We start from the raw sequence: 44,851 nt of genomic DNA, 5'->3' as shown, positions 1-44,851 counted from the left end.
CGGCCCAGGACGGCCGTGACCGGCGGGGGTATGGGGACGCTGTCGGTTCTTGGGGCGGTGGCGGTGGCGGTGTCTGTGTCGGCGGGGGTCGGGTTCGAGCTCATGCGGCTCCCGGTACGTGATCACGTGTCACGGGGTATACGCCGGGGACGTGGGAAGTGGTTGACGGTTGAGGGTGGGGTGTGGTGCGGGTCACTTCCAGTGGGGTGGGGCGGGGCGGGAGCCGGGCTGTTCGGCTGCGGGGCGGTGGGGGCTGGTCGCGCCCCGCGGCGGAGCCGCACATGGACACAGCGCACATGGACACAGCGCACATGGACACAGCCCCGCGCCCCTGAGACGGGGGCGCGCCCCGATTCCCCGACGGGCCGTCGCACCGGGGCCGGGGGCCGTCCACCTCTTGCGTCTCACAGGGAGCGCGGCGCCGTCGTAGGCTGGACAACCCCGGCCCGTCGAGACGTGTCGGGCGGTTCGCGTTGCCCTCTCTCCGGGATGGAAGCCCTTCATGAGCCTGCACGGTCTGCTCGACGCCGTCGTCAAGGACGCCGCCCTCGCGGAAGCGGTGAAGGCCGCCACCGACGGCAACCGGATGCACATCGACCTGGTCGGCCCGCCCGCCGCCCGCCCCTTCGCGGTGGCGGCCCTGGCCCGCGACGCCGGCCGCCCCGTACTGGCCGTGACGGCGACGGGACGTGAGGCCGAGGACCTGGCCGCGGCGCTCAGGTCCCTCCTCCCGGCCGACACGGTCGTGGAGTACCCGTCGTGGGAGACGCTCCCGCACGAGCGGCTCTCCCCCCGGTCGGACACCGTCGGCCGCCGTCTCGCCGTGCTGCGCCGCCTGGCGCACCCGCGCCCCGACGACCCCGAGACCGGCCCGGTGTCGGTCGTCGTCGCCCCGGTACGTTCGGTGCTGCAACCGCAGGTCAAGGGCCTGGGAGACCTGGAGCCGGTCGCCCTGCGGACGGGGCGGAGCGCCGACCTGGGCGGGATCGTCGAGGCGCTCGCGGCAGCCGCGTACTCCCGGGTCGAGCTCGTCGAGAAGCGCGGCGAGTTCGCCGTACGCGGCGGCATCCTGGACGTCTTCCCGCCCACCGAGGAGCACCCTCTCCGGGTGGAGTTCTGGGGCGACGACGTCGAGGAGATCCGTTACTTCAAGGTCGCCGACCAGCGTTCCCTCGAGGTCGCCGAGCACGGACTGTGGGCGCCGCCCTGCCGCGAGCTGCTCCTGACGGACGAGGTGCGCCGGCGGGCGGCCCGGCTCGCCGAGGAACACCCCGAGCTGGGCGAACTGCTCGGCAAGATCGCCGAGGGCATCGCCGTGGAAGGAATGGAGTCGCTGGCTCCGGTCCTCGTCGACGACATGGAACTGCTGCTCGACGTCCTGCCCAAGGGCTCGATGGCCATCGTCTGCGACCCGGAGCGGGTGCGGACGCGGGCCGCGGACCTGGTGGCGACCTCGCACGAGTTCCTGCAGGCGTCCTGGGCGGCGACGGCCGGGGGTGGCGAGGCCCCCATCGACGTCGGCGCGGCCTCCCTGTGGGCCATCGCGGACGTCCGCGACCGGGCGCGCGAGCTGGACATGATGTGGTGGTCGGTGTCGCCGTTCGCGGCCGACGAGGAGCTGGACGCGGACACCCTCAAGCTCGGCATGCACGCCCCCGAGACCTACCGCGGCGACACGGCCAGGGCGCTCGCCGACACCAAGGGCTGGCTCGCGGACGGCTGGCGCACGGTGTACGTCACCGAGGCGCACGGCCCCGCCGCCCGTACCGTCGAGGTCCTCGGCGGCGAGGGCATCGCGGCCCGCCTCGACGCGGAGCTGACCGAGCTGACGCCCGCCGTGGTGCAGGTCGCGTGCGGTTCGATCGACTATGGCTTCGTGGACCCGGCGCTCAGGCTCGCCGTCCTCACGGAGACCGACCTCTCCGGCCAGAAGGCGGCAGGCAAGGACGGCGCGCGCATGCCGGCCCGCCGCCGCAAGACCATCGATCCCCTCACGCTCGAAGCGGGCGACTACATCGTGCACGAGCAGCACGGTGTCGGCCGCTACATCGAGATGGTGCAGCGGACCGTCCAGGGCGCGACTCGCGAATACCTGGTGGTGGAGTACGCCCCGGCCAAGCGCGGCCAGCCCGGCGACCGCCTCTACATCCCCACCGACCAGCTGGAACAGATCACCAAGTACGTCGGCGGCGAGGCCCCCACCCTGCACCGCCTGGGCGGCGCCGACTGGACGAAGACCAAGGCGCGCGCCAAGAAGGCGGTCAAGGAGATCGCGGCGGACCTGATCAAGCTGTACAGCGCGCGCATGGCGGCCCCCGGTCATGCGTTCGGTTCCGACACCCCTTGGCAGCGCGAACTCGAGGACGCCTTCCCGTACGCGGAGACCCCCGACCAGCTCACCACCATCGCCGAGGTCAAGGAGGACATGGAGAAGACGGTCCCGATGGACCGCCTGATCTGCGGCGACGTCGGCTACGGCAAGACGGAGATCGCGGTCCGCGCGGCCTTCAAGGCGGTGCAGGACGGCAAGCAGGTCGCGGTCCTGGTGCCGACGACGCTGCTGGTGCAGCAGCACTTCGGGACCTTCTCCGAGCGCTACTCGCAGTTCCCGGTGAACGTCCGCGCCCTGTCCCGCTTCCAGACCGACACGGAGGCGAAGGCCGTCCTGGAAGGCCTGCGGGACGGCGCGGTGGACCTCGTCATCGGCACCCACCGGCTGTTCTCCGCCGAGACCAAGTTCAAAGACCTGGGCCTGGTCATCGTCGACGAGGAGCAGCGCTTCGGCGTCGAGCACAAGGAGCAGCTGAAGAAGCTGCGCGCCAACGTGGACGTCCTGACGATGTCCGCCACCCCCATTCCCCGTACGCTCGAAATGGCGGTGACGGGCATCCGGGAGATGTCCACGATCACCACCCCGCCGGAGGAGCGGCACCCGGTGCTGACCTTCGTCGGCCCGTACGAGGAGAAGCAGATCGGCGCGGCCGTCCGCCGCGAACTGCTGCGCGAGGGCCAGGTCTTCTACATTCACAACCGGGTCGAGTCGATCGACCGGGCGGCGGCGCGGCTGCGTGAGATCGTCCCCGAGGCGCGTATCGCGACGGCGCACGGCCAGATGGGGGAGCAGGCTCTGGAGCAGGTGGTCGTCGACTTCTGGGAGAAGAGGTTCGACGTGCTGGTGTCGACCACGATCGTCGAATCCGGCATCGACATCTCCAACGCCAACACGCTGATCGTGGAGCGCGGCGACAACTTCGGTCTTTCGCAGCTGCACCAGCTGCGCGGTCGGGTGGGCCGAGGCCGTGAGCGCGGCTACGCCTACTTCCTGTACCCGCCGGAGAAGCCTCTGACGGAGACCGCGCACGAGCGGCTCGCGACCATCGCCCAGCACACGGAGATGGGCGCGGGCATGTACGTGGCGATGAAGGACCTGGAGATCCGCGGCGCGGGCAATCTGCTCGGCGGCGAGCAGTCGGGTCACATCGCGGGCGTCGGCTTCGACCTGTACGTCCGCATGGTCGGCGAGGCGGTCGCGGACTACCGGGCCTCCCTGGAAGGCGGAGTCGAGGAGGAGCCGCCCCTGGAGGTCAAGATCGAGCTGCCGGTCGACGCGCACGTCCCGCACGACTACGCGCCGGGCGAGCGGCTGCGTCTGCAGGCCTACCGCGCCATCGCCTCCGCCAACACGGAGGAGGACGTCAAGGCCGTACGCGAGGAACTCACCGACCGCTACGGCAAGCTGCCCGAGCCGGTGGAGAACCTGCTGCTGGTAGCGGGCCTGCGGATGCTCGCGCGGGCGTGCGGCGTCGGCGAGGTCGTGCTTCAGGGCAACAACATCCGCTTCGCACCGGCGGAGTTGCGCGAGTCCCAGGAACTCCGCCTCAAGCGGCTCTACCCGGGCACGGTCATCAAGCCGGCCGCCCACCAGCTCCTGGTGCCCCGCCCGAAGACGGCGAAGGTCGGCGGGAAGCCGCTGGTCGGGCGGGAGTTGCTGGGGTGGACCGGGGAGTTCCTGGCGACGATTCTCGGGTCGTAGGGGTTGGAGGAGTCGTACGGATCGGCACGCTGGTGGTGGAGGCCAGTGTCACGCCGACGGTGGCTGGAACAGCATTCCCGTCAGGATGCGGAAGACCTCCTCGGGGTCCTGGTCGCCGACCGCGCCGTCCAGGTTGTGGCCGAGGAGCAGCGTGGCGAAGCCGTGGGCCAGGGACCAGGCGGCGACTCCGGCGAGGCGGGGGTCGGTGCCCGGTTTTGGCACTCGGTCGGAGACGGCCTGGCGCAGGCGGTCCGCGGTCAGGGCGCGGGCCGTGGTCAGCTCCAGGTCGTTCTCGCGCAGCAGCTCCGGCGTGAACATGACCTGGAAGTGCGCGGGGTGCTCACGCGCGAAGCGTACGTAGTGGACGCCCGCGTCCCGTAGGTCCGTGGCCTCGGTGAGCGCGGCCGACAGCAGCGCGTGGCCCTCGGCCGCGATCGCCGTGAGCAGGCCGGTGCGGTCCTTGAAGTGGTGGGCCGGAGCCGCGTGCGAGACGCCTGCCCGGCGGGCCAGGTCGCGCAGGTGCGCCGTCTGTGGCATCTGCTGGAGCCCCTGCACGCCGTGCTCTACTACGCGCCGGAGGTCTTCGAGGAGTCGGCCGCGCTCGGGTACGCCGGGTCGGCGGAGGAGCGCTGGCCGACGTACTTCCCCTTCCGTGCCGCGCCGTTGGGGGCGGTCGGGAGCGAGCGCGTGTCCTCCGCCTTCTACAGCTTCAGCCCGCGGATGGTCGCCGCGCACATGGACTCCGCGTGGGACATCGCGAGCCCCGCGGACGTGCTGAAGGCGAGGGAGCGGGGGATGGACCGGGCGTACCGCGCGATATTCGGCGACCGCGCGGCGAGCCCCGAACTCGTCGAGGCCGCACGGCTGTTGCGCCGCGCCGCCGAGGCCGCGAACACCGCGGGTCGGCCCATGGCCGCGGCCAACGCGGAGCCGGCGTGGCCGGCCGCCCCGCACCTCCAGTTGTGGCATGCGACGACGATCCTGCGCGAGCACCGGGGCGACGGCCACCTCGCGGCGCTGCTCGTCGCCGGGCTCGACCCCGTCGAAGCGCTCGTCTCCTTCGCGGCGATCGGCGCGGCCTCCGTCGAGCGCTTCGAGAGCCGTGGCTGGAGCGCGCAAGAGTGGAGCGCCGCCCGTGAACGCCTCGCCGCGCGCGGCCTTGTGACCGAATCCGGCACCGCCACACCCGCGGGCCGCGAGCTGCGCGCCGAGGTCGAACGCCACACGGACGAACTGGCCGCCGCGCCCTGGCTCGCCCTCACCCCGGCCGACCGGAGCCGACTGACCGAGCTGCTCGGTGAGTTCTGGGTCGCGGTGCTGGGTTCGGGGCTGCTGCCGTCGGAGTCCACGCTGGGGATCGGGAAGGTGTGAAGGGAGAGTGTCGGGGTGTGGGAGTGCGTGGGGGCGTGAGCTGTGAGCGTGAGTGCGTGCGGTGCCGGGCGGCGCAAGTGAAGCCGCCCGCGGGAGTGGAGCTTCGCGGACGGCCTCGGTGTCACGGGTCGATCGGTGGGTGTGTCGTGCCTCGCGCGTCTGAGCGGCTACGGCTGACCGGGGACTACGGCTGATCGGGCCGGTCGGTCGGTTCGCGGTCCATGCCCGCCGCGCCCTCGATCTTCTGCTGGGCGTCGTCGACCTGGTCCGTGTACTTGTTGCCCGTCTTCTCGTTGATCTCCCGTTCCCCGGCGTCGGACATGTCCTTGCCCTTGGACTTCGCCTGATCCTTGAATCTGTCGAAGATGCCCATGCGGGAGCTCCTTCCGGAGGTATGTCACCCCCGACGATACGCCCGGCGTGCACCTATTGCCCGTTGAAGGAGGGTATGGCCTGGGCATACCCGCCGCTACCGTGGGCACCAGGGAAACGCGCCCTGTGCAGGGCGGACCCGGGGAACAAGGGGAGGGGCGTCGTGGTGCGTCTGAGGGGTGGGGCGGCGGCTGCCGCACTGGTGCTGTTCGTCGTCGGCGCGGGGGTCAGCGGCTGCAAGAAGGACACCACGGGTTCCGCCGGCCCGCAGGGCACGGTGGCCGGCGGCGGCGCCGCGCTCACCGCCGTGGACTCGCTGACCGTCAAGGGGCGCGCGCCCAAGACGGGCTACAGCAGGGCGAGGTTCGGCACGGCCTGGGCCGACACGGACTCCAACAAGTGTGACACCCGCGACGACATCCTCAAGCGGGACCTGAAGAACGTGAAGTTCACCGGCGGCACCTGCAAGGTGGTCTCCGGGGCGCTCGACCCGGACCCGTACTCCGGTAAGGAAGTGACGTACAAGCGCGGCCGCAGTCTGGTGGACATAGACCACCTCGTCGCGCTCTCGGACGCCTGGCAGAAGGGCGCCAAGTACTGGGACGCGAGCAAGCGGATAGCGCTGGCCAACGATCCGCTCAACCTGCTGTCCGTCGACGCGAGCACCAACCGCAGCAAGGGCGACGGCGACACCGCGACCTGGCTCCCGCCCAACAAGAGGTACCGCTGCGCGTATGTGGCCGCGCAGGTGGCCGTGAAGAAGAAGTACGGGTTGTGGGTCACCGGCGGGGAGAAGGCCGCGATGAAGAAGGTGCTCTCCGAGTGCCCCGGCCAGAAGCTTCCCTCGGGCGGCAATCCGACCCAGGCGCCGAAGCGGTTCACCGCCAACTGACGTCGTTTCATACCGCCCGGCGCAAGGGCAAGATGGCGAGAATCTGTCAAGAAGGTGAGGAGCCCGCAAAGGACGGCTGATGGAATGCGAGAACCTACTGTGACCAGCGGCGCCTTGTGCCTGATTCGCCTTTTTCCACTGCTGGAGGTGCTCGAATCGACGGTGCGGCAGCCGGTCGACGAGGTCATTCGCGGCTGCTTGGGCTCCGGCGAGATCGCGGACAGCGTCCTGATCGGTCTCGATGAATTCTGTGAGGCGGTCGGTCCATTGCAGGATTTCGACCATCCGGCTTTCTTCGAACAGAGCGTCGCCAGCATGGCCTTGATCGCGGCTGGAGCCGGAGAGGTGCAATCGCTTTCGGCGGATGCGAGGATCTCGGAACAGGCGGTCGGGGTGTGGAGCACGCTGACCCGGCTGGTGAATGAGCAGACGCAGGCGCCGGCGTCTGCGGGCGTCGCCGACTTCGCGGAGCTTGAGCGCAGTGCTCAGCGGGAGGATGAGCGTGCTCTGGTTTCGAGGGAACGCCATCCGATGGCAGTCATTCGGCGCGCTGATCAGCTGGCTTCGGCCGGCGCCGCGATGACGGCTGAGCTGTCGAAGGTGTCGGCAGTGCTTGGATGGCGGCCTTCCGGGCCTTGCGGTCCACAATGCGCCTGGCCCGCTTGTGGGTCATCGGCGTCGAACTGCGTGCGCCGTCGCGCGTTTCGACCCCAGCAGACGCCGGCCGCTCAACTCCGGCGGAAGCAGGGTGCGGAGTCCAGGCCGTGGTACTTGATCTCCATCAATCTTCTGGCGGCCGATGACGAACCGTTCGAGTTCGTCACAGAGATCGGGACAGACGGCTATGAGCTGCGCAAGGTGGCTCAGTACATGGATGGCCGACTCGTCTGTGTCGATCGGGACCACCAGCTTGCGGGCCGGGGTGAAGCTCCGCTCGGAGCGCGTTCCGTCGTGGACGGAGCTTGAGGCCGATGACGACCTGCATGTCGAGGAGACGTCTGCGGAATTCTTCGAGCGACGCTGGAAGGAAGGGCTCACCGGCTTCATCGGGCACTGATCGCGCCTTCCCGGCGCTGCCTCCGGCACGTTCGAGTCGGTAACGAGGGGAAGGACCAGCAGGAGGCGGTCGGCCGTGTCAGTCGCTGATCGACCAGGATCAGCGGGATGCAGCCTCTGAGCGCCCGTCCCGAGGTCGACACCTGGTACGGGGCACGGCGTCTCTCCGACCCGCCGGCCGATGCCGGTCGACTGGACGAGGCCATCGCGGTCCTCCAGCCGACCTACGGCGCCGGGAGGAGCCAGACAGCCGGCAGAGCTTCATCCGCGAAGGACGCGCCAAGGAGGCCGTCATCCTCCTGCACGACCGTACGTCCAGCCTTCCGGCTGACGACGCTTGGGCTTCGGCAAACTGATACGCGGCGACATGCCGGCCGATCAGTCGTTGGGGTCAGCGGGGCGAGGTACGCAGGGCGGCTATCAGGGTGGCGAGTTGGCGTGGGCCCGTGGTGAGGATGGTCTCCGGTTCGTCGCTTTCTCGGAGGAGGACCGTTCCGTCGGGGGTGGTCGTCACGTACACGCAGGCGGAGGCCTCCTGGCTGTAGGTGGACTTCTGCCAGTGCAGTTCGGGCATTGAGGGCTCCTTCAGAGGTCTTGGGCGAGTCGGGCGATGAAGTCGCGGGACTTGGCCGGGGGAAGTGCGGCTTGGTGCATGCGGTCCAGGACCAGGTGGTAGCGCTCCAGTTGGGCGGGCGAGTCGACGAGTTCGGCGCCGTGGTCGGTGTCCAGTTGGACGGTGTCGAGTTGGTGGACCGGGCCGTACCAATCGACGTCGATCTCGACGTCCACTCCCTCGGGCAGCCCGGGAGCCAGGTCCGCCAGGAGCGCGGCGGTACGGTCGGCCGCCGCCCGTTCGGGCCGCCAGTACGGGTCGGTCGGAATGACCGAGAGGACGTCGTCACTCATGGACGACTGGCCGTGCGGCTTCGCCCGCTTCGAGATCGCCGTCTGGAATCCCGCACGCCTCTGGTTCAGTGATGAAGAACTGACCGTACTCGGGGACGCCCTCGGGCACCCCGTACGGCAGATCAGGGCCCATATCTGACCCATTCGTCACCCCGCCTCAGCGAATCTGCTCGGATCCCGGGTACCGGCGTCCTCGGCGAACAGCGCGCTGCTGCACGCGACAAGCCCCTCGATGTCGGCCTGTTCGGCCCTGCGGACGATCACCTCATGCCGTTCATCACTCACGGGTGTGACACCAACGACGGACACTGACATGACTGACTGCATCCACGGGCGGGGGCTGCTGCGGGGAAAGGTTCTCGACCGGTTCCCTCGGCGACAATGCGTCAATGCGCCGCATCCGAGCAGTCCACATCGACGAACTGCCCCTCCTTCAGGACATCGAGCGCGCCGCCGGGCGGTGTTTCGCCGACATCGGCATGCTGGAGATCGCCGACGACGAGCCCCTCCCGCTCAGCGACCTCGCCGACTATCAGCGGGCCGACCTGGCCTGGGTCGCGGTCGACGAGGCCGACAGGCCGGTGGCGTACCTCATCGCGGAACACGTCGACGGCAACCTGCACATCGAGCAGGTGTCGGTGCACCCGGACAGCGCGCGGCGCGGCATCGGACGGTCGCTGCTGGACCATGTCGGTCACCGGGCCGGGGCTGAGGGGATACCCGCTCTGACCCTCACCACCTTCGCCGACGTTCCCTGGAACGCGCCTTACTACGTGCGCTGCGGCTTCACGTTCCTGGAGGACAGCGCGCTTGGTCCCGGGCTCCAGGACATCCGCCGACGCGAGGCCGCCCACGGTCTGGAGCGCTGGCCGCGGGTCTGCATGCGCCGGCGTCTGTGACCTCCGGGTTCGTTACGCCTCCGCGCCGAACAGTTCTTCCGCGTTGGTGGCCGTGAGGGCCCGGTCGAACCAGGTGCCCAGCAGTTCCAGGTCGGTGCAGCCGGTGATGCGCTCGCGGGCGGCCTCGGGGATGTCGACGGCGCGGAGGTCGAGGATGCGGAGGATGTCCTCGGCTCGGCCTTCTGTACGGCCTTCTGTACGGCCTTCTGTACGGCCTTCTGTGCGGCCCTCGATCCGGGTTTCCTCGATGAGGGTGCCGCTGCCGGGGAAGCGGCTGGGGCGCAGGGTCATCAGGCGCCTCCAGAATGCGCGGCTCCGGGTGTCGCCCAGGCCGATCTCGGTGTATTCCGCCCAGTCCTGCGCGGTCTCGCCTCCGATGGTGGCGAGCGCCGTCGCCTCCGGTATCAGAATGGGGTCGGTTCAGTCCCCCGGGTGAATACGCCTCGGCTCCATGCGATGCGTGGTCGAGGTCAGCGCGTCACCGGCAATGCCGTCGCGAACCGGTGGCCGTCGGCGCGGGTCTGGACCGGGAAGTCGACCTTGAGGGCGCCCTGCTGGCCCTCGACGGTCAGGTGGGTGACCACCTTGAGGCCGAGGAAGGTCTTCTTGGGCGCGCTCGCGGTGACGTAAGGGCGCGGGAGGTTGATCAGCAGCTTGCCCGGCTTGCCGCCCCGGTTGCCGTCGAAGAACAGGATCCGCTGGTTCGTCAGGACGAGGTACATCGGCCGCGGGGTGACCGTCGCCATCACCGTTCCCGCGCTGAGCACGCCGACCACCGCCGCGGTGAGGGCCTGCTTGCGCACCGAGACCGTCCCGATGCCGGCCACGCTCGTGAGTTCGACCTGCTCGCCCTGGAGCAGCAAGGGGGCCGAGATCTCCAGCAGTTGTCTGGCGCGACGGGCGTTGAGTGCCACGGGTGGAGCTCCTGGTGACGGTGGGATGAGAGTGACAGTGACGGGGAGGTGACGGTGGCTGGGAGGTGACGGTGGCTGGGAGGTGACGTGACAGCGGTCGCATGGATTGTTCCAAGCCAGGGGCAAGGCGAGAGGTCACCTCACACAAGGCGAACTCAAGTTCGAGTCATGCTCCGGTCAAGATCAGTCATCGAAGGGTCAAGGCGGCGCCCGTATGGCCTGTTTGGGCATTGTGTTCCCACAGCCTCCCCACACCTGACCGAAAACCGTCTCCAACCCGCCACTTACCATCCGCTCCATGCCGACCGACGCGTCCCTCCCACCCCCCGACTTCGAACTCGCCTCCGCCTTCCCCGAGGCCGGCTGGCTGCGGCAGGCGACCGCCGTGCGGGACTGGGCGGGGATCCGGCAGTACGCCGACGGGCTGCCGCACGGCACCGACCGGGCCTTCCTCGTCGGCGTCGTCGCCGACGTGCCCGGCGTCGAACACCCCCTGCGGGAACTCGTCGCCGCCGCCCCCGACGACGTACTCGCCCTGACACTGCTAGGGACCCGCGAGGTCAAGGTCGGCTGGGAGATCCGGACCGACGCGCGCGCCGAGCACGTCAGCCGGGAGCAGTTCCGGCAGCTGCACGAGCACCTGCGGCAGGCCGAGCAGCTGCTCATCCGGGCCACCGCCCTCGACCCGTCCCACGACGCGGCCTGGGCCGCGCGCCTGACCACGGCCATGGGACTGCAGCTCGGCCACAACGAGGCCCGGCGGAGGTACGACCGACTGGCCGTGTACCACCCGCACCACTTCACCGGGCAGGCCCGGCTGCTCCAGCAGCTGTGCCCCAAGTGGAGCGGGAGCTGGGAGGCGGCGCACGGGTTCGCCCGCGAGTGCCTGCTCAACTCGCCCGAGGGCACGCTCAACGGGGGGCTGGTGGCGGAGGCGCATCTGGAGCACTGGCTCGCGCTGCCCTCCGCGGGGAGCGAGCGCACCGACTATCTCCGCCAGGCCCACGTCCACGCCGAACTCGTCGAGGCCGCCGAACGGTCCGTCCTGCACCCGTACTACCGACCCGCGTACGGGTGGGTCACCATCCAGGGCGTCTTCGCCGCGCTCTTCTCGCTGATCGGCGACACCGCACGCGCCGCCGCACACTTCCGCGCCCTGGGCAACCTGGCCTCCGAGTACCCGTGGAGCTACCTCGGCAAGCCCGCGGACGCGTACGTCAAACACCGTTCCGCCGCCCTCGGAAGAGGCTGAGCGGATGCCGAACAGGACAGGCAGAGACAGACGATGAGCCAGGGCATCCATCACACCGAGGTCGACGGCATACCCACCCTCTTCGCATACGCCACCGGGCCCATGCGCGCCGGACTGGTCTTCCGTGTCGGCGTCGCCGACGAGACGCTCGCCGGGGCCGGGATCACCCACCTGGTCGAGCACCTGGCCCTGCACCGCCAGGGCCTGGCCGACTACCACTTCAACGGCGCGACCAAGGCAGCGTTCACCCACTTCCATGTGGAGGGCGCCGAGCACGAGATCGTCGCCTACCTCGACGGTGTGTGCACCTCCCTCCTCGACCTGCCCATGGAGCGGCTGGAGACCGAGAAGGAGATCCTGCGCACCGAGGAGGCGCGCCGGGAGCCCGGACAACTGCCGCTGTGGCGGTACGGGGCCCAGGGGTACGGGCTGGTCAGCTACCCGGAGTGGGGCGTACGCGGGTTGCGGCCGGACGACGTACGGGAATGGGCCGGGACCTGGTTCACCCGGGACAACGCCGTGCTGTGGATCGCGGGGGAGCGACTGCCGGCCGGGCTCTCGCTCAAGCTGCCCGGCGGTCGGCGGAGTCCGATGCCCGCCGTCACCTCCGCCCTCCCCACCGCCCCCGCCTACTTCTCCGACGGCAAGGGCGGAGTCCTGCTCGACGCCGTCGTCACCGACACCACCGCCGCCCGGCTCTACGCCGGTGTCCTGGAACGCGAACTCTCCCGCTCCCTGCGCCAGGAGGGCGGCTACTCCTACACGGCGGCCGGCGACTACACCTCCCGCCGGGACGGTTTCGCGACCGTCACCGCCTTCGCGGACGCCCTGCCCGCCAAGCAGGACGCGGTCCTCGGCGGGTTCGTCGACGTGCTCGCGGGGCTTCAGGTCGGCCGGATCGCGCAGGCCGACCTGGAGGCCGTACGCGGGCGCAGCGACGCCAGACTGACCGCGCCCGACGCGGCCGTACGGCGGCTGCCGGGCGCGGCGGAGGAACTGCTCGCCCACCGTCCGCCGCGTGGGCTCGACGAACTGCGCGCCGAGCTGTGGGCGACGACGCCGCAGCATGTGCACGCGGTGGCGCTGGAGGCCGCCGGGACGGCGTTGCTGCAGGCTCCCTCGGGGCACAGGGCCGACTGGGCCGGGTACACGGCGGCCCCGACCACTTCGTCGTACACCGTCCAGGGCACGCGCTTCGAGGCCGTGCGCAAGGACGGTACGGCCCTGGTCGTCGGGGGCGAGGGGGTCAGTCTGACGGCGGGGAAGGAGCAGGCCACCGTGGCCTTCCGCGCGTGCGCCGCCCTGCTCAGCTGGGCCGACGGCGGGCGCCGGCTCATCGGCACCGACGGGCTGTCCGTGGAGGTGGAGCCGGGGGAGTACGGGATCGACGCGCACACCATGGCGACCATCGACGCGGCGGTGCATCCGCGCGCGGTGGTGCACCTGCCGCCCCGGCAAAGGCAACAGCGGCAGCCGGAGGGTGCCGCTTCGGCGGGGCAGGCCGGAGGATCCGGTGCGGCTCAGCAGGTTCAGCAGAAGGCCTCGGCGCGGCGTACCGGCGGACAGACGGCCATGCTCGTCATCTTCGGGCTCCTCGCGGGGCTCTGGTCCCTCCTGGCCCTCTCGTACACCTTCTTCGGCGCCTCGGACCCGGAGACCAGCACCGGGGAATGGGCCGGCCTCACCGTCTTCCTCTGGGCCGTCGGGGCGCTGCTGGCCTGGCCGGCCGTCAGGGTTGTGCGCGGCACCCGGCGGGGGTGAACCGCCGGGCGGCTTGAGCGTGGACGAGGGTTTCCGGGTGACCTCAGCGCGGAGGTGACCTCAGCGCAGATACGGGTTGCCCGGCGCCGGGCCCGGCATGGGCCCGTGTGTCCGCCCCGCGTTCGCCCTGGCGTACTTCGGCGTGCGCTTGTCGAACAGCGCGAACAGCAGCAGCCACACCGCCATCGCCAGAGTGACGACGGCGACCGCGCCGAGGACGGGATCACCCGCGTCCGACTGAACGGTCGCCCACGGCAGCGTCACCAGCTCGTACAGCAGGAACGCGGCGAAGGCGCCCCAGTCCGAGCCCCTGCCGCGGCGGATCGCGACATACAGGAACGGCACCCACACCAGCAGACCCAGCGACGCGACCACCAGAACCGACCACGCGATCCGCTGGGCCCAGCCGGCTTCCAGGCGCTTGTCCACGCTCATGCCCATGCCCATGTCCATGCCCATGCCATCCACCCCCCGAGCACCCACGAGCGCCCTACGAGCCCCCCCCGAGAGGTTTCTCGGGTCCCGAGAAACCTCTCGGGGGGCGTCATGCTCCCATCCAGCGGGTCACACGCGCTGGTGTTCGCCCTTCAGGGACGTCACGATCCGCGTCGCCAGCTTCTTGGCCGTGGCGGCGCCGTTGTCGTGCCCGGCCGTGGACATGACGCTGACGACGTCGGTGCCCGCGCGCACGGCGATCAGGGTCGAGCCGTTCTGCCAGGCGCTGTCGGTCAGGGTGATGGTGTACGCGGCGTCGCCCAGGCCGGGCGTGGTGGCGCCGGTGACCTTCACCTTGGTGTGCGTGTCGGAGTCGGTGAAGGTCGCGCACGTGGTGGCGGTCTTCTCCAGGTTCGTCAGCACGGTCGTGGAGGTCGTGCCGCGGTAGGTGTCGACCTCCTGGGCGATGTCCTCGGAGGTGTTCTTGCTGACGTAGTCGTTCTGGGCGAAGGACACCCCCGAGTCGCCGGTGATCGTTATCCAGCTGGTGCTGCTCAGCAGGGAGCAGTCCGGCTTCGGAGCGGGGGAGGAGCTCGGCGGGGTGTACGTGGTGCCGGAGTCCCGCGCGCCGCTCGGGTCGACCGCGAAACCGGCGGCGAAGAAGGACGCGGGCGCCAGCGCCTTCTTGAGCTGCGCGCCCGTCAGCAGACCGGCGTTGGGGTCCTTGGTCGGCTTCGTCTTGGCGGACGAGGGCTGGACGGTGGTTCCGGAGGAGCAGGCCGCCAGGGCCAGCGGGAGCACGGCTGCGGCGAGCAGCGCCTTGGCCGCGCGAGAGGGGTGACGCATCGGGATGTCTGAGTCCTTCTTCGAGAAATGGTGCTGTTGAGCCGAGCGGACTCTATGGGTGCACAGGCCATGCACAGGCACCGGGGTGCCAAAGATCGGTAAAAGAGGGGGTAGATCGGTCCGGGGTTCCATGGACTCCCCATGTTTTGCCGTGGCTTGAGGGATTCTTGTGGCGATTGGGGTGCAGGGTTTCCCGATCAAGGGGGTGGCGTCGGTTACGGTGCGATCCGCCCCGCGCGCCGGGGGCCGGTCACCCTCTCTCGTCGGTGAACCGGGATGGGCGCCGACGGGGCTCAACTGTCGTGAAGTGTCTTGAACTGTCTTGTTTCGATCTATATGTCCGCATGTTCCGCGCGTCGTGCGCGCCGTGACGTGCGCGCGTCATGAATGGGGTGGGGATGTCCAGCCATCGGATGTCTAAGAAGGGCCGCTACATCGCTTGGGCGACGGCAGGCGCGGCCGTGGTCGCCGGAGCCGGGATCGCGGCGCAGACGTCGATGGCGGCGACCACCTGGCCCGCCCAGCGGACGTTCACGGGCCGCGCCTTCGACACCTGCGCCGCACCCTCGCTGACGGCGATGAAGGCCTGGCACACCGGCTTCTACGGAGCGGCCGCCGTCTACATCGGCGGCAAGAACCGCGGCTGCAGCCAGCCCAACCTCACCGCGTCCTGGGTGAAGTCGGTCAGCACGCTGGGCTGGAAGCTCATCCCGCTGTACGTCGGCGCCCAGCCGTCCTGCCAGACCGGCTCCAACCCGGAGAAGCTCACCGCCACCAACGCCGCCTCGCTCGGCGCCACCGACGCCGCGGACGCGGTGACCAAGGCGTCCGCGCTGGGCATGAAGGCGGGCAGCCCGATCTACCTGGACATGGAGTCGTACGACATCACGAACACGGCGTGCAACAAGGCCACGCTGACGTACGTACGCGCCTTCGACAAGGCGCTGCACGCCAAGACGTACCGCACCGGTTTCTACGGCTTCACCAGCTCCAGCGCCAAGGCCATCGCGACCGCGACCGACAAGACGGACCTGCCGGGCAACCTCTGGTACGCGCTGTGGGACAAGGCCAACACCACGACCACGGACTGGCCGTGGGGCTCCACCCAGTTCACCAACCACAGCCGCGCCCACCAGTACATGGTCAACAGCAAGGAGACCATCGGCGGTTACACGATCACCGTGGACCGCGACGCCTGGGACGCGCCGGTCGCCATCACCGGCTGACATCCGGACGCATCCCGGGATCGCCGGAGAACGCCGACCGGAGAACGACCGGAGAACAACAAGAGGAGGAGCGGGGCATGAGGGTCGAAAGGCTGCCGGCGGTCGTCGGACCGTCCGCCGTCCGTGCCGGGCTGGCGGCGCTTCCCGTCGTCAGCCTGGGGCTGTTGTGTCCTGTTCCGTCCCTCGTGATCGCCCTGCGGCGAGGCACCCGCGCGGACTGGGCGGTCTTCGGTGGGTTCTGCGCGGTGATGGTGGCGTGGGTCATGCAGCTCTCGCTCACACCCGAGAACACCCACGGCGTCGAATTCGCGGACGACGTGCTCCTGATCCTGGTGTCGATGGTCGGCGCGGCGGTGCACGCCTGGACGGTCTGGCCCCGGCGCGTCGGGTACTAGTCGGGTACTAGCGGCGCACGGGCCGGACCGGCCGCACGGGCCGCATCGGCCGCACGGGCCGCACGGGCCGCACGAAAGCACGGAAGCGCGGAAGAGCGAAGAAGCGGAAGTACGGGAACCACGTGGTCAAGCGGGTCAGGCAGGTGCCGCAGGCGCAGCGCGCGAAGGCGGCGCGCGACGCCACGCAGGAGTCGAGGCTCGCCGCCGGTGTGCGGGCGGTACTCCAGTGGCCGCGTGTACTGGGCGGCCGGGGGGTCGCGATGGTGGCGGGTGCGGTGATCGTCGCGGTCGCGGTCGCGGTCACCGGGTACTTCCTCTCCCGCACCGACACAAAGCGACAGCTGCCCGACACCCGGGCCCGCCACTACAAGGACGTCGACGCCTGCCTGCTGACCGGCAAGGACGGGATCACGGCCGGGACCGCCGCGGCCGAGGTCTGGCAGGGCATGCAGGACGCCTCCCTCAAGACGCACGCACGCGTGAGCTATGTCCCGGTGACCGGTGAGCAGTCCGCGGCCAACGTGCGGCCCTACCTCAACGGCCTGCTCCAGCGGTCCTGCGACGTGGTCGTCGCGACCGGAAAACCCGAGGTCACGGCGGCCACGCAGACCGCCCCGCAGCACCAGAAGGTCGACTTCGTGCTGGTGGGGGACGCCGGAGCCGACTCCACGGACGCCAAGAACATCACCGTGACACGCGTCGGCGACGGACTGCGCGCCGAGGTCGCCGGGGTAGTCGAGCGCGAGGTCGAGGCGCGCGGTTAGCCGGGGCCGCTACGACAGGACGCGACCGGCCGTACGACCCGACGTGGCCGGTTGTGTGACCCGACTTGATCGGTCGCACGAGTGGATGTGAACGGTCGTACGAGCGGACGGTGGCCGTCCCGCTCGTCACGGCGGCCGCGCCGGTATCCGAAGTCTCCGTGAATCGTTGGTCGAATGGCTGGCCGAGAGCCGGGCCACTGCCTACCATCGATCACCGCAAGACTTTGTGCACCGTCGCACAATCTCCTCGGGAGGTTTCCTTGCACCGCCGCCGTCGCACCGCGTTCGTCCTCTCCGCCGCGATCGTCGCCGCGGCCCCCCTTCTCACGGCGTGCGGTGGCGAGGCGCACCCAGGCGCCGCGGCCGTCGTCGGTGGCCGGCGGATCACGGTCGCGCAGTTGGAGAGCCGGGTGAACGAGGTGCGCTCGGCACAGCGGGCCGCCGTCAAGGACGAGGCCCAGTACGAGCAGGCCATCGCCAAGACCGGCAGCCTCACCCGCGACACCCTGCACACCATGGTCCTCGACCAGGTCCTCGACCGGGCCGCCGAGGACGCGGGCGTGAGCGTCACCCGCGCGGACACGCAGCAGATGCGGGCGACGCTGGAGGGCCAGGCGGGCGGTGCGAAGGCGCTTGAGACGGCCTGGCTGCAGCAGTACGGGGTGGCGCCCCAGCGCCTCGACGACAACCTCCGTACCGAGATCGAGGCCCAGAAACTCGCCGCCGCGCTCGGCGCCGACATGAACACCACCGAGGGCAAGGCCACGTTCTGGAAGGCCATGTCCGACGCGTCGAAGAAGCTGAACGTCGACCTGAACCCGCGCTACGGCGCCTGGGACGTCCAGAAGAGCAGCCGCGTCGATGTGAAGACGCCATGGCTGCGGGAGGTCACGTCGACCGGGACGCAGCAGACGGCGTAGTGGGTCCAGGAGTGCGGTAGGAGTGCAGTAGGAGTCCACTGGGCCGGTAGGTCAGTAGGCCAACGCCAGGCCCTGGCCTGGGGGTAGGGCTGTGGATAAACGGTTCGACTCCCTCCCTGCCTGTGGATAACTCCTGGGGCCGTCGGTGCCGTGGGTTACGTTCGTGGGGTGAACGCAACCAGCTCCGACGCCACCGCCCAGGTTCCCGACCCCGGCCGTATCGTCCTGCTCACCACCAGCCACCGCGTCGCCCCCGGGCTGCTGTCCTGGCCCGCCTGGCAGGTGCTGCGCGCCGCCGACCAGGTGCTGTGCGCGGACGGCGCGCATCCGCAGCTGCCGTATCTGCGTGAGGCGGGCATCAGCGTCGACGAGGCGTCCCCCGATGCCCAGGACCTGGTGGACGCCTGCGCCGACGGCCGCACGGTGGTCGTCGTCGCCACCGGCGAGGGCGAGCCGCGCCTCACCGACGGCCTGGCCCGCCTCGCCGGCTCCGGCCGCATACAGATGCCGGACCTGGAGCTGCTCCCGGCCTCGTACGACCTGCCGGGCGCCCGCCTCCTCGACCTCGTCCAGGTCATGGACCGCATCCGCGTCGAGTGCCCGTGGTCGTCCCAGCAGACCCACAAGGGCCTCGCGAAGTACGGGATCGAGGAGGCGTACGAGCTTGTCGAGGCGATCGAGGAGGGCGACCGGGACGAGCTCAGGGAAGAGCTCGGCGACGTTCTGCTCCAGGTCGTCTTCCACGCCAGGATCGCGGAGGAGGACGCCGAGGCACCCTTCTCCATCGACGACGTGGCCGGCGGCATCGTCACCAAGCTGATCCACCGCCACCCGCACGTGTTCGGCGACGAGACGGCCACGACCCCCGAGGAGGTCAAGGAGCACTGGCTGCGCACCAAGGCCGAGGAGAAGCGGCGGACGTCCGTGACGGAGGGGATACCGCTGGGTCAGCCGGGCCTGGCCCTCGCGGCGAAGCTGGCATCGCGCGTGCGCACGGCGGGACTTGAGGTCGAACTCCCCCGAGGCGAAGGCGTCGGCTACGAACTGCTGGCCATCGCCGCCCACGCGGAGGCCGAGGGAGTGGACCCGGAAGCCGCCCTGCGCGCGGCCGCGCGGGCTTACCGGGACGCGATCCGGGCGACGGAGACGGGCTGAGGAAGCGGAAGCGGGGAGGGGGGAGGGGGAGGGGGAGGGACCCCAGAGCTACCTGCCGGGGGCGCGGCTTGTCGGGTTGTGCCAGTTGGGGTGGGGACGGTCCAGGAGCCACTCCGCGGGGCCCAGGGGGCGGGGGCGGCTGGGGTCGGCGGGTGGGAGGAGGTCGTGGAAGATCTGTTCCGGCGGGGTGCCGAGGGCGGGGAGGGCCGCGGCGATCTCCTCGACGAGCTGGGGCGGGCCGGTGAGATAGACGTCGTGGCGGGCCCAGCCGGCGCGGTTGCCCAGCGCGGTCAGCAGCCGCTCGGTGGCCTGGGCCTTGGGGCGGCCGGGGGCAGGGGAGATGAAGGTGACGCCGAGGCGGGGTAACCGGGACTGGAGTCGTTCCACGGCCGACCGGTCGTAGAGGTACGAGGTGTCGCGGGCCACGAGGAACAGCCGGGCCTCGTGCGTGGCGTCGAGTTGCTGGAGCAGCGCCTTGACCGGGGCCCATCCGGTGCCGGCCGCGATGAAGGTCAGCGGCCGTTCGACCGGCGCCCGCAGGGTCAGGCCGCCGCCGGGTGCGCCGAGCCGCAGGACATCACCCTCTCGGGTCTGCCGGACCAGGGCGGTGGACAGCACCCCGTCCTCGACGCGGCTGACGTGCAGGTCGACGGTGTGGTCGGCGCGGGGGGCGTTGCCGAGCGAGTAGGGACGCCAGATGCCCGGCAGGTGCGGGACGCTGACGCTGACGTACTGGCCGGGGGAGTAGCGCAGCCGGTGGTGCGGGCGGAGGGTCAGTACGACGAGGTCGTCGCCGTACCGGGTCCGGGACACGACCTCGGCGTCCCACCAGGGCGGTTCACCCTCGTGCTGTGCCTCCCACGCGCCCTGGAGCATGACGTTCGTGATCGCCCCGTATGCCTCGGCCCAGGCCTTCTCGGCCTCCGCGTTCCACGCCGACCCCGCGACGGCGGCGAACGCGGCGATCAGGCTCGCCCCCACGGCGGCGTAGTGCTCCGGCTCGGCCAGGTACTTCCGGTGGTCCCGTCCCAGCTCCCGCAGATATCCCGGCAGCGTCGGATCCTCCAGCCGCTCCATCACATAGGTGAGTGCCGCGAACAACCGGTCCCGCTGTCGCTCCATGTCCTCCGGGAAGTCCAGGGGGAAGAGCCCGCGGATGTCCGGGTTGTGCCGGAAGAGATGCGAGTAGAAGTACTTGACCGCGAACTCGGCCCGTCTCTCGACGACCGCGAAGCTGGATCTGAGTATTTCGGGGTCCACGGCGCGAATTTAGGGAGGCGGCGAGCCGTGGAGTCAAACAGCAGCCGATTCAGGGATGGTCCGGGATGAAAGGGGCGCGGCTTGCGCCATCCCCAACCCCGCTCCCCCTCCCTCCGGCATGCCGCCCCGCTCTTCCCCGCTCTTCTCCTCTCCGCCCCGGCCCCTCCCTCCGCCGTGCCGCCCTTCCCCTCCCTCCGGATACCGTCAGGGAGTGACCGATCAGCCGCCGCCGTTCAGCCCCGCTCCCGAACTCTTCACCTGGGAGTTCGCCAGTGATCCCTACCCCGCGTACGCCTGGCTGCGGGAGCACGCCCCCGTGCACTGGACGCGGCTGCCGAGTGGGGTGGAGGCCTGGTTGGTGACGCGGTACGCGGACGCCAAGCAGGCGCTCGCCGACGCGCGGCTCAGCAAGAATCCGGCGCACCACGACGAACCCGCCCACGCGAAGGGGAAGACGGGTATTCCAGGGGAGCGCAAGGCCGAGTTGATGACACATCTGCTGAACATCGACCCGCCGGACCACACCCGGCTGCGGCGGCTGGTCTCGAAGGCGTTCACGCCGCGACGGGTGGCCGAGTTCGCGCCGCGTGTGCAGGAGCTCACCGATCAGCTGATCGACCAGTTCGCGCAGAAGGGTTCCGCCGACCTGATCCACGAGTTCGCGTTCCCGCTTCCCATCTACGCCATTTGCGACCTGCTGGGCGTACCCCGCGAGGACCAGGACGACTTCCGTGACTGGGCGGGGATGATGATCCGGCACGGTGGCGGGCCGCGGGGCGGGGTCGCGCGGTCGGTCAAGAAGATGCGCGGGTATCTGCTCGAGCTCATCCACAAGAAGCGGGAAGGCCTTCCGGATACGCCCGCGCCCGGTGAGGACCTCATCTCCGGCCTGATCCGCGCGTCCGACCACGGCGAGCACCTCACGGAGAACGAGGCCGCCGCCATGGCCTTCATCCTTCTCTTCGCCGGGTTCGAGACGACCGTCAATCTCATCGGCAACGGCACGTACGCCCTGCTCACCCACCCCGAGCAGCGCGCGCGCCTCCAGAAGTCCCTCGCCGCCCACGAACGCGAACTCCTCGAGACCGGCGTCGAGGAACTCCTCCGTTATGACGGGCCCGTGGAACTGGCCACGTGGCGGTTCGCCACCGCGGCCGTCCGCATCGGCGGTCAGGACATCGCACCCGGCGACCCCGTCCTCGTGGTCCTCGCGGCTGCGGACCGTGACCCCGCGCGGTTCGAACGGCCGGACACACTCGACCTCTCCCGCCGTGACAACCAACACCTCGGTTACGGTCACGGCATCCACTACTGCCTCGGAGCCCCGCTCGCCCGGCTGGAGGGCCAGACCGCGCTCGCCACTCTCCTCACCCGTCTCCCCGACCTTCAACTCGCGGGAGATTCAGCCGATTTGCGCTGGCGCGGCGGGCTCATTATGCGCGGATTGCGCACGCTTCCAGTGGAGTTCACGCCTCCGGTACCGGTCTCGCGATAGCGGGCGACCATACACCCGCGGGCGCGTAAACCTGACACGCTCTCAACTCTGTGATCTTCACGTGATCTACGCTGCATCGACTTGTGACAAGTGTTCGGGTGCGGATACGTTCACTCGTCAACGCGACTCATACGTCGCGTAGTCACCTGCTGTCACGTGAAAGGCTTCCGCATGCTCTCCGGGAACGGCCGCCATCGTCGCCCCCGTCAGGCCCCGGCCCTCATCGTCGCGGCAGGAGTGACCGGATCCGCCATCGCGATCCCGTTGCTCGGTGCCACCAGTGCGAGCGCGGCCGACGGCACCACGTGGGACCGGGTCGCCGAGTGCGAGAGCGCCGGCCAGTGGAGTGTCGACAGCGGCAACGGGTACTACGGCGGACTCCAGATCAGCCAGGCGGACTGGGAGAAGTACGGCGGTCTCACCTACGCGTCGAGCGCCGACGAGGCCAGCCGCTCGCAGCAGATAGCCATCGCCGAGAAGCTCCTCGACGACCAGGGCCTCACTCCCTGGCCGACCTGTGGGCCGCTCTCCGGGCTGAGCAAGAACTCGGGCGACATCCTGGTCGACACGGGCGTGGCGAACGATTCGCCCAACGGATCGAATTCAGCCGGTTCGTCCGGTTCATCTGCGACGTCGACTCCGCCCGCCTCGTCCGGCTCGACTTCCGATTCTTCTTCGTCTGACTCGTCTTCGTCCGGTTCGTCCTCGAAGGCGACCGGGAAGGCGACCGAGAACACGACGAAGGCCGACACCGGCGGCGGCGATCAGGGGGCGGGCAACTCCGGCTCGAAATCGACGAAGAGCGACAACTCGGGCAACTCCGGCCAGAGTGACGGCTCTTCCGGTACGTCCGAGAACGCGACGGGCGGCGCCGGGCGCCACCGCGGCGACAACGCGGACGAGAACACCACCGACAGCGCCGTGGACGGCCGTACCGACGACTCCTCCGGGCGGCACGCCTCGCGCGGCGCCGGCGCCTCCCGCGATGTCGTCGACGGCTCCTACGTCGTGCGCGCCGGAGACAATCTCTGGACCATCGCGGACGCCCTCGACCTCGAAGGCGGATGGGCCGAGCTGTACGACGCGAACAAGAAGACGGTCGGCGCCGATCCGAACCTCATCCTCCCCGGTCAGAGCCTTGCAGTTGGTGCTGAATCGGGCGAAAAGTAGGGGCAGTTCGCGTCATGGTTCGCTGCGTAATGTCCGGTTTGCTGCGAGTGAGAGATGGATCTCAAAGGCCCTGATCGTCTTTGGAATTCAGCCGATCGGCTGCTTACGGTCATGACCGCTCGCCACAGCGGGCCCCGACGGTCGCCAACGCCGAATCCTGCCAACGGCCGTACGGGAACAGTCGACGCGTCAGCGCCGTAGGCAGGAGCGGGGGACCCAAGGTAAGTGCCGCACCCGGTAGTTGACCGGGAGTGGCTTGGGGTGAAGCCGAGCGCTCAGAGCGCACGGCCGGGCACTCACCCGCCCGAACCCGACAGCTCACCTCGCAGGCGTCGGTGAGGGGATCTCTCCATGCTGTTTTCCAGCAAGGGCAAGCACCGCCGTCCGACCGTTTTCAACCGGACGACCCGTGTCGCCACGCTCGCCGGTGTCACCGGTGTCGCCATCGCCGCTCCGCTGATGGCGGCCGGCAGCGCCTCCGCCGCCACCGCCTCCGAGTGGGACGCCGTCGCCCAGTGCGAGTCCGGCGGGAACTGGTCCATCAACACCGGCAACGGCTACTACGGCGGTCTGCAGTTCTCGGCCTCCACCTGGGCCGCGTACGGCGGCACCGCGTACGCCGCGACCGCCAACCAGGCCTCCAAGTCGCAGCAGATCACCATCGGCGAGAAGGTCCTCGCCGCCCAGGGCAAGGGCGCCTGGCCGACCTGTGGCACGGGCCTGTCGGGCGCCGCGTACACCGGCGGTGCGAGCACCCCGTCGACCTCGTCTTCCTCGAACAGCTCTTCGTCGAACAGCTCGCCGAGCACCAGCACCGTCACCCGCTCGACGGACACCGCGGCCTCCCGTTCGGCGTCCCGTCCGGCCGCCGGGAAGACCGTCTCCACCCCGACCGGCAAGAAGGTCAAGAAGGGTGACGGCGAGTACAAGGTCGTCAAGGGTGACAGCCTCAGCTCGATCGCCGAGAAGAAGAAGGTCAAGGGCGGCTGGCAGCAGCTGTTCAAGCTGAACAAGGACATCGTCGACGACGCCGACTTCATCTACCCGGGTCAGCAGCTTCACCTCGGCTGATGATCGGCAGCTTCGCCTCAGCTGAATGACAGGTCCCTCATGAAGGGGGTCTCCACACTGGAGCCCCCGATGAGGGTCGCCCCCGTCCCCACGGGCCCCCCGCTCCGGTGCGTGTTCCCCCGTACGCACCGGAGCGGGGTTTTTCGTATCCGGCGTTTCGTGCCGAGGGTTTCGTGCCGAGGGTTTCGTACCCGGATTTCGGTACCCGTTTTTGTTCCGTTCTGGAACAATGTGTACGTTCAGTTCTGCCCAAGGGGTGGGCGACCGGCTGGCCGATCCCCCCGAGGCGGTTAGGCTCATGTCGCGAAGCCATCACAGGCTCCGCGTACCCGCGTCACATCCCAGAAGGAGATGCTCGTGCCGTCCATCGACGTCGTCGTAGCCCGGGAAATCCTGGACTCCCGAGGCAACCCCACGGTCGAGGTCGAGGTCGGCCTCGACGACGGCAGCACGGGTCGTGCCGCCGTTCCGTCCGGCGCTTCCACCGGCGCCTTCGAGGCCATCGAGCTGCGTGACGGTGACCCCAACCGTTACGGCGGCAAGGGTGTCGAGAAGGCCGTCCTCGCCGTCATCGAGCAGATCGGCCCGGAGCTCGTCGGTTACGACGCCACCGAGCAGCGCCTGATCGACCAGGCGATGTTCGACCTGGACGCCACCGACAACAAGGGCTCGCTCGGCGCCAACGCCATCCTCGGCGTCTCGCTCGCCGTCGCGCACGCCGCCTCCGAGGCGTCCGACCTCCCCCTCTTCCGCTACCTGGGCGGCCCGAACGCGCACCTGCTGCCCGTTCCGATGATGAACATCCTGAACGGCGGCTCGCACGCCGACTCCAACGTGGACATCCAGGAGTTCATGATCGCCCCGATCGGCGCGGAGTCCTTCTCCGAGGCCCTGCGCTGGGGCGCCGAGGTCTACCACACCCTCAAGAAGGTGCTGAAGACCAAGGGCCTGTCCACCGGCCTGGGCGACGAGGGCGGCTTCGCCCCGAACCTGGAGTCGAACCGCGCCGCGCTCGACCTCATCCTCGAGGCCATCAAGCAGGCCGGTTACATCCCCGGTGAGCAGATCGCGCTCGCGCTCGACGTCGCCGCGTCCGAGTTCTACAAGGACGGCAAGTACGAGTTCGAGGGCAAGTCCCGCTCGGCCGCCGAGATGACCGAGTACTACGAGGAGCTCGTCTCCGCGTACCCGCTGGTCTCCATCGAGGACCCGCTGTACGAGGACGACTGGGCCGGCTGGAACGTCATCACCGAGAAGCTGGGCGACAAGGTCCAGATCGTCGGCGACGACCTCTTCGTCACCAACCCGGAGCGCCTGGCCCGCGGCATCGAGGAGGGCTCCGCGAACGCCCTGCTCGTCAAGGTCAACCAGATCGGCTCGCTGACCGAGACCCTGGACGCCGTCGAGATGGCCCAGCGCAACGGCTTCAAGTGCATGATGTCGCACCGCTCCGGCGAGACCGAGGACGTCACCATCGCCGACCTCGCCGTCGCGGTGAACTGCGGCCAGATCAAGACCGGCGCCCCGGCCCGCTCGGACCGCGTCGCCAAGTACAACCAGCTGCTGCGCATCGAGGAGATCCTCGACGACGCGGCGGTGTACGCGGGCCGCAGCGCCTTCCCGCGCTTCAAGGGCTGACACCCGCCGACGGTCAAGCCTTAGCCAGTCGTACGTACGTCCCCGTACCCGGTCCCGTACCGTGTCCGGGGACGTACGCGCGTGTGAACGGGAGGCTGGACATGGCCGTGAAGGACCGGGACCGGTTCTCCACCGCGACCAGGCTGAAGCTGCTCGGCGAGCAGACGGCGGCCCGGGTCTACCGCTCGCAGACCAAGCGCCAGGCCCGCCGCTCGCGCCTGACCGGCCGCGCCGCGCTGCTGGCTCTCGTACTCTGTTCTCTGATCGTGGCCCTCGCGTACCCGATAAGGCAGTACGTGTCCCAGCGCGCCGAGATCGCCGATCTGGAGCGACAGCAGGAGCGGGCCCGCGCCCGGGTCGAACAGCTGCGCGACCTCAAGGCGCGCTGGCAGGACGACGCGTACGCGAAGCAGCAGATCCGGGAACGGCTGCACTATGTGATGCCGGGCGAGACCGGATACATCGTGATCGACCCGGACGCGGCGAAGCAGTCGCGTACGGATCTGGGGGTGGCAGCCCGCCCCTGGTACGCCAACGTCTGGGACGGCGTCGACAAGTCGGACCACTCCGACCGGTGAGCTGATGGCCGGTGACCTGACGACCGGTGACCTGACGACCGGTGAACCGGTGAATCGAAGAAGAAAGAGACTTGAGCACAGGCATGGAAACGCCCCCGCCGCCCACCCCGCGCACCGAGCCGACCGACGCGGACGTCGAGGCCTTCAAGCAACAGCTCGGCCGGCCGCCGCGCGGGCTGCGGGCGATCGCGCACCGCTGTCCCTGCGGTCAGCCGGACGTGGTGGAGACGGCGCCCCGGCTGCCGGACGGTACGCCGTTCCCGACGACGTACTACCTCACGTGCCCGCGCGCGGCCTCCGCGATCGGCACGCTGGAGGCGGACGGCGTCATGAAGGAGATGACGGACCGGCTGGCGACCGATCCCAAGCTGGCCGCCGCGTACCGGGCCGCCCACGAGGACTACATCGCGCGGCGCGATGCCATCGAGGTGCTGGCGGGCTTTCCGAGCGCCGGGGGGATGCCGGACCGGGTGAAGTGTCTGCACGTGCTGGTGGCGCACTCGCTGGCCGCGGGGCCGGGGGTGAATCCGCTGGGCGACGAGGCGATCGCGATGTTGCCGGAGTGGTGGCGCAAGGGTGCGTGCGTGGTGACGGCGGAGTCGCCGTCCGAGGGAGAGTGAGGGGGCTGCGCCCCCTTCTCCCGGTGCGTGTTCTGTCTGCGGGTGGGTGGGGGTTGAGCGCGCAGTTTCCCGCGCCCCCCAAGGCGGGGCTTCGCCCCGGATCCCCGGACCGGTCGCACGTCGTCGAACCGAATTCACGAGCAGGAGACAACAACCGATGACCAGGGTCGCCGCCATCGACTGCGGTACGAATTCGATCCGCCTCCTCGTCGCCGACGCGAACCCGGCGACGGGCGAACTCGTCGAACTGGACCGCCGGATGACGATCGTCCGGCTCGGCCAGGGCGTCGACCGCACCGGACGCCTCGCCCCCGAGGCCCTGGAGCGCACCTTCGCGGCCTGCCGCGAGTACGCGGCGATCATCAAGGAGCACGGCGCGGAGCGACTGCGCTTCGTGGCGACCTCCGCCTCCCGCGACGCGGAGAACCGGGACGAGTTCGTACGCGGCGTGCTGGACATCCTGGGCGTCGAGCCCGAGGTCATCACCGGTGACGAGGAGGCCGAGTTCTCCTTCATCGGCGCGACCAAGGAACTGACGGGCCGGGACGACCTCGCCAAGCCCTACCTGGTCGTGGACATCGGCGGCGGGTCCACCGAACTGGTCGTCGGCGAGGACCACGTGCGCGCCGCCCGCTCCGTGGACATCGGGTGCGTACGGATGACCGAGCGGCACCTCGTGCACGACGGGGTCGTCAGCGACCCGCCGACCCCCACCGAGACCGAGGCCGTACGCGCCGACATCGAGGCGGCCCTCGACCTCGCCGAGCGGACGGTGCCGTTGCACGAGGCCCACACGCTGGTCGGCCTCGCGGGTTCGGTCACCACGGTCGCGGCCATCGCGCTGGACCTCCCCGCCTACGATTCGGCCGCCATCCACCACTCCCGCATCCCGTACGAGAAGGTCCGCGAGATCACCGAGCGGCTGCTGGCCTCCACCCACGCCGAGCGTGCCGCGATCCCTTCCATGCACCCGGGGCGCGTCGACGTCATCGCCGCCGGCGCCCTCGTCCTGCTCGCGATCATGGAGCGGATCGGTGCGGCGGAGGTCGTGGTGAGCGAGCACGACATCCTGGACGGGATCGCGTGGTCCATCGCGTGAGGGGCTGACCGGACGGGGCCGAGGGGTGCCGTTTCCGAGTACGTCTTTGAAGTGAGGGAGTCTTTGCTACCCGCTGGTAGCCTCCCTTGAGCAGGTCGGATAACGTATGAGCGCGCTCGGGGGGCCATTCGGACCCTCTCGGTGACACGCCGCCGGAAAAGTTCGTGAAGTTCTTCACAAGGAATTCGGCCCTGCGGGGGGACGATGGGCCCGCTTGGGTGCTCTCGGGGGGCTCACCAGGCTCGGGAGGGTGCTCGACGGAGCGTTCCAGGAGTGTTTCCGGCGGGTGAAGCGGTGGGGTGGTTCGACCGGTTCGGACACCCGGAGCGGCAGCTCACGCGGTGTTGACAACGGTCTCCACTACACGGTGGTTCCCCCTCGGCGCCATGACCTGGGTCACGTGGGCGGCGCAGTGTAGCAGAGGCCCCACCCAAGCTTGTGAAGGGGCGCACGAGCGACCCTCCAGGGGCGGGTGGATACTCGATGGCATGAGCACCACGGAGCGTCCCAGGATCCTCGTAGTAGGCGGTGGGTACGTAGGCCTGTACGCAGCTCGGCGCATTCTCAAGAAGATGCGCTACGGCGAGGCGACCGTCACGGTCGTCGACCCCCGGTCGTACATGACCTACCAGCCCTTCCTCCCCGAAGCCGCCGCCGGCAGCATCTCCCCTCGGCATGTCGTCGTCCCGTTGCGACGTGTGCTGCCCAAGGCGGAGGTCCTCACCGGCCGGGTCACCACCATCGACCAGGACCGCAAGGTCGCCACGATCGCCCCCCTCGTGGGCGAGGCGTACGAGCTGCCTTTCGACTACCTCGTCATCGCGATGGGCGCGGTCTCCCGCACCTTCCCGATCCCCGGCCTCGCCGAACAGGGCATCGGTATGAAGGGCATCGAGGAGTCCATCGGCCTGCGCAACCACGTCCTCGAGCAGCTCGACAAGGCTGACTCGACCACCGACGAGGACATCCGCCGCAAGGCGCTCACCTTCGTCTTCGTGGGCGGTGGCTTCGCGGGTGCGGAGACCATCGGCGAGGTCGAGGACATGGCCCGCGACGCTTCGAAGTACTACACCAACGTGTCCCGCGAGGACATGCGCTTCATCCTCGTCGACGCCGCGGACAAGATCCTTCCCGAGGTGGGCCCCAAGCTCGGCCAGTACGGCAAGGAGCACCTGGAGAGCCGTGGCGTGGAGATCTACCTCTCCACCTCCATGGACTCCTGCGTCGACGGCCACGTCGTGCTGAAGAACGGCCTCGAGGTCGACTCCAACACCATCGTGTGGACGGCCGGCGTCAAGCCGAACCCCGTCCTCTCCCGCTTCGGCCTGCCGCTCGGCCCGCGTGGTCACGTGGACACCCAGACCACCCTCCAGGTGCAGGGCACGGACTACATCTGGTCCGCCGGCGACAACGCCCAGGTGCCGGACGTCGCCGCGCGCAAGGCCGGTGTCGAGAACGCCTGGTGCCCGCCGAACGCGCAGCACGCGCTCCGTCAGGCGAAGGTCCTCGGCGACAACGTGGTCTCCGGTATGCGGGGCTTCCCGCAGAAGGAGTACTCGCACTCCAACAAGGGCGCTGTCGCGGGTCTCGGCCTGCACAAGGGCGTCGCGATGATCGTCATGGGCAAGATGAAGATCAAGCTCAAGGGTCGTCTGGCGTGGTACATGCACCGCGGCTACCACGGGCTGGCGATGCCGACGTGGAACCGTAAGATCCGGATCTTCGCCGACTGGACGCTCGCGATGTTCCTCAAGCGTGAGGTCGTCTCGCTCGGTGCGATCGAGACTCCTCGTGAGGAGTTCTACGAGGCTGCCAAGCCGGCGCCGGCTCCGGCCGCGGCCGCCGCGGCTCCGGCCGCCGCCAAGACCGAGGAGAAGGCCAAGGCCTCCTGACCTCCGGTCACCTGCTCGTCCCTGAGGGACCTCCCGCCATCCGTGGTGCGGGAGGTCCCTTTGGCGTTGTCCGGCTGCGGACCGTGGGGGCTGGTCGCGCCCACGCGGCGGAGCCGCACAATGTCACAGCCCCGCGCCCCTGAAAGCCTCGGGGCGCCCGGCGTTCCGGGGCGCGCGCCCCATCCACCCGCCCGAAAGAACATGGCGGCTACAGGTATTTTGCTCGGCTGTAACGCGGAAGGGGGACTGCGCACGAGGCCAGTTGGTGTTTACGTGGTGTTGGAGCGTTCGGGAGTGTTGTCTCGGAGGTGTACGCCATGCAGGACGCCGCGCTGCGGCTGAAGAGCCTTGTCGAACAGTTGGTGGGGGCCTCGCTCCCGATCCGCATCCGCGCCTGGGACGGCTCGGAGGCGGGCCCTCCCGGTGCCCCCGCCGTTGTCGTACGCAACCGGCGCGCCCTGCGCCGGCTGCTGTGGAAGCCGGGTGAGGTGGGGCTGGCCCGGGCCTGGGTCGCGGGGGACCTGGGAGTGGAGGGCGACCTCTACACCGTGCTCGACCTGCTGTCGGGGCTCGTCTGGGACCGGGGCGAGGACGCGCGAGGCGTCGCGGAGGCCCTGCGTGATCCGGAGGTACGGGCCGCCGTCCGCGGACTGGTGAAGATGGGCGGCCTCCCGTTGCCGCCCAGCCCGCCCCAGGAAGAGGTGCGCAGGCGCCGCGGCCACCTCCACACCAAGCGCAGCGACCAGCGCGCCATCAGCCACCACTACGACGTGGGCAACGACTTCTACGAGATCGTCCTCGGGCCTTCGATGGTCTACTCGTGCGCCTACTGGGAGGACGGCGGCATCCTCGAGGGCGCCCAGCGCGACAAGCTGGAACTCATCTCGCAGAAGCTCGATCTGAGGCCGGGTCGGCGGCTCCTCGACGTCGGCTGCGGCTGGGGCTCGATGGCGATCCACGCCGCCCGCGAGCACGGCGTGAGCGTCGTCGGGGTCACGCTCTCGCACGAGCAGGCCGCGTACGCCCGTAAGCGCGTCGCGGACGAGGGACTGACCGACCGGGTGGAGATCCGGGTGCAGGACTACCGGGACGTCGCCGACGGGCCGTACGACGCGATCTCCTCCATCGGCATGGCCGAACACGTGGGCGCCGAGCGCTACCTGGAGTACGCCGAGGTGCTGTACCGCCTCCTCAAGCCGGGCGGGCGGTTGCTCAACCACCAGATCGCACGGCCGCCCCGGCGGGACGAATCGGCCTACGACGTCGACGAGTTCATCGACGCGTACGTCTTCCCGGACGGCGAGCTCGCGCCCATCGGCACGACCGTCACCCAGCTGGAACGCGCCGGGTTCGAGGTCCGTGACGTCGAGTCGATCCGCGAGCACTACGCCCTCACGCTCCGCCACTGGGTCGGCAACCTGGAGGCGCAGTGGGCGCGGGCGGTGGCGCTCACCAGTCCGGGCCGCGCCCGTGTCTGGCGTCTCTACATGGCGGCCTCCGCGGTCGCCTTCGAGCGCAACCGCATCGGCGTCAACCAGGTACTGGCGGTCAGGACCCCCGAGCCCTCCGGCGCCTCCGGAATGCCCCTGCGGGCCAGAACCTGGAACCCCGCCCACTGGACATCGCCGGTCGGCATCGACCGCTGACAGCAGTCCGCCCGTGCAACGGCCGGGGCCCCGTTCCGATCCGGAACGGGGCCCCGACGTTCGTGACCGGTCCTGCGCCGCTACTCCGACTTGATGGCCGACAGCATGTTCAGGCGGGACGCCCGGCGGGCCGGCCACAGCGCGGCCAGCACGCCGACCGTCCCCGCGAGGAGCAGGAAGAGAGCCATCCGGTCCCAGGGCAGGACCAGCTCGTACGTCGACATCTTGCTGCCGACGAGCTCGCCGGCCGCCCAGCCGAAGAACACGCCCAGGCCGATGCCGAGCACGCCGCCGAAGAGCGAGATGACCAGGGACTCCAGGCGGACCATTCGTTTGATGCCCTTGCGGTCGAGGCCGATCGCGCGGAGCATCCCGATCTCCTGGGAGCGCTCGAAGACCGACATGGCCAGGGTGTTGATGACACCGAGGACGGCGACGATGACCGCCATGGCGAGCAGGCCGTAGAGCATGTTCAGGAGCAGGGTGAACATCTGCGCGATGTTGTTGGAGATGTCCTTCTTGTCCTGGACCTGGATGGCCGGGTTGTCGCCGAGGGCCTTCTCCAGCTTGTTCTTGGTCGTGTCGGACGTGCCGCCGGCCGTCTTCAGCATGACCTGCATGTCGGTGACGTCCGTCAGGTGCGGGGAGAGCGTCGCGTTGTCGACCATGATGCCGTTGATCATCATGTTGCCGTGGTAGATGCCGGCGACGGTGAGGTGCTGCTTCTTGCCGTCCTGGTAGGAGACCGCGAGGTCCGAACCGGCCTTCCATCCGTGCGACTTGGCGGTGTCGTCGTCCACGACGACCTGCGTGCCGCCGACCTTGAAGGCGCCCTCGTCGAGCGTGAGGTCGGTGAGCTTGGCGATGGACCCGCCGTTGACGCCCGCCAGCAACTCGGACGTGCCGTCGATGCGCGAGGGGGAGGTGCGCAGGGGGCTGGTGTCGGTGACCCCGTCGAGAGAGGAAAGGGTCTTCGCCACCTCGGGGGAGAGGGAGTTGCCGTTCGCCATCGACACGACGTAGTCCGCCTTGATCGCGGAGCTGGCCATCTTGTCGATCGACTTCTGCAGGCTGCCCGCCATCACCGTCATACCGGTGATCAGGGTGAGGCCGATCATCAGGGCGGAGGCGGTGGCGGCCGTACGGCGCGGGTTGCGCACCGAGTTCTGGCGGGCCAGCTTTCCGGAGACCCCGAAGACCCGGAGCACCGGGGCCGCGGCCGCGATCAGGGGGCGGGAGAGCAGCGGGGTCAGCACGAAGACGCCGATGATGAGGACGACCGCGCCGAGACCCATCGGGGCCTGGCCGTCCGAGCCGCTCATGGTCGTCGCGTACAGGACGACGGCGATGCCGGCCGCGGCGAACAGGGCGCCGATCGTGTTCCGTACGACCAGGGACTTCGTCGACGCCTGCGCGTGCACGCTGCTCATCGCGGCGACCGGCGGGATCTTCGCGGCGCGGCGGCCGGGCAGCCAGGCGGCCAGCATGGTGATGAGGATGCCGACGAGCAGGGCCGTGGCGATCGTGCCGGGCGAGATCACCAGCGGGCCGTCCGGGACGGTGGCGCCGAGCGAGCCCATCAGCGAGCGCATGCCCGCGCCGATGCCGATGCCCGCGAGCAGACCCAGCACCGCGGCGACCGCGCCGACGACGAAGGCCTCGACGAGCACGGAGCGGGTGACCTGGCGGCGGGAGGCGCCGACGGCGCGCAGCAGGGCCAGTTCCTTGGTGCGCTGGGCGACCAGCATGGTGAAGGTGTTGGCGATGATGAACGTTCCGACGAACAGCGCGATGCCCGCGAAGACCAGCAGGCCGGTCTTCATGCCGCTCATCGCGGAGGCGATCGCGCTCGCCTGGTCGTCGGCGAGTTGCTTGCCGGTGGTGGTGGAGGCGACGCCCTGGGGGATGACCTGGTCGAGGGCGGCGCGCAGGGCGGTCTGGCTGGTGCCGGAAGCGGCCTTCACGTCGATCTCGTCGTACTCGCCGACGCGGTGGAAGAGCTGCTGCGCGGTCGCCGTGTCGAAGAGGGCGAGGCTGCCGCCGGCCGCGACGTTGCCGTCGTCGGTGGTGAAGACTCCGGCGACGGTGGGCTTGAGTACGGGGCCGTCGACGGACAGCCGTACGGTGTCGCCGACCTTGTAGCCCGCGCGCCTGGCGGTCTCCGAGTCGATCGCCACCTCGTTCTTGCCCTTCGGCGCGTGGCCGCTGGTCAGCGGGTAGCGTGCGTCCTTGGTGCCCCAGTAGTTGCCGCCCTGCGACTGGAAGCCGCTGCCGACGAGTTTGCCGTCCTTGTCGGCTATCGCGGTGAAGCCGGTCACGACGCCCACGGTGGTTCCGGCGCCGGGGGCCTTGGAGGCCTTCTCGAGCAGTGCCTGCGTGAGCTTCTGCTCCTTGCCGACCTTGTCGCCCTTGTCGTCCTGGGTCTTGGGCTGGATGGCGACGTCGACCTGGTCGAAGCCCTTGGCGGAGCTCTTCTGGTAGGCGTCGGAGATGGTGTTGGTGAAGACCAGGGTGCCCGATACGAACGCCACGCCGAGCATTACGGCGAGCACGGTCATCAGGAGCCTGGCCTTGTGCGCGAGCACGTTGCGCAAGGCGGTTCGGAACATGGGGTTTCTCAGTCCAGGAGGGTGAGGCGGTCGGCAGGCGGAGGGTGTGGCCCTGTCTGCGGGCCGGTGAGGGCTGGTCGCGCCCCGCGGCGGAGCCGCATATGCACACAGCCCCGCGCCCCTGAGGGGCGCTGCGCGCATCTTCCAGCCCGTCCGGCGTTCGAGGACGAGGCCGTTCAGGCCGATGCGGGGGTGAGGGGCGGCGGGGGCGAGTTGTCCTCGGTCAGCTGGTGCGGCCCTTGGCGTCGAACTGCTTCATGCGGTCCAGGACGGAGTCCGCCGTCGGCCCGTACACCTCGTCCACGATCCGTCCGTCCGCGAGGAAGACCACCCGGTCCGCGTACGCCGCCGCGACCGGGTCGTGGGTCACCATCACCACGGTCTGTCCCAACTCCCGTACCGAGTTGCGCAGGAAGCCCAACACCTCAGCACCCGAGCGCGAGTCGAGGTTTCCGGTCGGCTCGTCGCCGAAGATGATGTCGGGCCGGGAGGCGAGCGCGCGGGCGACGGCGACGCGCTGCTGCTGGCCGCCGGAGAGCTGGGAGGGCCGGTGGCTGAGACGGTCGGAGAGACCGATCATCGTGATGACCTTGTCCAGCCACTCGCGGTCGGGCTTGCGGCCCGCGATGTCCATCGGGAGGGTGATGTTCTCCATGGCCGTCAGCGTCGGCAGCAGGTTGAACGCCTGGAAGATGAAGCCGATCTTGTCCCGGCGGAGCTTGGTGAGCTGCTTGTCCTTGAGGGAGCCGAGCTCGGTCTCGCCGATGCGCACGGAGCCGGAGGAGAAGGTGTCGAGGCCCGCCACGCAGTGCATCAGCGTGGACTTGCCGGACCCCGAGGGGCCCATGATCGCGGTGAACTCGGCCTGCCGGAAGTCGACGGAGACCCGGTCGAGGGCGACCACCTGGGTCTCGCCCTGTCCGTAGACCTTCGACAGTTCCGTGGCGCGGGCGGCCACGGTGGTGGCCCGGTCGGCGAGGGGCGTGCTGGTCACGGGAGGGTGCTCCTGTCGGGACGACGGCGTTTTCGGGGACGTGTCCCATCCTCCCGGCCGTTTTGCGCCTCGGAGTCAGCCGCTGTTCCGGTTCCGGGGGCAGCCTCGGGTCGGACCGCGGAGATTCTTGTCATACCTGGGGATGAGGGCGCGCCCTGAGCGCTCCCTGAGTGCTTCCCGAGCGCCGGCCGGGTACGACTCCTGCGGGTGCGTCCGTTCGGACGGTGAAATTCCGTCATTCCGTATACGCGGGTCTGTGCCGCCCGAAAGGCTGTTGGCAAGTGCGGATGGCCCGTACCGGGGGCTGATGCACCCTCAGACCTCAATAAAATAAGACAACATCGGTTCGCTCGTCCGTTGTTCGAGGGATGCGTCCCGATAGGCTCGGAACCTCGATGCGGAGCCCATGGCCTGCCCGGATGGTGGAATGCAGACACGGCGAGCTTAAACCTCGCTGCCCCTCGCGGGCGTACCGGTTCAAGTCCGGTTCCGGGCACCTCCGACCCTTCTGTCCTTTTGCGTCCCTCAGGGGCGTCTTCGGCGACTTCATCGTGAACCGTTGACAGCAAGCGCGTGCCGTCGCAGACTCCCGAGGAAATGGTGAAGTAACTTTCACCAGGCGAACAAGCCGCCAGGCAAACAAGCCGCACTGCGGGCTGAGCGGAACGCGAAGGGGCGTGCCGGATGCGTACCACCGTCGGAATCATCGGAGCCGGGCCGGCCGGCCTGCTGCTGGCGCGGTTGCTGCACAACGCGGGGATCGACTCCGTAGTGCTGGAGAGCCGCGACCGGGCGTACGTCGAGCAGCGCCAGCGCGCCGGGATCCTGGAGCAGGGGACGGTGGACGTGCTGCGGGCCGCCGGGGCCGGCGGGCGGATGGACCGGGAGGGGCTGCGGCACGACGGGATCGAGCTGCGGTTCGCGCGGGAGCGGCACCGGGTCGACTTCCCCGCCCTGACCGGCGGCAGCTCCGTGATGGTGTACGCCCAGACGGAGGTCTGCAAGGACCTCGTCGCGCTCCAGATCGAGGAGGGCGGCCCGCTGCTCTTCGAGGCCGAGGCGATGGCGGTGGAGGGGGCGCGGAGCGAGCGGCCGCGGGTCCGCTTCCGGCACGAGGGGCGCGAAGACGTGCTGGAGTGCGATTACGTCGTCGGCTGCGACGGGTTCTGGGGGGTGGCCCGGCAGGCGATACCCGTCGAGCACTCCCATGTATTCGAACGGACGTACCCCTTCGGCTGGCTCGGGATCCTCGCCGACGTGCCGCCCTCCCACGACGAACTGGTCTACGCCCGCCACGACCGCGGCTTCGCCCTGCTCAGCATGCGCTCGCCCGCCGTCTCCCGGCTCTACCTCCAGGTGCCCGAGGGCACGGACGCCGGTTCGTGGGCGGACGAGGAGATCTGGGACGAGCTGGAGCGGCGCTTCGAGACCGCCGACGGGTGGAGTCTGGAGCGCGGGGCCATCACCTCCAAGTCCGTCACCCCGATGCGCAGTTACGTCCACGAGCCCATGCGGCACGGGCGGCTCTTCCTCGCCGGGGACGCCGCCCACATCGTTCCGCCGACCGGCGCCAAGGGACTCAACCTCGCCGTCGGCGACGTGGTGACGTTCGCCCGCGCGTTGGTCCACCTGGAGGAGACCGGATCGGCGGAACGTCTCGACGCGTACTCCGAGACCTGTCTGCGCCGCGTCTGGCAGGCCGAGCGGTTCTCGTACGACATGACCACCCTGCTGCACCGCGCCCCGGACGCGACCCCCTTCGAGGACCGCGTCCAGCTGGCCCGGCTGCGCCGGATCGCCAACTCGCGGGCGGCCGGGGCGGACCTGGCGGAGGGTTACACCGGGTTTCCTCTGGACTGATCGCCGCGGAGTCCCGAGACCCCGCCAGGCAGGGCGTAAGGGGCCTGTCACGGCTTGGTACCAGTGCGCGCGGGCCGGGAGACACACGCGTACCTTGGCAGCGTGAGGGAAAGATCCTCCCCAAGCAGTAGGGTCAATCCTTTGCCTACCCATTACCCTTGAGCCAAGGCCACGCACGGTGGCCATGGAGGAGTGAAATGAGGAGCAGCAACCCGGTCTTCTCGCGACGGGGGTTCAGCCGCGACAACGGCTACGCGGGATTCAACGCGGCGCCGCAGGCCGGGGGACCCGCTGTCGGCACGCAGGCCAATCCGTACGCGCAGGGTGGCAACCCCTACGCGCAGAACCCTTACGCCCAGCAGGACCTGCAGCACGGCGCACCGCCGCAGGCCCCGGTCTCCACCGGCCGGATGACGATGGACGACGTCGTCATGCGCTCGGCCATGACGCTCGGCACCGTCACCGTGGGCGCGATCCTCGCCTGGGCGCTGCTTCCGGTGTCCAGCACCAGCTACGGGCTGGCCATCGGCGCCGCGCTCGTCGCGTTCGTCCTCGCGATGGTGCAGTCCTTCAAGCGCACGGCCTCGCCCGCGCTGATCCTCGGTTACGCCGCCTTCGAGGGCGTCTTCCTCGGGGTCATCAGCGAGATGTACAACAGCCGGTGGAGCGGCGCGCCCTTCCAGGCCGTGCTCGGCACCATGGCGGTGTCCGGAGCGACCCTCCTCGTCTACAAGGCGGGCTGGGTCCGTGTGACCGCGCGGTACGCACGCATCGGTATGACCATCGCGATCGCCTTCGTGGTCGTCATGGCGGTCAACCTGCTGCTCGTCGCCTTCGGCGTCGCGGGCGACGGCGGACTGCGCAGCATGGGCCCGCTGGGCGCGATCGTCGGCATCCTGGCGATCCTGATCGGCGCGTTCTTCCTGACCCTCGACTTCAAGCAGATCGAGGACGGCATCGCGTACGGCGCGCCGAAGGAGGAGGCCTGGCTGGCCGCGTTCGGCCTGACCATGACCCTCGTGTGGATCTACGTCGAGATGCTGCGGCTGGTCGCCATCTTCAGCGGCGACGACTAGCCGGGCCCACCGGCCGAACGGGCCGGTGACCGACCTGAAGGGCCCGCGAACCGACGGTTCGCGGGCCCTTTGCCATGGGGGATGCCTGGTCCTGGTGGTGCGCGCTCAGAGCAGTTTGCGCGCGGCCCTCCTCAAGTCGTACTCATGAATGATCGCCTTGGCGTGGCCGTACGCGAGGTTGTGCTCGGCGCGGAGCCAACTGACCTTCTCCTCGAAGCGGAAGAGGGCGGGGCCTTCGTCGACGGTGCGCAGCCAGTCGGAGACTTCACGACCGGTGCAATGGGGAATGCGGGCGAGCAGATTGCGGTGGGTCTCCTGGGAGAACACTTGGGACATCGGCGCCTCCGGACGCAATGGGGTGTAAGCCGGTCCTTCACGCCACGGTGCCTGAGGGTTCGGTTGTTGGCAACAGTCCCGTCGCGGCGCGTAGTCTCGCGGCGTGCTTGATACGACGCCGCTGACCCGAGCCGTGGACCACTTCGCCGACCGGTTGCGGGCCGCGCCGCAGAGTCGCCTGCAACGGGGGGCCGCCGCGGAGGCGCTGGGGCTGGCCAGGGAGTTGGCGCGGTGGGCGCAGCGTGTGGAGGACCCCGCGGCGGAGCCTTTCGAGATGCCGGACGCGGGGATGTTCGCCGTCGCCGATCAAATCACCGTCGCGGCGCATGATCTGGCGGTCGTCCTGAGGGACGAGAAGGAGCTGGCGGAGGCGGTGGTGCTGGTGGAGGAGGCGCAGAAGAGAGCCGGGGTGTGACGCCGGGCAGGGACCCGCAGCGGCCTACGGGGACCTACCTACAGGGATCTACCTACAGGGACCTGCAGCGACTTAAAGAGACGCTATGACCCTGTCCGCCAGGATGTAGATGTTCTCCTCGCCGCAGGCGAAGGTCAGGGCGTAGGCGCCGGAGACGCCGGAACCGCCGAGGAGGACCGGGGATTCACCGGCGCGCAGGGCCGCGGCCAGCCGTTCCGCGGTTTCGCGGTGGCCGGGGGTCATGCACAGGGTCGTACCGTCGGCGAAGACGTAGACGTCGAGGGTGCCGAGCGGGCCGGGGCGGACGTCCGCCAGCTTCGTGCCGGACTCGGCGAGCTCCTCCAGGCAGGACACCGTGCGCTCGTGGTCGTTCACGACGGGTGACTGGACCGGGACGAAGTCCGGGTGCGAGGGGTGACGGCGGCGGGCCGCGGCCAGTTCGGGCGAGTCACCCGCGTACTCGTCGGCGTCGAGGCCCGCCTCGGTGACCGGCTCCAGGGGCTCCAGGCTCACGAAGTCCGACTCGCGGGGCATGAACAGCTCGCTGTCGGGCAGACCGAGCAGCGAGGGCGCGTCCGAGGCGTCACGCGCCTCCTGGGCGGCCCAGAACGCCCGTGCCTCGGCGAGCTCCCGCTCCCGCTCCTCGGCGAGCGCCTCGGTGACGGCAGCGCGTATCTCGTCCGTGTCCGCGGCCGAGCGCGCCGCCGGTACGAGGCCGTGCGTGACGGTCGTGGCGCGGCTCTCGGCCAGCTCGTTGTGCAGGGCCGCGATCTGCCGGCGCAGACCCTGCAGGGTGCGCAGAACGGCGACGCCCACCGCCGCGGTCGCGGCGGTGGTGAGCAGCAAAGCAATCGGCATGGCGCTCACTGACGTACTCCCGGTTCAAAGTCGACCCCCCGACTTCCTACATCAGCTTGAAGGGCGGACCATCCTGCTGTCAGTGCGTAACGTCACGAATAGGACAGGACTTTGGCCCCCAGGTTTAGTCGCGCAGCGGCTCTGACCTGCGAAAATCCCTCTCCGAGGGGAGATAGGTCACATCTTGGGGGGGATTGGATCACAAATCGGCCCAGAGTCCCGGTGGTTACCGGGCTCTGGGCCGATTCGGTCACGCTGGGCTCAGTGGTGGTTACCCGTACGGAACTAGCTGAGGCGCTCGATGACCATCGCCATGCCCTGGCCGCCGCCCACGCACATCGTCTCCAGGCCGAACTGCTTGTCGTGGAACTGGAGGGAGTTGATGAGCGTGCCGGTGATGCGGGCGCCGGTCATGCCGAAGGGGTGGCCGACGGCGACGGCGCCGCCGTTCACGTTCAGCTTCTCCAGCGGGATGTTCAGGTCGCGGTAGGAGGGGATCACCTGGGCCGCGAAGGCCTCGTTGATCTCGAAGAGGTCGATGTCGTCGACGGTCAGGCCGGCGCGCTGGAGGGCCTGCTTGCTGGCCTCCACCGGGCCGAGGCCCATGATCTCGGGGGAGAGACCGGTGACGCCGGTCGACACGATGCGGGCGAGCGGGGTGAGGCCGAGCTCGCGGGCCTTCGTGTCGGACATGATCACGAGGGCGGCGGCGCCGTCGTTGAGGGGGCAGCAGTTGGCGGCCGTGACCATGCCGTCGGGGCGGAAGACGGGCTTGAGGCCCTGCACGCCCTCCAGCGTCACGCCCGCGCGCGGGCCGTCGTCCTTGCTGACGACTGTGCCGTCGGGGGTGGTGACCGGGGTGATCTCGCGCTCCCAGAAGCCGTTCTTGATGGCTTCCTCGGCGAGGTTCTGGGAGCGGACGCCGAACTCGTCCATGTCCTGGCGGGTGACGCCCTTGATGCGGGCGAGGTTCTCGGCGGTCTGGCCCATCGCGATGTAGGCGTCCGGGACGAGGCCGTCCTCGCGCGGGTCGTGCCAGGTCGAGCCCTCGGACTGGGCCACGGCCTCGGTGCGGGCCTCGGCCTCCGCGAAGAAGGGGTTGCGCGTGTCGGGGAGGGAGTCGGAGTTGCCCTTGGTGAAGCGGGAGACCAGCTCGACGCCGGCCGAGATGAAGACGTCGCCCTCGCCGGCCTTGATGGCGTGCAGGGCCATGCGGCTCGTCTGGAGGGACGAGGAACAGTAACGGGTGATGGTGCAGCCCGGGAGGTGGTCCATGCCCATCTGCACGGCGACGATGCGGCCGAGGTTGTTGCCCTGCTCGCCGCCGGGGAGGCCGCAGCCGAGCATCAGGTCGTCGATGTCCTTGGGGTCCAGCTCGGGGACCTTGGCGAGGGCGGCCTGAATGATCGTGGCGGTGAGGTCGTCCGGGCGGAGGTCCTTGAGGGAGCCCTTGAAAGCGCGGCCGATGGGGGAACGGGCGGTCGAGACGATCACGGCTTCGGGCATCACGGCTCCATGGGCGCTATGGGGTGGACGGGCAGGGCTGCTTGGGAAGTTACCCGCCCGTACCGCCCGGGTCACCGCTCCGGCGGTGTGACTAGGACCGCATTTCTAAGCGCTTGCTTTCCTCGCCCTGGCCGCTCGAGACGTTCAGGCGCGCGAGAACCCGGGGCGCAGCCCCGTCTCAGGGGCGCGGGGAACTGCGCGCCAAGCCCCCACCGGCCGGCAGTCGAAGAGTGTCGGCCGGGCGGGGAATCGGGGCGACGCCCCGCCCTGGGGGGCGCGGGGAACTGCGCGACCAGCCCCCACGCACCCTCAGCGGCAGGACACACCCTCGGCGCCCGGCGTCACACGCACCCGGCGCCTCACGCGGACGGGGTCGGCGCGGGAGCCGGGTCCGTGGCGGGGACGCGCCGGCGCCGGCGGCGCTTGAGGAGGGCCCACGGGCCCCGTGGCCCCGTGGGCATGGCGGCCGTGACCTCCGTGCCCGGTTCGGACGCCGCCTCCGCCGCGGCCCGCGCGACCGGCAGGAAGCCCTCGTGACGGGAGACGTCCGGGCGTTCCTCCTCGGCCGGCCAGAGGCCCAGCGCCGCGCAGACGGTGGGCAGGATGGCCATCGCCGCCGTCGCGTACCCCTCCGCCGAGGGGTGGTAGTTGTCGGGGCCGAACAGCTCGCGCGGATTCGCCTCGAACTCGGGGCCCAGCAGGTCGCCCAGCGAGACGGTACGGCCGCCCTGCTCGACCGCGCCGATCGTCTGCGCGGCGGCGAGCTGGCGCGAGGCGCGGCGGGCCAGCCAGCGCAGCGGCTGCTGGACCTGCTCGACCGTGCCCAGGTCGGGGCAGGTCCCGACGACGACCTCCGCCCCCGCCGTACGCAGCCGTCGCACCGCGGCCGACAGATGGCGGACCGACCGTGTCGGCGGCATCCGGTGGGTGACATCGTTGGCGCCGATCATGATCACGCAGACGTCCGGCACCCGCGAGGTGTCCGCGAGGGCGACCGCCACCTGCCGGTCGAGGTCGTCGGACTGGGCGCCGGGCAGCGCGACGTTGCGCATCTCGACGGGGCGTTCGGCGACCGCGGCGAGCCCGGACGCCAGCAGCGCGCCGGGCGTCTGGCGGGCCCGGTGCACGCCCTGCCCGGCCGCCGTCGAGTCACCCAGCATGGTCAGCCGCAGCGGCGGGCCGTCCTGCACGGCGTACGCGTACCCGTAGAGACCCTCGGCGCGGGGCGCGTGCGCGTGGCCGTTGCCCACATGGCGCTTCGCCAGCTGCACCTCGGCCAGCACCACCCCGACCGCCGCGGCACCGACCAGCCCGATCCCGCCGCCGCCGTACGCCGCGCCCGCCGCAATCCGCCGTGCCACCCTCGCCCTCGACAAGCTCGACATACGTCGCCGCCACCTCCTCGTAGCCGTACAACCACTGCTTGCCCCGTGGAGCAGGTCGGCCAATCTCAACGGCGAGTGAACCGTCACCCAGGGCCTTAGGCTGACGGGACCATTCCTGTTAAAACGCAGCTCCGGAGACAACGGTGCAATTCCACGACTCGATGATCAGTCTCGTCGGCAACACCCCGCTGGTGAGGCTCAACAACGTGACCGGGGGCATCCAGGCGACCGTCCTGGCGAAGGTCGAGTACTTCAACCCCGGCGGGTCCGTGAAGGACCGCATCGCCCTGCGCATGATCGAGGCCGCGGAGGAGAGCGGGGCCCTCAAGCCCGGCGGCACGATCGTCGAGCCGACCAGCGGAAACACCGGGGTCGGGCTGGCCATCGTGGCCCAGCAGAAGGGCTACAAGTGCATCTTCGTCTGCCCCGACAAGGTGAGCACCGACAAGATCAACGTGCTGCGGGCGTACGGCGCCGAGGTCGTCGTCTGCCCCACGGCCGTCGACCCGGAGCACCCGGACTCGTACTACAACGTCTCCGACCGGCTGGTGCGTGAGACGCCCGGCGCCTGGAAGCCCGACCAGTACTCCAACCCGAACAACCCCCTCTCGCACTATCACTCCACCGGCCCCGAGCTGTGGGAGCAGACGGAGGGGAGGATCACCCATTTCGTGGCGGGCGTCGGCACCGGCGGCACGATCTCCGGGACCGGGCGCTATCTGAAGGACGCGAGCGACGGCAAGGTCAAGGTCGTCGGCGCCGACCCGGAGGGGTCCGTGTACTCCGGTGGGTCCGGGCGGCCGTACCTCGTCGAGGGCGTCGGTGAGGACTTCTGGCCGACGGCCTACGACCGGACGGTCGCGGACGAGATCGTGGCCGTGTCCGACAAGGACTCCTTCCAGATGACGCGGCGGCTCGCGAAGGAGGAGGGGCTGCTCGTCGGCGGCTCCTGCGGGATGGCCGTGGTCGCCGCGCTGCGGGTGGCCGAGCGGCTCGGACCCGACGACGTCGTGGTCGTGCTGCTCCCCGACAGCGGGCGCGGTTACCTCAGCAAGATCTTCAACGACGAGTGGATGGCCGACTACGGGTTCCTGGAGGACTCCGGCCCGAGCGCGCGCGTCGCTGACGTCCTGAACGACAAGGCGGGCGGCACCATCCCCTCCCTCGTCCACATGCACCCGGACGAGACGGTCGGCGAGGCCATCGAGGTGCTGCGCGAGTACGGCGTCTCGCAGATGCCGATCGTCAAGCCGGGCGCCGGTCACCCGGACGTGATGGCCGCCGAGGTCGTCGGTTCGGTCGTCGAACGGGAGCTGCTCGACGCCCTGTTCACCCAGCGCGCCTCGTTGCAGGACCCGCTGGAGAAGCACATGTCGGCGCCGCTGCCGCAGGTCGGCTCCGGCGAACCGGTCGGCGACCTGATGTCCGTGCTCGGCAGCGCCGACGCGGCGATCGTGCTCGTCGAGGGCAAGCCCACCGGTGTCGTCAGCCGCCAGGACCTGCTGTCCTTCCTCGCCAAGGGCGGCGCCAAGCAGTAGGAGCCGACGGGCGCCCCGCGGGCAAGAAGGCGCCGGTCGGGGCGATTTCCGCAGGTGGCGGGAGGATATTTCCCGAAGTTCCCCTCCTGAGGGGGATCTTCCTGCCTTTCGGCAGGGAACTTCGCGGAAGTGGTACGAGCGCGTCACGTCCGCGCAGCACCCGCTTAACACGGGTCCGGCACATTAGTGGGTGTCGGCAGGGCGGGAGCGGCTCCCCGCCTCGGCCGACGCCAAAACGGCGCCAAGGACCTCCGGAGCGGCTCCCGGACCTCCATGGACGCCACGGACGCGCAAGCCCGGCCCTGACCCGGCCCGCGTCCCTCGCGGGGACCGCCGTCGTCCCGCCCCCCGGTAACGGGGGTGCGGCGGTCCCCGCGCAACACGTGGAGAGGGCCCGGCACCTGTCACAGGTGCCGGGCCCTTCCACATGGCGGGGCGATGTACCGACGCTCCTCGCTCGTCTAGGCCCTGTCGTCAAATTCCCGTCTGCCCTGCGACGCCATGCACGCCCTCTCGCCGCACCGGGCACAGACCCAAGTACGTCCAGTACGAGGGCCTGCGCCCGGCACGCCGAGAGCACGCACCTGACCCCGCGGGGCCCGCCCTCC

The 44,851-nt window shown here is 69.9% G+C and carries 42 protein-coding genes, 1 tRNA gene and 1 riboswitch; of the genes, 27 read left to right on the top strand and 16 right to left on the bottom strand.

The features are described 5' to 3' along the window. Positions 1–502: 502 nt before the first annotated feature. Positions 503–4,033 (top strand): transcription-repair coupling factor, encoded by a 3,531-nt coding sequence (mfd, locus tag ACFVWD_RS10390; protein ID WP_389594995.1) that lies wholly within the window; start codon positions 503–505, stop codon positions 4,031–4,033. Between the two features lie 48 nt (positions 4,034–4,081). Here the strand turns inward: mfd and ACFVWD_RS10385 are convergent, their stop codons facing one another. Next, positions 4,082–4,570 carry a TetR/AcrR family transcriptional regulator gene (locus ACFVWD_RS10385; protein WP_389594993.1) on the bottom strand — a complete coding sequence of 163 codons (489 nt, stop codon included), beginning with the start codon at positions 4,568–4,570 and terminating at the stop codon, positions 4,082–4,084. Here ACFVWD_RS10385 and ACFVWD_RS10380 point away from each other — a divergent pair. Further along, positions 4,517–5,404: a hypothetical protein gene (locus tag ACFVWD_RS10380; RefSeq protein WP_389594991.1), complete on the top strand. Its 888-nt coding sequence runs from the start codon at positions 4,517–4,519 to the stop codon at positions 5,402–5,404. The genes ACFVWD_RS10385 and ACFVWD_RS10380 overlap by 54 nt on opposite strands. A 184-nt stretch (positions 5,405–5,588) precedes the next feature. On the opposite strand, the gene ACFVWD_RS10375 is transcribed toward ACFVWD_RS10380, so the two are convergent. Next, positions 5,589–5,777 (bottom strand): Rv0909 family putative TA system antitoxin, encoded by a 189-nt coding sequence (locus tag ACFVWD_RS10375; RefSeq protein ID WP_389594989.1) that lies wholly within the window; start codon positions 5,775–5,777, stop codon positions 5,589–5,591. Positions 5,778–5,939: 162 nt separating this feature from the next. Between ACFVWD_RS10375 and ACFVWD_RS10370 the strand changes: the two genes are divergently transcribed. Both ACFVWD_RS10370 and ACFVWD_RS10365 read left to right on the top strand, forming a co-directional pair. After that, entirely contained in the window at positions 5,940–6,668 is a 729-nt protein-coding gene (locus ACFVWD_RS10370; RefSeq protein WP_389594987.1) for an HNH endonuclease family protein, read from the top strand. 99 nt (positions 6,669–6,767) lie between these two features. Continuing rightward, positions 6,768–7,634: a hypothetical protein gene (locus tag ACFVWD_RS10365; RefSeq protein ID WP_389594986.1), complete on the top strand. Its 867-nt coding sequence runs from the start codon at positions 6,768–6,770 to the stop codon at positions 7,632–7,634. Between the two features lie 481 nt (positions 7,635–8,115). On the opposite strand, the gene ACFVWD_RS10360 is transcribed toward ACFVWD_RS10365, so the two are convergent. After that, positions 8,116–8,298: a DUF397 domain-containing protein gene (locus ACFVWD_RS10360; protein ID WP_389594984.1), complete on the bottom strand. Its 183-nt coding sequence runs from the start codon at positions 8,296–8,298 to the stop codon at positions 8,116–8,118. A gap of 11 nt (positions 8,299–8,309) precedes the next feature. Then, entirely contained in the window at positions 8,310–8,630 is a 321-nt protein-coding gene (locus ACFVWD_RS10355; RefSeq protein ID WP_389594983.1) for a Scr1 family TA system antitoxin-like transcriptional regulator, read from the bottom strand. On the opposite strand from ACFVWD_RS10355, the gene ACFVWD_RS10350 reads away from it, so the two are divergent. Next, a complete protein-coding gene (locus ACFVWD_RS10350; RefSeq protein WP_389594982.1) occupies positions 8,629–8,769 on the top strand; it encodes a hypothetical protein in 141 nt (46 codons plus the stop codon). The genes ACFVWD_RS10355 and ACFVWD_RS10350 overlap by 2 nt on opposite strands. Positions 8,770–8,777: 8 nt before the next feature. Here ACFVWD_RS10350 and ACFVWD_RS10345 read toward each other — a convergent pair whose 3' ends face one another. Then, positions 8,778–8,915 carry a hypothetical protein gene (locus tag ACFVWD_RS10345; protein ID WP_389594980.1) on the bottom strand — a complete coding sequence of 46 codons (138 nt, stop codon included), beginning with the start codon at positions 8,913–8,915 and terminating at the stop codon, positions 8,778–8,780. A gap of 104 nt (positions 8,916–9,019) precedes the next feature. Here ACFVWD_RS10345 and ACFVWD_RS10340 point away from each other — a divergent pair, with 104 nt between their 5' ends. Then, complete coding sequence (locus ACFVWD_RS10340) at positions 9,020–9,529, top strand: GNAT family N-acetyltransferase (protein WP_389594978.1); 510 nt, start codon at positions 9,020–9,022, stop codon at positions 9,527–9,529. Positions 9,530–9,541: 12 nt separating this feature from the next. Here ACFVWD_RS10340 and ACFVWD_RS10335 read toward each other — a convergent pair whose 3' ends face one another. Both ACFVWD_RS10335 and ACFVWD_RS10330 read right to left on the bottom strand, forming a co-directional pair. Then, positions 9,542–9,820, bottom strand: a complete 279-nt coding sequence (locus ACFVWD_RS10335) for a hypothetical protein (RefSeq protein WP_389594976.1) — start codon at positions 9,818–9,820, stop codon at positions 9,542–9,544. Between the two features lie 179 nt (positions 9,821–9,999). Further along, positions 10,000–10,443: a hypothetical protein gene (locus ACFVWD_RS10330; protein WP_389594974.1), complete on the bottom strand. Its 444-nt coding sequence runs from the start codon at positions 10,441–10,443 to the stop codon at positions 10,000–10,002. A gap of 298 nt (positions 10,444–10,741) precedes the next feature. On the opposite strand from ACFVWD_RS10330, the gene ACFVWD_RS10325 reads away from it, so the two are divergent. Together ACFVWD_RS10325 and ACFVWD_RS10320 are read left to right on the top strand one after the other, a co-directional pair. After that, complete coding sequence (locus tag ACFVWD_RS10325; RefSeq protein WP_389594972.1) at positions 10,742–11,695, top strand: hypothetical protein; 954 nt, start codon at positions 10,742–10,744, stop codon at positions 11,693–11,695. 33 nt (positions 11,696–11,728) lie between these two features. Further along, complete coding sequence (locus ACFVWD_RS10320) at positions 11,729–13,456, top strand: insulinase family protein (RefSeq protein WP_389594970.1); 1,728 nt, start codon at positions 11,729–11,731, stop codon at positions 13,454–13,456. 60 nt (positions 13,457–13,516) lie between these two features. On the opposite strand, the gene ACFVWD_RS10315 is transcribed toward ACFVWD_RS10320, so the two are convergent. After that, entirely contained in the window at positions 13,517–13,915 is a 399-nt protein-coding gene (locus ACFVWD_RS10315; protein WP_389594968.1) for a hypothetical protein, read from the bottom strand. A 105-nt stretch (positions 13,916–14,020) separates the two neighbouring features. Then, positions 14,021–14,737, bottom strand: coding sequence for a hypothetical protein (locus ACFVWD_RS10310; RefSeq protein WP_389594966.1), 717 nt, complete (start codon positions 14,735–14,737; stop codon positions 14,021–14,023). Between the two features lie 398 nt (positions 14,738–15,135). Here ACFVWD_RS10310 and ACFVWD_RS10305 point away from each other — a divergent pair, with 398 nt between their 5' ends. The 5 genes from ACFVWD_RS10305 to ACFVWD_RS10285 all read left to right on the top strand — a co-directional run bounded on the left by ACFVWD_RS10305 (position 15,136) and on the right by ACFVWD_RS10285 (position 19,197). Further along, entirely contained in the window at positions 15,136–15,963 is an 828-nt protein-coding gene (locus ACFVWD_RS10305; protein WP_389594964.1) for a glycoside hydrolase domain-containing protein, read from the top strand. 77 nt (positions 15,964–16,040) lie between these two features. After that, the gene (locus ACFVWD_RS10300) at positions 16,041–16,358 is read left to right on the top strand and encodes a hypothetical protein (protein WP_389594962.1); all 318 of its coding nucleotides are present in this window, start codon (positions 16,041–16,043) and stop codon (positions 16,356–16,358) included. A 122-nt stretch (positions 16,359–16,480) separates the two neighbouring features. After that, entirely contained in the window at positions 16,481–17,122 is a 642-nt protein-coding gene (locus ACFVWD_RS10295; protein WP_389594960.1) for a hypothetical protein, read from the top strand. Between the two features lie 260 nt (positions 17,123–17,382). After that, complete coding sequence (locus ACFVWD_RS10290; RefSeq protein WP_389594958.1) at positions 17,383–18,042, top strand: SurA N-terminal domain-containing protein; 660 nt, start codon at positions 17,383–17,385, stop codon at positions 18,040–18,042. 168 nt (positions 18,043–18,210) lie between these two features. After that, positions 18,211–19,197 (top strand): nucleoside triphosphate pyrophosphohydrolase, encoded by a 987-nt coding sequence (locus ACFVWD_RS10285; RefSeq protein WP_389594956.1) that lies wholly within the window; start codon positions 18,211–18,213, stop codon positions 19,195–19,197. Positions 19,198–19,245: 48 nt separating this feature from the next. Here the strand turns inward: ACFVWD_RS10285 and ACFVWD_RS10280 are convergent, their stop codons facing one another. Then, positions 19,246–20,457 carry a globin domain-containing protein gene (locus ACFVWD_RS10280; RefSeq protein WP_389594954.1) on the bottom strand — a complete coding sequence of 404 codons (1,212 nt, stop codon included), beginning with the start codon at positions 20,455–20,457 and terminating at the stop codon, positions 19,246–19,248. Between the two features lie 211 nt (positions 20,458–20,668). On the opposite strand from ACFVWD_RS10280, the gene ACFVWD_RS10275 reads away from it, so the two are divergent. From ACFVWD_RS10275 to ACFVWD_RS10235, 9 genes are all read left to right on the top strand, one after another. Beyond that, positions 20,669–21,952, top strand: coding sequence for a cytochrome P450 (locus tag ACFVWD_RS10275; protein ID WP_389594952.1), 1,284 nt, complete (start codon positions 20,669–20,671; stop codon positions 21,950–21,952). A gap of 171 nt (positions 21,953–22,123) precedes the next feature. Continuing rightward, the gene (locus tag ACFVWD_RS10270; RefSeq protein WP_389594950.1) at positions 22,124–23,122 is read left to right on the top strand and encodes a transglycosylase family protein; all 999 of its coding nucleotides are present in this window, start codon (positions 22,124–22,126) and stop codon (positions 23,120–23,122) included. A 183-nt stretch (positions 23,123–23,305) separates the two neighbouring features. Beyond that, positions 23,306–23,469, top strand: a riboswitch (cyclic di-AMP (ydaO/yuaA leader). A 4-nt stretch (positions 23,470–23,473) separates the two neighbouring features. Further along, on the top strand, positions 23,474–24,193 hold the full coding sequence (locus ACFVWD_RS10265) for a transglycosylase family protein (protein WP_389594948.1): 720 nt from the start codon (positions 23,474–23,476) through the stop codon (positions 24,191–24,193). A 351-nt stretch (positions 24,194–24,544) separates the two neighbouring features. After that, positions 24,545–25,831, top strand: coding sequence for a phosphopyruvate hydratase (eno, locus tag ACFVWD_RS10260; protein WP_060897729.1), 1,287 nt, complete (start codon positions 24,545–24,547; stop codon positions 25,829–25,831). A 101-nt stretch (positions 25,832–25,932) separates the two neighbouring features. Continuing rightward, positions 25,933–26,409, top strand: a complete 477-nt coding sequence (locus ACFVWD_RS10255) for a septum formation initiator family protein (RefSeq protein ID WP_389594946.1) — start codon at positions 25,933–25,935, stop codon at positions 26,407–26,409. A gap of 83 nt (positions 26,410–26,492) precedes the next feature. Further along, a complete protein-coding gene (locus ACFVWD_RS10250; protein WP_389595158.1) occupies positions 26,493–27,029 on the top strand; it encodes a DUF501 domain-containing protein in 537 nt (178 codons plus the stop codon). A gap of 157 nt (positions 27,030–27,186) precedes the next feature. Then, the gene (locus ACFVWD_RS10245; RefSeq protein WP_389594944.1) at positions 27,187–28,128 is read left to right on the top strand and encodes an exopolyphosphatase; all 942 of its coding nucleotides are present in this window, start codon (positions 27,187–27,189) and stop codon (positions 28,126–28,128) included. Positions 28,129–28,616: 488 nt separating this feature from the next. After that, positions 28,617–30,020 (top strand): NAD(P)/FAD-dependent oxidoreductase, encoded by a 1,404-nt coding sequence (locus tag ACFVWD_RS10240; RefSeq protein ID WP_389594942.1) that lies wholly within the window; start codon positions 28,617–28,619, stop codon positions 30,018–30,020. Positions 30,021–30,337: 317 nt separating this feature from the next. Beyond that, a complete protein-coding gene (locus ACFVWD_RS10235; protein ID WP_389594940.1) occupies positions 30,338–31,666 on the top strand; it encodes a class I SAM-dependent methyltransferase in 1,329 nt (442 codons plus the stop codon). An 80-nt stretch (positions 31,667–31,746) separates the two neighbouring features. Here the strand turns inward: ACFVWD_RS10235 and ACFVWD_RS10230 are convergent, their stop codons facing one another. Together ACFVWD_RS10230 and ACFVWD_RS10225 are read right to left on the bottom strand one after the other, a co-directional pair. Continuing rightward, positions 31,747–34,275 carry an ABC transporter permease gene (locus tag ACFVWD_RS10230; RefSeq protein ID WP_389594938.1) on the bottom strand — a complete coding sequence of 843 codons (2,529 nt, stop codon included), beginning with the start codon at positions 34,273–34,275 and terminating at the stop codon, positions 31,747–31,749. 223 nt (positions 34,276–34,498) lie between these two features. Beyond that, positions 34,499–35,269: an ABC transporter ATP-binding protein gene (locus ACFVWD_RS10225; protein WP_389594936.1), complete on the bottom strand. Its 771-nt coding sequence runs from the start codon at positions 35,267–35,269 to the stop codon at positions 34,499–34,501. Positions 35,270–35,682: 413 nt separating this feature from the next. Here ACFVWD_RS10225 and ACFVWD_RS10220 point away from each other — a divergent pair. The 3 genes from ACFVWD_RS10220 to ACFVWD_RS10210 all read left to right on the top strand — a co-directional run bounded on the left by ACFVWD_RS10220 (position 35,683) and on the right by ACFVWD_RS10210 (position 38,205). Then, positions 35,683–35,765: transfer RNA gene (locus ACFVWD_RS10220), tRNA-Leu, on the top strand. Between the two features lie 188 nt (positions 35,766–35,953). Then, positions 35,954–37,129: a 4-hydroxybenzoate 3-monooxygenase gene (locus ACFVWD_RS10215; RefSeq protein ID WP_389594934.1), complete on the top strand. Its 1,176-nt coding sequence runs from the start codon at positions 35,954–35,956 to the stop codon at positions 37,127–37,129. A gap of 197 nt (positions 37,130–37,326) precedes the next feature. Next, positions 37,327–38,205, top strand: coding sequence for a Bax inhibitor-1/YccA family protein (locus ACFVWD_RS10210; RefSeq protein WP_389594932.1), 879 nt, complete (start codon positions 37,327–37,329; stop codon positions 38,203–38,205). Between the two features lie 105 nt (positions 38,206–38,310). Here ACFVWD_RS10210 and ACFVWD_RS10205 read toward each other — a convergent pair whose 3' ends face one another. Beyond that, a complete protein-coding gene (locus ACFVWD_RS10205; protein WP_054237274.1) occupies positions 38,311–38,541 on the bottom strand; it encodes a DUF4287 domain-containing protein in 231 nt (76 codons plus the stop codon). A 103-nt stretch (positions 38,542–38,644) separates the two neighbouring features. Between ACFVWD_RS10205 and ACFVWD_RS10200 the strand changes: the two genes are divergently transcribed. Then, on the top strand, positions 38,645–38,956 hold the full coding sequence (locus ACFVWD_RS10200; RefSeq protein WP_168509055.1) for a hypothetical protein: 312 nt from the start codon (positions 38,645–38,647) through the stop codon (positions 38,954–38,956). A 72-nt stretch (positions 38,957–39,028) separates the two neighbouring features. On the opposite strand, the gene ACFVWD_RS10195 is transcribed toward ACFVWD_RS10200, so the two are convergent. The 3 genes from ACFVWD_RS10195 to ACFVWD_RS10185 form a co-directional block, all read right to left on the bottom strand. Beyond that, positions 39,029–39,814 (bottom strand): hypothetical protein, encoded by a 786-nt coding sequence (locus tag ACFVWD_RS10195; RefSeq protein WP_389594930.1) that lies wholly within the window; start codon positions 39,812–39,814, stop codon positions 39,029–39,031. A gap of 285 nt (positions 39,815–40,099) precedes the next feature. Then, positions 40,100–41,320: an acetyl-CoA C-acetyltransferase gene (locus tag ACFVWD_RS10190; protein ID WP_389594928.1), complete on the bottom strand. Its 1,221-nt coding sequence runs from the start codon at positions 41,318–41,320 to the stop codon at positions 40,100–40,102. 359 nt (positions 41,321–41,679) lie between these two features. Continuing rightward, complete coding sequence (locus tag ACFVWD_RS10185; protein WP_389594926.1) at positions 41,680–42,705, bottom strand: SGNH/GDSL hydrolase family protein; 1,026 nt, start codon at positions 42,703–42,705, stop codon at positions 41,680–41,682. Between the two features lie 143 nt (positions 42,706–42,848). On the opposite strand from ACFVWD_RS10185, the gene ACFVWD_RS10180 reads away from it, so the two are divergent. Beyond that, positions 42,849–44,243, top strand: coding sequence for a cystathionine beta-synthase (locus tag ACFVWD_RS10180; protein ID WP_101404775.1), 1,395 nt, complete (start codon positions 42,849–42,851; stop codon positions 44,241–44,243). The last annotated feature ends 608 nt before the right edge of the window (positions 44,244–44,851 follow it).

It is taken from the genome of Streptomyces sp. NPDC058086 (assembly GCF_042885015.1).
GTDB lineage: Bacteria > Actinomycetota > Actinomycetes > Streptomycetales > Streptomycetaceae > Streptomyces.
This window is presented reverse-complemented; position numbering and strand designations above follow the sequence as displayed.

Coding starts and splice junctions, on each gene's coding strand:
- ACFVWD_RS10325 (WP_389594972.1), top strand. CDS start 10,742: ATGCCGACCGACGCGTCCCTCCCACCCCCCGACTTCGAACTCGCCTCC.
- ACFVWD_RS10315 (WP_389594968.1), bottom strand. CDS start 13,915: ATGGGCATGGACATGGGCATGGGCATGAGCGTGGACAAGCGCCTGGAA.
- ACFVWD_RS10340 (WP_389594978.1), top strand. CDS start 9,020: ATGCGCCGCATCCGAGCAGTCCACATCGACGAACTGCCCCTCCTTCAG.
- ACFVWD_RS10350 (WP_389594982.1), top strand. CDS start 8,629: ATGGACGACTGGCCGTGCGGCTTCGCCCGCTTCGAGATCGCCGTCTGG.
- ACFVWD_RS10300 (WP_389594962.1), top strand. CDS start 16,041: ATGAGGGTCGAAAGGCTGCCGGCGGTCGTCGGACCGTCCGCCGTCCGT.
- ACFVWD_RS10190 (WP_389594928.1), bottom strand. CDS start 41,320: ATGCCCGAAGCCGTGATCGTCTCGACCGCCCGTTCCCCCATCGGCCGC.
- ACFVWD_RS10270 (WP_389594950.1), top strand. CDS start 22,124: ATGCTCTCCGGGAACGGCCGCCATCGTCGCCCCCGTCAGGCCCCGGCC.
- ACFVWD_RS10215 (WP_389594934.1), top strand. CDS start 35,954: ATGCGTACCACCGTCGGAATCATCGGAGCCGGGCCGGCCGGCCTGCTG.
- ACFVWD_RS10385 (WP_389594993.1), bottom strand. CDS start 4,570: ATGCCACAGACGGCGCACCTGCGCGACCTGGCCCGCCGGGCAGGCGTC.
- ACFVWD_RS10185 (WP_389594926.1), bottom strand. CDS start 42,705: ATGTCGAGCTTGTCGAGGGCGAGGGTGGCACGGCGGATTGCGGCGGGC.
- ACFVWD_RS10240 (WP_389594942.1), top strand. CDS start 28,617: ATGAGCACCACGGAGCGTCCCAGGATCCTCGTAGTAGGCGGTGGGTAC.
- ACFVWD_RS10255 (WP_389594946.1), top strand. CDS start 25,933: ATGGCCGTGAAGGACCGGGACCGGTTCTCCACCGCGACCAGGCTGAAG.
- ACFVWD_RS10320 (WP_389594970.1), top strand. CDS start 11,729: ATGAGCCAGGGCATCCATCACACCGAGGTCGACGGCATACCCACCCTC.
- mfd (WP_389594995.1), top strand. CDS start 503: ATGAGCCTGCACGGTCTGCTCGACGCCGTCGTCAAGGACGCCGCCCTC.
- ACFVWD_RS10305 (WP_389594964.1), top strand. CDS start 15,136: ATGTCCAGCCATCGGATGTCTAAGAAGGGCCGCTACATCGCTTGGGCG.
- ACFVWD_RS10310 (WP_389594966.1), bottom strand. CDS start 14,737: ATGCGTCACCCCTCTCGCGCGGCCAAGGCGCTGCTCGCCGCAGCCGTG.
- ACFVWD_RS10245 (WP_389594944.1), top strand. CDS start 27,187: ATGACCAGGGTCGCCGCCATCGACTGCGGTACGAATTCGATCCGCCTC.
- ACFVWD_RS10195 (WP_389594930.1), bottom strand. CDS start 39,814: ATGCCGATTGCTTTGCTGCTCACCACCGCCGCGACCGCGGCGGTGGGC.
- ACFVWD_RS10205 (WP_054237274.1), bottom strand. CDS start 38,541: ATGTCCCAAGTGTTCTCCCAGGAGACCCACCGCAATCTGCTCGCCCGC.
- ACFVWD_RS10265 (WP_389594948.1), top strand. CDS start 23,474: ATGCTGTTTTCCAGCAAGGGCAAGCACCGCCGTCCGACCGTTTTCAAC.
- ACFVWD_RS10250 (WP_389595158.1), top strand. CDS start 26,493: ATGGAAACGCCCCCGCCGCCCACCCCGCGCACCGAGCCGACCGACGCG.
- ACFVWD_RS10355 (WP_389594983.1), bottom strand. CDS start 8,630: ATGAGTGACGACGTCCTCTCGGTCATTCCGACCGACCCGTACTGGCGG.
- ACFVWD_RS10360 (WP_389594984.1), bottom strand. CDS start 8,298: ATGCCCGAACTGCACTGGCAGAAGTCCACCTACAGCCAGGAGGCCTCC.
- ACFVWD_RS10335 (WP_389594976.1), bottom strand. CDS start 9,820: ATGACCCTGCGCCCCAGCCGCTTCCCCGGCAGCGGCACCCTCATCGAG.
- ACFVWD_RS10235 (WP_389594940.1), top strand. CDS start 30,338: ATGCAGGACGCCGCGCTGCGGCTGAAGAGCCTTGTCGAACAGTTGGTG.
- ACFVWD_RS10375 (WP_389594989.1), bottom strand. CDS start 5,777: ATGGGCATCTTCGACAGATTCAAGGATCAGGCGAAGTCCAAGGGCAAG.
- ACFVWD_RS10230 (WP_389594938.1), bottom strand. CDS start 34,275: ATGTTCCGAACCGCCTTGCGCAACGTGCTCGCGCACAAGGCCAGGCTC.
- eno (WP_060897729.1), top strand. CDS start 24,545: ATGCTCGTGCCGTCCATCGACGTCGTCGTAGCCCGGGAAATCCTGGAC.
- ACFVWD_RS10210 (WP_389594932.1), top strand. CDS start 37,327: ATGAGGAGCAGCAACCCGGTCTTCTCGCGACGGGGGTTCAGCCGCGAC.